Origin of the sequence: Microbulbifer hainanensis, from assembly GCF_014904735.1 — a bacterium.
GTDB classification, from domain to species: domain Bacteria; phylum Pseudomonadota; class Gammaproteobacteria; order Pseudomonadales; family Cellvibrionaceae; genus Microbulbifer; species Microbulbifer hainanensis.
In genome coordinates this window covers 1-57,671 of sequence record NZ_JACZCR010000027.1, presented here as the reverse complement: position 1 = coordinate 57,671, position 57,671 = coordinate 1, and the positions used below count along the sequence as shown (strand labels likewise).

Below are 57,671 nucleotides of genomic sequence, written 5' to 3'. Positions count from 1 at the left end.
GCCACGGCTCAATTTCCTCAACGCAGACGCCCTCCATGGCCAGGAGGAAAGGTGTGGTCAGGTAGGTCCACAGGGCTTCGCCATTGAAGTAGGCTCGCTGGAGCGCGTCCCATGGGGTGTTCATCTGGTGGCCGGCAAACGAATCCCTGGGTCCATATCGCTCTGCAACCACCGAGCCATCGAGCTTTTCGATGGTGATCCGCTCGGGCGTAAACATCGTGCGCTGATCGGCGGCGCCGTAGGGAAAGACCGAAGAGCGCTCCTCGTGCAGCCAGACTGTCATACGGCGCGGTTCCGAACTCTGCGGGACACCTTTCAACGGAAAGAGCCCGCCGCCGCTCACGATGGTGGCCTCCACTTTTTCGTACCGCTGCCAGAGTTCCATGCCGCCGTGGGCACGGATGATCTCGGCAAGCAGTGTGCCGGATTTGCCGATTTTCAATTTTGCACACCTCGCGCAACCGTCAGATTCCAAATTCCTTGAAGCTCCCAGGCTTACAACCCGAAACCCTCACCAATGATATTCAATGCAACCAACCGGCAGCAGTCTTTCGACACAGCCGTAGTACCTCCAATCATGTAGCACCAACCGTTATACAAACCGCTCATCGGCTTCCAGTGCTTCCGTTACAAACTTGATCAGGGCGCGCAGTCTCGCCAGGTTTCGCAAATCCCGGTGATAGCCGAGCCAAACGCTCCTGCCCGGCGGGCGCGTAGGGAATTCCACAACTTTCAAACCCGCCAGGCCATCGCCGATCGCTCGCGGCAAAATCGCAATGCCATTACTTCGCGCGCAATACTCGGCTTGCACCTGGCGGCTGTTGCTGGTGAATGCGACGGTTGCCTGTGGCAGCTGCTGATGGAGCCATTGAACATCCGGCATATCCCCAAACTGGGTGTCCATGGTCACCAGCCGCTGCCCTTCCCCATCACTGTCCGGCTCTATCACGTTCGGCGTTGCCGTGTACGCGGCGTATTCGATCTCCAGCAATTTTCGCTGCACGATATCCGGGTCTTCAAACGGGACAATGCGAAACGCCAGATCGGCTTCCCGCCGATTCAGGTCGAAAGGCCTCGAATCCGTTAATAACTCTATGCGAATTCCGGGGTGAAGATGTAAAAAATCCGCGAAGATTGGGGCCAACACGTAAACACCAAACCAGTCCGAGCAAGACACTTTAACTTGGCCAGTCAGCTCCCCCTCCTGCCCTTCGAGGCTGCGCGATAATGCGAACACCTCTCCTTCCATTCTCTCGGCATACTGCAAAACCAGCAGGCCCTCTTCAGTGAGAACAAGGCCCTCTGTGGTCCGCTGGAACAGCTTTTGACCCACGGCCCGCTCAAGCGCCTGCAGGCGCCGCCCGACGGTGGGCTGGCTGGAGCCAATCCGTTTTGCCGCCCCCACCAGAGTTCCCGCCCTGGCGGCGGCCAGGAAATAGCGCAGATCTCCCCACTCCATCGATCTATTCATATTTGAATTGCCAACATTCATTACCATCCATTTCTATTCAATATGGAATAACCATAATAGTAACTGCTGTTCACACACTATTGGAGTACAGAACATGTCGAAGATGATGAAAGCGGTCGTGGTCGAACAGGCCAATGCCCCCCTGGCCCTGGCATCGCTGCCAGTGGCCGAACCCGGCCCCAATGAGGTCCGCGTGAAAGTGGTTGCCAGTGGTGTCAATCCGCTCGACCTGAAGATCGCCGCAGGCAAAGCACCCCACGCCAAGCATCCGTTTCCGGCGATTCTGGGCCTGGATTCCGCCGGCATCGTCGACGCGGTTGGCGGCAACGTCACCCGGTTCAAGGTTGGCGATGCGGTGTACGGCCTGACCGGCGGGGTCGGCGGCGTGCAGGGCTCACTCGCCGAGTTCATCATTGCCGATGCCGACCTGCTTGCACCGGCCCCCAAATCAATCGACTTGCGGCAGGCCGCATCAATCCCGCTGATTTTTATCACCGCCTGGGAAGGCATGGTGGACCGCGCCAAGGTATCGAGCGGCAAAACCGTGCTGGTCCACGGTGGTGCCGGCGGGGTTGGGCAAATGGCCGTGCAGATCGCCAAAGCTTTCGGTGCCGACGTCTATGCCACGGGTAATGCCTCAAGCCAGGAAACCATCCGCGAGCTGGGTGCCACGCCGATCGATTACAACACGCAGACAGTGGATGAGTATGTTCAGGAGCACACCGGTGGCGAGGGATTCGATATCGTCTATGACACCGTTGGCGGAGAAGTTCTGGACAATTCCTTCAAAGCGGTTAAGACCTATGTCGGGCATGTTGTCAGCTGCCTTGGCTGGGGCACCCACAGTATCGCCCCACTCTCCTTTAAAGGTGCGACCTATTCCGGGGTGTTCACACTGCTGCCATTGTTGACCGGAGCGGGTCGTGCGCACCACGGTGAAATCATGCAACAGGCAACCAAACTTGTTGAAGGCGGAAAGCTTCGGGTTCTCCAGGATCCCAACCGCTTCGAACTCTCCCAGGCCAATGAAGCACATGAATACCAGGCTTCCGGCAAAGCGCGCGGCAAAGTAGTGATCGACATCTCAGAGGTATAAGTCGATCGAAGACTTCCCATCCTGTCAGGCTTTTGCAGTGTCGGTAACCGGCACTGCATTTTCTGCCCTGCCGAAAAGTATTATCCAGCAGCATCCAAAGGCAGTCGGCTACTTGACCTCTGTCGACAGCCGAATAATTTCTCAAAAATTTTTTTAAACCGTCGCTTATGGTTCGAAAAGTTCCAGATTATCGGCAACATACTCGCGGGTGCTCGTTGCCGCGCGTCCCAGAATTTTCTCGACATCTCGCGTGCTTCGATCATATCGCCCCTCGGCATGCAGGCGCGCCATTGTCAGCAGGTGCTGGTAGACATGATCCGGCAATTCATGCGCATCGAGCTGCTGCTCGCGCCACTCATCAAATGGAACATCGACATAATTGATCGGGCGTCGAAGCGCAGCGGCGTACTCCCCCGCATGCGCGGCCATATCCTGAGAACGCGGGCCGGTGAGCTCGTAAACCTTGCTGATATGGCCGTCGGGATCGGCCAGGATAGCCGCGATGACCTCGGCCACATCCCGGCTGTCAACCGGTGATGTTCGCGCAGTGCCAAAAGGCAGCCGAATCGTGTTATCCCGCGCGATCGACTCGGCCGCCCAGGCGGAGAAAAAGAAATGCTGGAGAAACACCGTGGCCCGGATATGCACGACAGGCAACCCCGACCAGTTCAATACCTGCTCGCCCAGCCAGTGCTGGCGCTGCTGGGGTGAGTCCGTCGAATCGTGCAGGCTCATCTGCGATACGGTCATCTGTGAGATATTGACCAGTACCTCCAGGTCGCCCGCCGCTCGCGCAGCGGCGGCGGTGGTGACTGTAGCTTCCAGATAGGGGGCGGACACGCTCATTCCGAAGAACATGCGCCGACACCCCTCCAGTGCGCGCGCAACATCCGCGGCACGGGTAAGATCGCCAACAAAAACCTCTGCGCCCATTTCGCGCAGAGCCTCTGAACGTTCGTCTTCCCGGCGCACCAGAGCCCGCACCGGCAGTCCCCGCCGGAGAAGAACTTCCGTAATAGTGCGGCCAACGCCACCCAGGCGACCTGCTGCACCAGTAACAAGAATGGGATTTTCCATGCTTTTCAATCTCCAAAAAGAGGGCCGCGACAAAGCCCGGGGGCCCAGGCAATACTGTCGGTGGCTCCATTTACACTCAATTTCGGTAAGACCTGGCGCAATCCCTCTCCCGGTTACCGCCTATGGCTCGCACGATAGTAGTTTCCTTTTGGGCAGACTAGACTGTGATTTCTGTAGTCACCCTTCCAAAAAATGGGAGGTGTAATGGACAGATTGGAAGCCATGTCGATCTTCGTTGAAGCCGTCGATGCGGGCAGCCTGTCCGCCGCGGGGCGCAAATTGGGAATACCGCTGGCTACCGTCAGCCGCAAGGTGTCGGAGCTCGAGACCCACTTGAATACCAGACTGCTGATACGCGGCAACCGGCAGCTGCAACTGACAGATGCCGGCGCCTCCTATCTCGAAGACTGTCGCCGTATCATTTCAGAAGTGAGGCAGGCTGAACGGCGGGCTTCCGGGGAATACCGGGCACCGACCGGCGATTTGGTCATCACTTCGCCGATGGTTTTTGGCCGCTTGTATCTGCTTCCGGTGATTTCCGCTTTCCTCAAGGCTTACCCCAATGTGAACATCCGCCTGATACAGACGGAGCGGCGCGTGAATTTGGTGGAGGAGCAGGTAGACCTCGCTGTCCGTTTCGGGCAACTCCCCGACAGCAGCCTGATTGCCAAGAATTTGGGCTCAATTCGTATTGTTACCTGCGCAAGTCCGGCCTACCTGTTAAAACACGGTATACCGGCGACGCCAGATGAGCTGGCATTCCACGATTGTATCGCCTTCGACGCGATCACTGTCGGAGACCGCTGGGCTTTCAGTCAGGGCAAGAGCGGGATCGATGCAGCCATTCGTCAACGTCTCATGGTCAACAGTGCGGAGACCGCCGTTGATGCCGCGCTGCAGGGTTTGGGGGTTGCACGTGTGTTGTCCTACCAGGTCGCAGACGCGATAGAAAACGGCTCACTGCGGTTGTTGCTGAATGACTATGAACAGGAAGCGATACCCGTCAATCTGGTTTTCCCACGTCAACGTATGCTGCCGCTCAAGCTTCGCGCATTTCTCGACTTCGCCGCCCCTATTCTGCGTGAAAAGCTCTCCGCTAATCTGTCGCCGGGCACAGTCTAGTCGTGTACGCAGACCCACCCCAGTGCGCTATGTCCAGATTTTCGTCTCACGGATCAACTCAATAAATGCACGCAATTTGGCGGGCACATGTTTGCGGCCGGAGTAATACAGGCAAAGGCCGGCGTAAGGCGGAGTCCAGTCATCCAGAACGCGAACCAGGCGACCTTCCTGGAGATAGGTGGCCGCCGAGTGTTCGGTGATATAGGCAAGCCCGGCACCGTCCACTGCGGCTTCGAGCATCAACTCACTGTCGTCGAGAGTCAGGACACCGGGGACATCGATCGAGAGGCTCTCGCCATGTCGCTCAAATTCCCACTGGTAGAGGCGGCCACTTGCCATGCGGGCACGAATACACTGGTGTTGCATCAGGTCATGCGGTGTTTCGGGTAAGGTTCGCCCATTCAAATAAGAGGGAGCCCCGGCAACGATTGACCTTACCGTCGGGATGATCGGGACTGCGATCATGTCAGGCGGCACCGACTCGACCAGGCGTACACCGGCATCGAAGCCCTGCCCGATCACATCCACCAACATGCCCTCGGTCACAATCTCGACCTGCATCGCCGGGTAGCGGCGCATATATTCGAGTATCAGGGGTTTCAGGAGCATGCGGGCCGCGCCGAGTGCCATATTCAGGCGCAGCACACCGGACGGCTCGGCGCGATGTTCGCCCACATTTTCGATGGCATCGTCGATGGTGGCCAGAACTGGTGCGATATCGGTGACGAATTGTTCCCCCGCCGCAGTCAGGGCGACACTGCGGGTCGAGCGGTTGAACAGGCGCACGCCTATCCGCTCCTCCAGTGCCGACACAGCGTGACTCAAAGCCGATGAGGAAACATCGAGTTCTCGCGCAGCTGCGCGGAAGCCACCGCACCGCGCGACGGTCACTACGGCTTCCAGTTCAGCGAGACTTGCCCTACTCATTGCACAAATTTCCTCAACAGTCTGTCCCACATTAACAATCTTATTCTATCAGTGTGTCTCGCACATACTGCCCCGAAATCATCAACCAGCGAGAACAGTTCATGCACAATATCGAACATATCTATATCGATGGGACTTTCGTCACACCGCAAGGCCAGGACGTCGCCGATCTGTTCGCCCCGTCCACCGGGGAAAAAATCGGACAGGTGAGGCTTGGCAATGTGGCCGACACTCACGCCGCTATCGCCGCCGCCAAGCGGGCATTCCCGGCGATGTCACGGACCAGCAAGGAAGAGCGAATCGCCATGCTGCTCAGCTTGCGCGACGCCGTATCCGCACGCACCGAAGATATGGCGGCGGCAATGACCGAGGAGTACGGCGCGCCCCACTACTTCACCACCTTCTCCGTAGCGCGTACGGCGACGGCATTCGAAGAGATGGCGAAGACCGTCGACACCTATCCTTTCCGCCGCACCATGGGGCGGGCCGAGGTCAGTATGGAGCCGCTCGGTGTGGTTGCGGCCATTACGCCGTGGAACAGCAATTTCGGTTTTATCTGTTCGAAGCTGGCCACGGCCATTGCGGCGGGATCGACGATCGTCATAAAGCCGTCGGAAATGAGTGCTATCCAGACGCAGGTCCTGACCGAGGCATTGCACAGCGCCGGTCTTCCTTCCGGAGTCTTCAATATTGTTAACGGCTACGGCCATGTCGTCGGCGCCGAGCTGAGTCGCCATCCAGATATTGCCAAAATCAGCTTCACCGGATCGACGGCAACCGGTCGCGCAATCCTCACTGCCGCTGCCGACACATTCAAGCGTGTAACCCTGGAACTCGGCGGCAAGGGGCCCCAACTGTTGCTCGACGATGTTGATCTTGACCAGGCCATCCCGAAAATCGCCATGGCCGGCTTCAATAATAGCGGACAGGCCTGCGTCGCAGGCACCCGCATCCTGGCACCGGAAAGCCGGTACGACGAGGTAGCCTCCCGACTCAAGGCATTTGTAGATACCCTAAAGGTTGGTGATTCACGCGCGGAGGAGGTCCAAATCGGGCCAATGGTCAGCGAAAAACAGTGGGAGCGGGTACAGTCCTATATTCGTCTCGGCATCCAGGAGGGCGCTTCACTACTGGTCGGTGGAGAGGGTCGCCCCGAGGGACTCGAGCGCGGTTGGTTTGTTCAGCCCACGATTTTTACCGGCGTCAGCAATGACATGCGTATCGCACGCGAGGAGATATTCGGGCCGGTGCTGTGCCTACTTTCATATCGCGATGAGGAAGAGGCTGTGGCCATCGCCAACGATACCGATTACGGTTTACAGTCGTACGTCTATGCCACAGATCAGGAGCGCGCGAAGCGTGTCGCCGGGCAGCTGGAAACCGGCCGCGTTGTGATCAATGGTGCTCCCCATGAACCCCTGGCACCTTTCGGTGGTTTCAAGCACTCCGGTATCGGTCGTGAATTCGGCACATTTGGTCTCGATGCGTTCATGGAGCCCCGCGCAGTTTTGAGTTAAATGAACGACCGGTAGCTGAAACAGTTAGCGCATTGGGAGGGGCTGTAGCGATGTCCGACCAGCTCCTCCAAAATTCCGTAATCAGGCGCATCTTTTCATTCACATCGCGCGCGTAAAATTCCGTATATTTTCCGCTCCCCCACTACCCGGAGGATTGGATTTTCAAGGCGCAATTTTTCCACTGAGCAGGTGTTTCCCATCATAGGGAAACACAATGTCCGGATCCGCTGCCTCGACATGTTGATCAGATTCGGGGCACTGAACATTATTGAGGATGTGACGAATCACATTCAATCGCGCAGTTTTCTTATTGTTGGCATCAACCACATACCAGGGCACCAGCTCGCTGTTACTCCTGGCAAACATTTCGTTGCGGGCCAGGCTGTACTCCTTCCAGTGCTTGACGGCCACCTCGTCCACCGGACTGATTTTCCATTGCTTCAACGGATCGACCTTGCGATCCTTCATGCGTTTTTTCTGTTCTTCTTTGTCGATATCCAGGTAGTACTTAATGATCTGAATACCGGAGCGCACCAGCATCGATTCAAAAGGCACCACGGAATCCATAAAATCGCGGTACTCTTGCGTACTACAGAATTGCATCACCCGCTCGACACCCGCCCGGTTATACCAGCTGCGGTTGAATAGCACCATTTCCTGCCGCGACGGTAAATGCGGTACGTAGCGCTGGAAATACCAGCTGGCGCAGTCCCGGTCTGATGGTCTACCCAGTGCCACTACCCGGGTCTCCCTTGGGCTCAGATGTTCGATGATACGTTTGATCGTACCATCCTTGCCCGCACCATCACGCCCCTCAAACAGAATAAGTATCTGCAGGTCGTGCTCGATCAGGTGGCGTTGCAGGGTCACCAGTTTGATCTGCAGCTCCCGCAGCGTTTTCTTGTAACCCATTTTCCGCCCCCTGTTTACTCGCCCTGTGCCGACAATGCAGTAGTTACAATGCCTATTTCACCACCCGGTTATATATCCAGGCGATCACGACACCCGCAATGTAACCATCGACAAATCCCCACACGGCGCCGATGACAGCGCCTATCAGGGTGGGCGCGTAACCGATATAGAGAGAGGAGAGAACTTCAACCAGCGCGACTCCCCAGCCAAACATGGCCGTAATACCGCAGAAAAAGACATAGGCTGCCCAAAGCACGCCAACGGCGACGCCCAGGGCATTGGGGGCGCATTTGTTCATGGTGATTCTCCGGATAGTTAAACCTTGAATAGCCGTGGATTCGTCCAGTAAATGATAGCCAACGAGTCAGTACTCGAAGAGCGAATCCTCACGAACGCGCAGCTTAGCCGACTCATTGGTTCGAAACTTCTGTGAGAGTGCTCTTAATGCCTCCGACTACTCATTCATCGAAAAGGTCAGGGAATCCACGCGGCTGCGAGCGCAGATACTGGTTTGGGGCCGATACCGAAGCCCCCAGGTGCGCCGCCGCATGCCAGGGCCAGCGCGGGTTGTAGAGCATGCCTCTAGCCAGTGCAATCAGGTCTGCATCTCCTGTACCGACAATCGCCTCCGCCTGGTCGTAATCGGTAATCAGTCCGACGGCGATGACCGGAATCGATACAGCCTGCTTGACCGCCCGCGCCAGCGGCACCTGGTAACTCGGCCCCACTGGAATCTGCTGCGCGGGATCGAGCCCGCCGCTCGATACGTGGATCGCGCCACAGCCGCGGTCTTCAAGCGCCTGCGCAAAGGCAACGGTTTGCTCCAGGTCCCAGCCATCGGGAACCCAGTCGGTGCCGGAAACCCGCACAGATACGGCCTGATCGGCCGGAAACGCCTCCCGCACCGCATCGAATATTTCCAGCGGAAAACGCATCCGGTTTTCCAGGGATCCGCCGTAGTCATCATCGCGCCGGTTAGAGAGCGGCGACAGGAATTGGTGCAGTAGATAGCCGTGGGCCGCGTGGATCTGGATAGCGTCGATGCCGAGCCGCGCGGTACGCCGTGCCGCTGCCGCGAAGGCGTCGCGCACCGCAGCCATCGCCTCGCGATCCATGGCGACGGGCGCATGTTCACCGGACTGGAATGGCTGCGCTGATGGTGCCATGGTCTGCCAGCCATTGGGTTGATCAGGCAATATCTGCCGGCCGCCGAGCCAGGGCAAATCCGTCGACGCCTTGCGCCCGGCATGGGCCAGCTGGATCGCGATCGGCATATCCGACCACTGGCGGATCGCCTTTAGCGTGCGGGCCATCGCCGCCTCGGTCTGGTCGTCCCACAGGCCGACATCGGCGTAACTGATGCGCCCTTCCGGCGTTACCGCTGTCGCTTCGATTGTCAGCAGCCCCGCGCCGGAAACTGCCAGGTGCCCGAGGTGCATCAGATGCCAGTCGGTCATGCACCCGTCAACCGCGGAATACTGACACATCGGTGCGATCACGATACGGTTGGCGAGCTTTAAGGAGCCGACACTCAATGGTTCGAATAGCTTGGGAGAACTCATAGAAACTCTTTGCCTCGGAATGATGTTGCCGGTTTGCATTCTCGCTTCAAGGGCCGTTATGGGCCGCCGCGCAACAGTTTTGCTTTTAAAACGGGTGACGCCAGACAATAGCATTTTCGCTACGTGGGCGATGCCGGGCCAGACAAAAGCCATCGATCGCCTGCGTAAGCTTTTAGCGAAGTTTACTCGTGATCAATGAGTGGCCAACACTTTCTCGCGATTGTTTCTGCCCGCTTAACAAATTCGCGGTAACTGCTCACCAGGCAACCGATCCAACAGCCGCTCGCTACCGAGCGTGTTCTGCAATATCACCTGTGGTCGCCTTTCCCCGGTGACAGCGCCTATGACCCGGCTATTCTTTGCGACAGGATTACCCTGCAGCACTGCCATGGCCTGCTCAGCCTGTTGTGCAGGTATAAAGGCGATAAAGCGTCCCTCGTTGGCGACATACAATGGATCCAGACCCAGCATCTCACAGGCACCCTGCACGGGTTCGCAAACGGGAATTTCCGATTCCTCGACAAATAAGGATTTGCCAGCGCTTTCGGCCAGCTCTACCAGTGCGGTAGCCAGGCCGCCGCGCGTCAGGTCACGCAGGCAGTGTATATCGATCCCCGCATCCAGCAGTTCCTTTACCGCGCCGTGCAACGGTGCGCAGTCACTCAACAGCGCGCTGTCGAACTCCAGCCCTTCCCGCTTGGCCATGACCGCCATGCCATGGCGGCCGATATCGCCGGACAGCAGTATCAGGTCGCCTGGCTGGATTTCCCCCGGTTCAATCGCCACGTTGTGGCACATCACTCCGATGCCGGATGTATTGATATAGAGGCCATCACCCTTGCCCCTTTCCACAACCTTGGTATCGCCGGTTACCAGTTGTACGCCGCACTCAGCGGCCGCTTGCCCCATCGATGCCATCACGCTGGCCAGGGTTTCCATAGGCAGCCCCTCTTCCAGTATCAGACTGCAACTGAGATACAGGGGGCCCGCGCCGCTCATGGCCAGGTCGTTCAGCGTGCCGTAGACCGCGAGCTTGCCAATATCACCACCGGGAAAAAACAGCGGCGTAATGACAAAAGAATCGGTGGTGAAAACCAATCGCTCTTTGCCCAGCGGAAGCGTAGCGCTATCGTGTGCCTGGGTGATCCAGGGATTGTCGAAATGTGGATAGATGTAATCGCGCAGCAGCTGCTGGGTCAGCTCGCCTCCGCTACCATGACCCAAACGCACGAGCTCATCGGTATCAGTCGGTAGTGGGCATTCAATATTCATCGGCATTGACCTGTCTGCTGTATCGGTAATAGGCCGCACAGGCCCCTTCGGACGAGACCATGGGCGCGCCGAGAGGCTGCGTCGGACGGCAGCGGCGGCCGAAGTGCGGACAGTCGCAGGGTTTCTTCAGTCCCTGCATGATCTCGCCGCTGATGCAGCCACTGCTGTCGATTGCTGGCTTGAGGTCAAGGCTGAACTTTTTCTCTGCATCGAAAGCGGAGAATTCGGGCCGCAGGCGCAAGCCACTATCCCCTATAGTGCCGACCCCGCGCCAGTTCTGCGCGGCGATATCGAATACCTGTTCAAGCATTTCCTGCGCGGGAATGTTGCCGCGTCGCTCCACCACGCGGGCATAGGGGTTTTCTACAATGCAGCGGCCCTCCTCCAGCTGACGCAGACACAACATTACGCCCTCCAGAATATCCAGTGGCTCAAAGCCGGTAACGACAATCGGTACCTGGTATTTCAGCGCGAGGCGCGGGTACTGTTCATAGCCCGTGATTGCGCACACATGTCCGGCGGCGAGGAAGCCCTGCACGCGCGAATTGGCCGCAGAGCAAATGGATTCTATGGCCGGCGGGACCATGAAGTGGGATACGAGGAGGGAAAAATTGCGCAGCCCCTTCTTCCTGGCGAGAAAGGCAGCCATTGCGTTGGCTGGTGCAGTAGTCTCGAAGCCGATCGCGAAGAAGACGACTTCCCTCTCAGGGTTCTGCTCGGCGAGTTCCACCGCATTCAGCGGCGAATAGACAGTGCGCACATCTCCCCCCGCTGCCTTCACTGCGAGCAGGTCCCGTTCGCTGCCCGGCACTCGCAGCATATCGCCGAAAGAGCAGAAAATGACTTCCGGACGCGCGGCAATGGCGATCGCCTTGTCGATGATCTCCAGCGAAGTCACGCACACCGGGCAGCCGGGGCCATGCACCAACTCCACCTGTTGCGGCAGGAACTGCTGCAGACCGTACTTGACGATCGCATGGGTCTGCCCACCGCAGATTTCCATAATGGTCCAGGGTCTGGTGGTAATGCGGGCAATTTCTGCGGCGATCTTTTCGATACTCGACCGCTGCCGGTATTCACTCAGGTATTTCATAGGCTAACTCAAATCGTCCAGCTCTCCGATTTCCTCCAGGTAGCGGAATATCCTGCGCGCTTCCTCCTCGCGCACCCTGCTGATCGCAAACCCGACATGCACGATCACATAGTCGCCCACCCGGGCTTCGGGCACATAGGCCAGATTAATGGGCTTGCTGATGCCACCAAAGCTGACCCGCGCGCTGCGCTCCAGCGGCTCGTTATTGAGAATTTCCTCGATCCGGCCCGGAATACCTAAACACATGACACACTCACCTCCCCGAGCGGAATTCCGAAATCGGCCATACAACGCACGTAATAGAGCTGGCCAAGGGCAATGCCACCGTCGTTGGGTGGAACTCTGCTGTGGCTGTGGACCCGAAACCCGTTTTGTTGCAGCAGTGCCGTCGCGGTTTCCAGCAGCCGTTTATTCTGGAAAACACCGCCAGAGAGAAAGATCTCTGGTACACCGGCTTTCTGCGCCAGGGCCAGGATCATCTGCGCCAGGGTGTTATGAAATGCAGCCGCCCGGTCTGAAATCGAGACCCCAACACTGCCCTCCTCTATCAGACTTGCGATCGTGGGAGCCCAATCGAGCGTCCAGCGATCACTGTCCCGGTACAGTTCGAAGGGATAGCTGGCGCCTGTGTCGGAATCCGCTGCGGCATACTCCACTGCCATCGCCGCCTGCCCTTCGAAACTGATTTCCGTAGCCAGCCCCAGTAGAGCGGCCACCGCATCGAAGAGACGCCCCACGCTGCTACAGCGCGGACAATTGAGTTGGCGCTCGAGCATTCTGGCGAGATTCTTCCTTTCGCTGCGATTGAAATAGTCACGCAGCGGCTCGCCCACAAAGGCTTCCGTGCCGAGCCACTCGCCCAATAGCCCCGCCAGCGAACGGCGCGGCTCATGCACCGCCCGCTCGCCGCCAGGCAGCGCAAAGGATCGCAGGCTGGCAAAATGCTCCACGGGGCTGTCGCCGCTCCAGTGCAGGCATTCACCGCCGCGGATACTGCCGTCCTCACCGTAGCCGGTGCCGTCCCAGCAGATACCCAGTGCTGCACCCCGGTGGCCGTGTTCCGCCATACAGGAGAAGAAGTGGGCCAGGTGATGTTGGACGGCGATGCGCTTGAGCGGTTTGGACTTTGCCCAGCGGTTGGAAACGTAGCCCGGGTGGAGATCGCAAAGTACCGCGCGGGGCTCCAGTCGGTAGAAAGTTGCGAGATCGTCGATGGCCTGTTCAAAAGTCGCCAGTGCCATCCGGTCCTGCAGATCGCCAATATGCTGACTGGGATAGGCGGTGCTTTGGCGCGCGATCGCGATGCAGTTCTTCAGGTCTGCGCCCAGTGCGAGCAAATCACCCTCTGCAGCCGTACTCTCTGACAGCTCCAGGGGCAGCGGTGCATAGCCCCGCGCGCGGCGCAGCATCACCGGTTTGCCGTCCATCACGCGGAGGACCGAGTCGTCCAGCGGGCGCAAAATCTGGCGATCGTGCAACAGAAACAGGTCGGCGATATCGGCGAGCCGCCGCAGGGCCTCGTCGTTGTCGGTACAGATGGGTTCACCGGCGAGGTTGCCACTGGTTGCCACTACCGGGCGCTGCAGCGACTCCATCAGCAGGTAGTGCAGCGGCGAAGCCGGCAACATCAAACCGAGGTTGGGATTTTGTGGCGCTACCCATCGCGAAATCTGCGCGGTGGCATCCGGCTTCGCTCCAAGTAACAGGATCGGACGTTCCTGCGAGCACAGCGACCGCTCTTCCTGTGGCGTAAGGACACAGTCCCGGCGTACGGTATCCATATCGGGATACAGCAACGCAAAAGGCTTGTGCGGTCGCTGCTTCCTTTGCCGCAGTCTTGCGACCGCTTCGTCATTGGACGCGTCGACCAATAGCTGGAAGCCGCCGACGCCCTTCAATGCGACAATCTTCCCAGCCTCGATGGCTGCAACCACGCTTTGTGTCGCAGCCTGACCCAGCTCGAGTGCTTCCCCTTGCAGATTCACCAGCTGCAACTGCGGCCCGCATTCGGGGCAGGCGTTGGCCTCTGCGTGAAAACGGCGATCTCGCGGATCTCTGTATTCCCGCTGGCACCGTTCGCACATCGGAAAGCTTCGCATCGATGTATTGATGCGGTCGTAGGGTTGCTGTTCCACGATACTGAAACGGGGACCACAGCGGGTGCAGTTGATAAAGGGATAGCCAAAGCGCGGGTCACTGGGATCAAACAGCTCCACCAGACAGTCCGCACAGGGCGCCAGGTCGGGCAATATAATCGCGGACGGCGCCGCTCCGCTTTCGCTCTCGCGAACGGTGAATCCATACTCCGCTTGCAGCGGCAACGGGGCGCTGGTCAGGCTGTGTATCCGGGCAAGAGGTGGCTTCTCCGCGTGCAGCCTTCTCACGAATTCACGGATCTGCGGAATTTCACCCTGGACTTCCACGCAAACACCGCGGGCATCATTGGCGACCCAGCCGTGCAGACCGCAATCGCCGGCCAGACCATAGACAAAGGGGCGGAAACCGACCCCCTGCACCAGTCCGGTAATTTCGAGATGGCGGCGCTCGCTGGTATCAGAACTCATCGGCATCCTGGAACTCGAGGCTGTCCAGGATGATTTCCTGGGCCTCCACATCGTGGATATCCTGCATCTCTTCGATTTGTAGCCGCAGCCCTTCCAGTGGGGTACCACCAGTCTCCTGTTCGAAGTGTTCGCGCAAGTGCTCTGCGGATATATGGGCGAGCGCACCAAGGCGGAGTCTGGCCGCCACCAGAGTCCCGCCCTGGTGCTCGGCGAGCTGTTGAATTTTTCTGACCAGATTTCTGATCAGGGACTGTTCGTGCATCGCGGACCTCCTGTCTGTTCCGTTAATAGATGCAGTATCTCTTTTTCCACGTTTACCGCAGCGGCCTCTACCGCTGGTGACAGCGCCGCGCTATTGGCAAAGTTTTCGCCACAAATTGCATAGATGGCCAATCGTCGCGGCAGTGAATCAAAAAGGCGACCGAGTTCCAGCGCTTCCGCCAGAGAGAATCCATGGCTAGATGTACCGCATAAACTGGGCGGCATGGGCTCGGCAAGACCGTCCAGCAAGACGATGTCGCCAGCCTCACGCTCTTCGGCCGAAACGGCATCCACCAGGCAAACATGGCGATCTCGCCAGTCTTCCAGCAGGCGGGTCATATCACCGCTATTTTCTATGCAATCAACGCTGTTCCCGAAACGGTCGCGTAACCGCTGCAGCACAAAGGGCCCTACGCCGTCGTCGCCACGATAACGATTGCCCAGGCTAATGATGGCCCAGTCCGTCACTGTCCTTCCCTCGCGCGGCGCTCCATATGGAGTTGCAGGAAATGGGTCGAACAGGAGATGCACGGATCGTAGTTGCGAATGGCCTGCTCGCACTGGGCCTGCAGTTTGTCTTCCGGCAAGTGAAGGAACTTCGGCAGCATCAGCCGCAGGTCGTCTTCAATGGTTTTCTGATTCTGGGACGTGGGCGCGACTATCTTTGCATCGGTAATCTTGCCCTCCTCGTCCATGCTGTAGCGATGGTAGAGAATGCCCCGCGGCGCCTCGGTGGCGGCGCAACCGGTAGACGGCCGCGGTTCGGTCACCAGATAGGGAGTATCCGGCTGCCGGTAGTTGTCGATGATGCGCAGTGCCTCGTCAAACGCGTAGAGCACCTCCAGGCTGCGCACCACGATACTCTTGAACGGATTGACACAGAACGGGGGAAAACCGATATCTTCCGCGGTTTGCCTGACCAGCGGCGAGAGACGATCGTAATTGAGGTTGTAACGCGCCATTGGGCCGACAAAGTAGGCACCCCTCTCGATTAATACACTGTGCAGCGCATTACTGTACTCCACGTGTTCTTCGCGAAAGTGGGTATCGTATTCCTGCACCGGGATATCGAGGCCGCGGGTTGAGGCTATGCGGCCGCAGCTCATGGGATATTCGCGCTCGTTGGAAAGTGCTACGAATTCATATTGATTTTCTACTGAGCGCTCGAAATCCGGAAATGGCAGCGACGCTGCCCAACGTACCGTGGCTGCCGCCATATCGCGGGCTTTTAACAACTGCTCGCGCAGGGGCTCAAGTTCGGTCGCGGTGGGAACGCGATAGAATCCGCCCACACGGACATTGATCGGGTGAACTTCCCGGCCGCCCAATAAATTGACGATCGCGTTGCCGGCCTTCTTGATCTGCAGGCCATCCTGCACGATCTGCGGGTGATCCTTGGCCATCGCCACCGCACTCGGGTAGCCGAGGAAATCCGGTGCGTGCAGCATGTAGATATGCAGCGTGTGGCTCTCGATCCACTCGCCGCAGTAAATCAACCGGCGCAGTGCATGCAGCTCAGGGGTTGGCGTCAACCCCAGGGCATCCTCCATAGCGTGCAGCGAACTCATCTGGTAGGCGACCGGACAAATGCCACAGATACGCGCGGTGATATCCGGCGCTTCGAGGTAATCTCGCCCGCGCATAAATCCTTCGAAAAAGCGCGGCGGCTCAAATATCTTCAGTTTGACATCATGCACACCACCATCGTCGTAACGGATATAGAGTGCGCCCTCGCCCTCGACGCGCGCCAGGTAATCGACCTTGATGGTTTTACTCTTGGTCATCCTGCTCTTCCTGACGTCGGCTCGCGGCATCAAACTCCGGAGCGGCCGAATTAAAATTGCGCAGGTTCTCGATCACCTTGGCGTTGCTCGCGCCCAACTCCTGTTTCCACCAATGACAGAGAGATTCCGTATTCGGGTTCTCCTTGGGTCCGTAGCACGCGTAGCAACCGCGGTTGTATGCCGGACAAACCGCACCGCAGCCGGCGTGGGTAACCGGACCCATGCAGGGGGTTCCATGAGCCACCCAGACGCACACATTGCCGCGGAGTTTGCACTCGATACATACGGAGTGCGCCGGCACCTGCGGTGGGCGCCGGTGCAGAAACGCGCTGATCACCTCCAATAACTGACGCTTGTTGATCGGGCAACCGTTCAGCTCAAAGTCCACAGGCACATGGGCGCTGATCGGTGTCGAGGTTTTCAGGGTGGAAATATATTCAGGGTGGGCATAGACGATCGCGGTGAATGCTTCCACGTCAGCAAAATTGCGCAGCGCCTGGATGCCGCCAGCGGTGGCACAAGCACCGATTGTCACCAGGGCATGGGACTGCGCGCGCACTTCGCGAATGCGCTGCGCGTCGTCTTCGGTCGTAATTGACCCTTCCACCAGCGACAGATCGTAGGGCCCTTCCACCTGCCGGCTGGACGCCTCCATGAAGTAGGCAATATCGATTTCTTCTGCCAGCTGTAGCAGTTCGTCCTCGCAATCCAGCAGGCTCAACTGGCAACCATCGCAGGAGGCGAATTTCCACACCGCCAGCTTCGGTTTTCGCGCTGTATTGCCTACAGGGCGCGGATCTGGAACCATGACTGGATATCCCTATAGCAAAACACCGGCCCGTCTTTACAGATAAAATTCGGCCCCCACTGGCAGTGCCCGCAGTGTCCGATCGCGCACTTCATGTTGCGCTCCATCGACAGATAAATATTCGACTCCGCCACCCCCTTGCTGCGCAATGCCTGGATACAGAAACGCATCATGATTTCCGGCCCACAGATGAAGGCCATCGCACTCTGGATATCGACCTCCGCCATTTGCAGCGGACCGGTGATCACGCCGATATGGCCAGGCCAGGCTGTATCGGCATGGTCGACCGACTGGCGTAACTCGAATACCTCCGACCAGCGCGGCAACTCCTCCCGATAGAGTCTTTCTTCCGGCCGCCGCGCACCATAAAAGATTCGCACGCGCCGCGCTTTCCAGTTGCCGTTTAGCAGGCTGTAGATCAACGGACGCAGTGGCGCCAGCCCCAGTCCGCCGGCAATAATCAACAGGTCGCGGTCCTCTACCTGATCCAGCGGCCAGCCCTGGCCGAAGGGGCCGCGTACGCCAATCTGCTCGCCTTCTCGCAATCGTCCCAGGGCCTGCGTCGCCAGGCCATGAACCCGAACCGTGTGCACGTAGCCCTTGTCACCAGTCGGCGATCCGCTCATGGAAATCGCGACTTCCCCGGTGCCGAACGCGTAGAGCATGTTGAATTGGCCGGGCATGAACTCAGGTAGAGCGCCACCGTCATCTGCACTGAGATGTAAAGTGAAGGTGCCGGCATACTCCTCACTGCGCCGGTCGATACGTAAGAGCGCTGGAATCATCGGCTTCTTTCCAGTGGCGGCGGCTGCGGGCTATAGACATCCATCAGCTGCATGCGCGTAGCGTGTAACCGGTCGGTGATGATGCGCGCAAATCGTTGCATCAATTCGTAGCCCATCTTCGGATCCGTCTTGCATTTTTCTCTCAGGCATTTGCCATTCAGGCATATGACATGAACTTCATTCATAGCGCGCGCGTCGAACGTCCACAGATAGGGAGGAAAAAGCCACGACCAGCCGAAAATATCGCCTTTGTGCAGGGTCTGCAGGCAGAGCGCGCCGTAGTTGGGCAGATAGGACTCCACTGCCACCTGTCCATCGCGGATGACGAAAAAATGATCCGCAGGGTCATTTTCGCGCGCGATATAGTCACCGGTATTGTAGATTCGGTTTTCTCCGCAACCGGCGAGCAGTTCGAGGTAATCTTCGTCCAGCCCACTGAAGAAGGGATGCTCGCGTAGCAGTTGCGCCATGCCTTTCATGATTTATCCAGCTCCCGTATGCGCGCGACCTCTTCAGTGAGGTCTATTCCCACAGGACACCAGGCAATACAGCGACCGCAGCCGACACAACCGGATCGGCCGAACTGATCGTGCCAGGTCGCCAGCTTGTGGGTCATCCACTGGCGGTAGCGGGATCGAGTGTCCGCGCGCACCGAACCTCCGCTGATATAGGTGAAATCTCCGGTAAAGCAGGAATCCCAGCGCTCCCAGCGCTCGGCATGATCACCGCTCAGGTCGGTGGTGTCCTCCACCGTAGAGCAGAAGCAAGTCGGGCAAGCCATGGTGCAATTGGCACACGACAGACAGCGGTCGGCGACCTGGTCCCAGGATGGGCTCTCGTAATTGCGGTACAACAGCGCCTTCAGGTCTGAGCTGTCAAAGCTGCGCGGCCCGCGAGCCATCTGTTGCGCTGTCCGCTCCACAGCGTTTCGCGCCCGTTGTACCTGGTCCTTAATCGCCGGCTTGACCGGTAGCTGTTGCAACACCCGCTCACCTCGACTCGAACCACTCTTGATCAGGAAATAGTGCGCTTCGCCATCGATCACTTCGGTCATGGCGAGGTCGCTGGGTAAAGTGATCTCCGGGCCAGTGTTCATCGAAGTGCAGAAGCAAGTGGCGGCAGCAGAGGTACAGTTGACCGCCACCATAAACAGTTTTGCGCGCCGGTTCGCATAGCTGTCGTTGCGGTACTTGTCATCGACAAATACCCGGTCCTGGGTGGCGATGGCGTGCAACTCGCAGCTGCGCACGCCCAGGAACGCCATGGCCGGCGCCTCTTCCACGATTTCGGTGATCGCCACCCCGTGGTTTCCTTTTTGCGCACGCCACACGGGGCGCCGCGGGAGCTGCAAAAACTTCTTCCATGAATGGGGACCGGCGGCATAACCAAAATAGGCGTCGTCGTCGCGGCGCTTAACCCGGTAGGTGCCTTTTTCCTGTTCGTCGGTCCAGCCCCTGGGCAGGTCGGCCGCTGACTCCACCTTATCGTAGACAATAGCGTGGTCCCGAAGTACCGGCCCCAGCAACTGGTAGCCTTCCCCCCGAATCGCCTGAATCAACAGATCCAGGTCTTCGGCCTGCAGTACCGATTCTTGCATCGTTTTGGCGTCCCACCCGGCGATATCCGGCGCGTAAATGAAACTGTCTGGCTGCCCGGGAGCAAACAGACAGAACTATTATTGAGTCAGATTGTAGAAACCGGCGGTAAAGCTTGAGAGGAGGCAGGTGACAATGTCCAACAATGAACACCAGGACGCACTATCGAGAACCGTGACAGAAAAGTTACGCAACGGCCAAGTGGTCACAGTGCGCCCGCTGGACCGGGGCGATATTGAACTGGAACGGGAATTCATCACCAACCTGTCAGCGGAATCCAGACACTTCCGTTTTCTCGGTGGCGTCGGCAAACCCAGCCAACAGTTGCTGGAGCGGCTGACGGATATTGACCACGACCAGCGCGAGGCGTTTATCGCCGTCATCGAGGATTCAGGTGGAGAAAAAGAAATCGGCGTATCCCGCTACGCCGTGGAATCCGGGGGAAGCGCGGCCGAATGCGCAGTGGTCATCGCGGACGATTGGCAAATGCAAGGTCTCGGCACACTGTTACTGAATCGCCTGATCGAGTCCGCTCGCGCCCGGGGCATCGATCATCTCTACTCCATCGATTCCGCCGAGAATGCCAAGCTTCGCCAGGTGGCGGGGGATATGGGCTGGGACTGTCGCTCGGATCCGGAGGATCACACCCAGGTAATTTATACCCTCGACCTATCCGAAGCTTAAGGTGCGGCAGGCAACCAGACTGCTCGTCATCCCGGTCTTGACCGGAATGACGACAGCGTCTTGGCATGCTGATCTATATTCCACCCTCCATCGGCGGCATTTTCTCCTCTGTCTCCGGTAAGATTGCAATCATCGCTGCGGTCGTAATCATCAGGCCCGCGATCGAGGCGGCGTTCTGTAGTGCGGAGCGAGTCACCTTGGTGGGGTCGATAATGCCCAGTTCGATCAGGTCGCCATAGCTCTCCGTCTGCGCGTTGTAGCCATAGTTTCCCTTGCGCTTCTTGATTTCGTTGATAATCACGGAGGCATCCTCACCGGCATTATTAACGATTTCCCGCAATGGCCTCTCCAGGGCACCGGTGGCGAGGCCTATACCGACATCCTGGTCGTGGTTGGACCCTTTAAGCTTGCTCTTTTTCAATGCTTGCAGCACGCGGATCAGCGCAACACCGCCGCCGGGTACCACGCCCTCCTCCACTGCCGCGCGGGTGGCGTTGAGTGCATCGTCGACCCGATCCTTTTTCTCTTTCATTTCAATCTCTGTCGCCGCACCGACTTTGATCAGCGCCACCCCGCCCGACAGCTTGGCGAGGCGTTCGCGCAGTTTTTCCTTGTCGTAGTCCGAGGTGCTGCGATCTATCTGCCCGCGGATTTTCTCCATCTGCGCGTCTATGTCTTCCTGAGACCCGGCGCCGCCAATCATTGTCGTGTCATCCTTGGTCACGATAATCTTGCGCGCCCGGCCGAGATCCTCAAGAGTCGCATTGTCCAGCGTCAGGCCCAGTTCTTCGGTAATCACCTTGCCCCCGGTCATCACGGCAATATCCTCGAGCATCGATTTGCGGCGGTCACCAAAACCCGGGGCCTTAACCGCGGCAGCATGCATGGTGCCGCGCATGGCGTTCACCACCAGGGTTGCCAGGGCATCGCCCTCGATATCCTCGGCAATAAATAGCAGGGGTTTGCCGGTCTGGGCTATTTGGTCAAGCAACGGCAGGCACTCGTGGATGTTGCCGATCTTCCTGTCGTAGAGGAGAACGTAAGCGTTCTCCAGCTCCACCCGCATGGCGCTGCGGTCGGTGACGAAATATGCGGAGAGATAACCGCGGTCGAACTGCATCCCCTCGACTATTTCCAGTTCGTTAACCAGTCCGGAGCCTTCCTCGATCGTAATTACTCCGTCGCGGCCAACGGTTTCCATGGCCTTGGCGATGATATTGCCAATATCCTCGTCGCCATTGGCGGAGATGGTACCCACCTGGGCGATCGCCTTGCTGGTATCGCAGGGTGTGGACATCTGGTGCAGCTGCTCAACAGCCACGTTTACCGCCTGATCGATGCCGCGCTTGATATCCATCGGGTTCATGCCCGACACCACCGCCTTGAAGCCCTCCTGCATAATCGCCTGCGCCAGTACCGTGGCGGTGGTGGTACCGTCACCGGCCACTTCCGAAGTCTTGGCCGCGACCTCCTTCAGCATTTGCGCGCCCATATTCTGGAACTTGTCCTCGAGCTCCACTTCTTTGGCCACGGAGACGCCATCCTTGGTCACCGCCGGCGGGCCATAATGCTTCTCGATAATGACGTTGCGACCCTTTGGGCCCAGAGTGGCCTTGACCGCATCCGCAAGAATGGCGGCACCTGCAATCATCTGGGTGTGGGCATCGGTTCCAAATTTCAGTTCTTTGGCGGGCATGGCTTTTCTGAACCTCTAACCAGGCCGCAATAGAAAATGCGACGCAGAAATAGATAAGGGCCTACGCGGCCCTTATCTCGTTGAATATTTCGCTTGCAGCATGAGCGCTACTGGATTGAAATCCGCTTGGGTTTGGAAACTTCACGCTTACCAATAGTCACCGTCAGCACCCCGTCCTTGCCCTTCGCGGAGATCTTTTCCGGATCTGCAGACTCGGGCAGGTTAAAGCGCCGGTAAAACATTCCGTGGGAACACTCGGTGCGCATATAGCCTTCTTTCTTTTCCTCTTTCTCCCACTTGCGCTCCCCGCGGATCACCAGCTTGCCGCCGTCCAGTGTGACTTCGATATCCTTGGGGTCCACACCAGGAATATCGGCTTTAACCATAAACTGGTTGTCCTCCTCGATCACGTCCACGGATGGCGACCACTCGCGGGCTGCCATTTCACCCTCCTCTTCAAACATGGAGGGCCAGCGCTCTCCCACGGCTCGCGTCAACTGGTCGAAATCCTCCTGGAAGCGGTGCCACAGGTCTGTGGGTCTTTTGGCGGGCATCTTCACAATTTTCTCTCCTACAACTACGGACTAATGGCGCCCGCCGGTAGCGGTGGGCGCTATGGATGAAAAAATTATAGTTAGCAGATCAGCAGAAAGCGGAAACTGGCGACTTAGCTGGCACAAAAAAACACTTTTCCGTCGTTCAGGAGGCCGGCGCAAAGACCACGGTGACTTGATGTTCGGCGCCGTCATCCGAGAGCGGGATACGCTCGCCGGAGACCTTCTCTCCGTCTAGGGTCAGCTCGGCAATATCGCGGGGGCAACCGCCGCAGTTGCGCACCTCGATATCGTAGCGACTGCCGCCGAAACGCATCGACAGGCGATATCTGTCCCAGGATTCCGGCAGGCACGGTTTGATCTCCAGGCTGTCACCATCGAGGATCCGCGCGCCCAGCAATGCCTCGAGTGCGCCCCGATAGAGCCAGCCGGAGGCCCCCGAATACCAGGTCCAGCCACCGCGGCCAACATGGGGAGGCACGCCGTAGACATCACCCGCCAGCACATAGGGTTCGGTGCGGTAGCACTGCACACCTTCGGGAGTGTCGGTATGGGTGATCGGGTTCAATAACGTGAACAGGTGATGGCCCCGTTCGCTGTGCCCGAGACCCGCAGCCGCCCAGACGGACCATGTGGCGGCGTGGGTATACTGGCCGCCGTTTTCGCGGATACCGGGCGGGTATCCCTTGATATAGCCGGGATCTTTTTTCGTCTTGTCGAAGGCCGGCTTCAGTAGCAGTACCTGACGCGCGTCTTCGTTCACCAGTTTTTCATAGGCGGAGTTCATCGCCTCGCGGGCGCGAGGCGTGGGCGCTTCCTGGGATAACACAGACCAGGTCTGCGCAATCAGGTCGATTTTGCACTCGTCGCTCAGCTTTGAGCCTATCGGCGTACCATCGTCGTAGTAGGCGCGCCGATACCAGGCGCCATCCCAGCCGCTCTCCTCAACCTGCTGACGGAAGTTTTCACCGAGCTGGCGGTAGTGTTCCGCCAGCGCCGCGTCGCCGATGTAGTCGCACAGAGGCGCCATATCGCGACAGACCCGCAACAGGAACCAGCCCATCCACACACTTTCGCCGCGACCGGTGGTGCTGATGCGGTTGAAGCCGTCGTTCCAGTCGCCGTTACCGATTACCGGCAGCCCGTGTGGACCCACGGCGCTGGCGCGTTCGATCGCGCGGCAGCAGTGTTCGTAGAGTGAACCGGACTCATCGGCGGTATCGAACTCCGCGTAGCGCTCGTGTTCGTCCTTTTCCAGCGGTGCTCCCTGCAGGTAGGACACCGGTTCATCCAGAATCCCGTAGTCACCGGTGGTGCGTATGTACTGGGCGGTGACGAATGGCATCCACAGCAGGTCGTCGGAGCAGCGGGTGCGGACGCCGCGCAATGGATTTTCATGCCACCAGTGCAGCACGTCGCCATCCTGGAACTGGCGCGAGGCCGCGCGCAGTATATGCTCGCGGGTCCACTCCGGGTGGGTCCACAGCAGCGCCTGGACATCCTGCAATTGGTCGCGAAAACCGAAGGCACCACTGGACTGGTAGAAGCCGCTGCGTCCCCACAGACGGCAGGCCAGAGTCTGGTATGGCAGCCAGCGATTGACCAGCAGCTCGGTGGCCTTGTCCGGCACTTCCACCTGCACGCTGCCGAGGTAGTTCTCCCAGAACTGCTCGAATTCCACGCGGGCCGCTTCCGCCCGGTGGGGATCGCGGAATTCCCCTGCGAGCTCCAGGGCATGGGCGCGATCGGCGCCCTCCCCCATGATGAAATAGACTGTCTGGCTCTCACCGGCCGCCAGGTCGATATGCACCTGATAGGCCGCACAGGGATCGCAACCGCACTGCACCTGCCCGGACAGACCGATACGGAACAATGCTTCCGGCGCCGACAGGTCTCCGTTGTTGCCGAGAAACTCCTGCCGGTCGGTGGTGAGGCCATGTGGTGGCAGATTGGCGGTCAGGAAAGCGACGCCGGGTTTGGCATCGGCGACGAAGGCATTGCGGGCCAGCAGCGCACAGTTCTCTGACTCGAATTCACTAACTAGGTAGGGCCAGCTGTTCGCCCGTATCAACCCCTGTACCCACTCCACGTAATAAGTGGCGGTCAGGCGGCGGGGGGTGTCCCAGCAATTTTTCAGGGTCAGGCGAGCGATCTTTACCGGCGCCTCCCGGTCCACTGTAACGTGCCAGGATTGCTCCAGACCGTGGCTGTTGTGCCGGTATTCACTGTAGCCGGCGCCATGGCGTATCTGGTACGGAGCGTCGGCAGGTCGCGGCGCCGGAGTTGGCGACCAGACTTCGGCTGTTTCCTCATCCCGCAGGTAAAGCACCTCACCGCTAGGGTCACGCACCGGGTCGTTGTTCCAGGCGGTCAGGCGGTGCTCTCCGCTGTTACCGCTCCAGGTACAGCAGGAACCGCCCTCGGACACCAGGCAACCAAAATCGGGATTGGCGATTACATTGACCCAGGGCGCAGGTGGCCGCTGGCCCGGTTGCAGATGCAGGACATACTCGCGGCCGTCGGCGGAAAATCCGCCCAGGCCGTTGTCGAACAGCAGGTCGTTGGGCCGCTCCAGTGTCGGAGTCGGCTGCGGCGCATAGTCTGAGGAGTGCACCGGCACAAAGGGCGGCAGCGGCTGCTGCTGTGTCCGCAGCGTTGCAGCGCCGTGCTCCAGTTGCGCCAGAACCGAACCGGCGCTGGAATCGAGCACGGCACGCGCGCCTGCCAACAGGCGGATACGCTCGTTACCGGGAAGCTCCTGGCCCGCGACCATCACCACCGAACCGGCAAGCTTGCGCAGGGTGCGCCCGCGGATGTCGGCGATCATTTCCTGTAATCGATCGCGGGTTTCCTGGGCATAGCCCGCCGACTCCTCGTCAATGATCACCAGATCCACTGCCAGACCGCGGCCACCCCAATAGGTGTGCGCCTGCAAAATCGGCTCGATGAATTCGATCTCCTGTTCAGTGCGGATCTGCACCAGCAGTATCGGGTTATCGCCGGAGATGCCCCGGCTCCAGAGTCCTGGCTGGATATGGCGGCTGCGCGCCAGCACCCTCGACGGCACGCGCAGACCGCTGGCCGGAGCCAGAACCGCCGACAGCAGGTCCATCATCCAGGGCATATTCCCCGCCACCATGCGCAGGTTGCGCAGCTCGTGTTCCGATTGCATACGTGCCAGGTCGAAGATCCAGCGCGCTTTAGGCCGCGAGCGGTAGGAGCGCAGCATCGACAGCAGTTCGCGCCGCGATTTGCTCACGCCAGTCAGGTAAACGATCTCGATCTCCGATTGCCGCGGCACCACCACTTCCTGCGCCGAGGCGATCACCGGATCCAACACCGGACCGGTAGTGCCGGTGAAGCCCGCCAAGCCGTTTTCCAGCGCCTGGGGATTCGCCGGGGAACGGCCGCGGCCAAGGAAACGGGCGCGGTCCGTTTCCCAGCCGACCCGATGGCGGACGCCGGATTGCACCAGAACACTGTGGGCCAGGTAGATCGGTTTTTCGTCGCTGCCGCGCGGCCGACGCCGATAGAGCATTACCTGCTCTTCGGGAAGGTACTGGCTCTCCACAAACAGTTTGGCGAAGGCCGGGTGGCGCTGATCTGCCGGCTCCGGGGCCAGGACGACTTCGGCGTAGTCCGCCAGGAGCAGGCGGCGCTCGCGATCGCTCTCGTTCTTGATGATGAGACGCCGCGCCTGGATATCATGCTGGGAACTCAGCGCAATGTGCAGCCGGCAGAAGAGCTGCGACTGGCGGCGCTGTAATTCGACACTCTGTGGAGAGAAGTGCGCAGTGCAGTTAGCGGCATCACCACCACAGGGCGCCAGGCCCACGGAAAAGAGTTCGCCGCTGTCCAGGTCGCGCACGTAGCTCCAGTGGCCCCACTGGTGCCGGGTGGGATCCGGCTGCCAGCGTGTTACGGCGATATCGTGCCAATAGCTGCCGCCGGCACCATCCGCCGCCTGCACCAGACTGTAGTGTCCGTTAGACAGCAGGTTGTAGTGCGGCTGCGGACGGGATGGTTGTGGCCACCAGCTGTCCAGTGCGACTTCGACGTGGAAGCTACGTAAAACGCCCGGTCGTTTCCAGGGTCTGGGTGCCGGTGGCGCGAGGGGATTGCGCTCGTGCAAAAGCGGCGTCAGACCGGCGATACGCGCATCTCCGTGAAAACGCTGCAGCATGATGTCACCGTGAAAGAAATTGTTCAGGGCCAGCAAAATCATGCCCTGGTGGTGACTCATATAAGAACGTACCGTGCGCGCACGGCGCGGTGCCGGTTTGGCTGTGCGACCGAAGTCGATGGCCTCATACAGACCGAATTGACCGTAACCACCGTGCTTTCTCAGCTCGCGCAGGTTTTCGATGACTGCGTCAGCGGTAAATGGCAGGGCCATCATCGATGCATAGGGCGCAATGACGAGACGCTCACCCAGGTCGCGGCGGAAACCGATACCCGGCACACCAAAGGCCCGGTACTGGTAGTGCAGATGGCTGTCGAGTTCGTAGTAACCGGATTCGGCGATGCCCCAGGGCAAACTGAAACGATCGGCGAAGTCCCGGTGGACATCGATGGCGTTGCGGCAGGCGCGCCCCATCAGGCTGCTGTCCGGGGTTTCCATCAACAACCGCGGCATCAGGTATTCAAACAGGGTAGCGCTCCAGGACATCAGGACCACACGGCGGTGCAACCGTCGGAATGGTCGCTCAAGATGGCGCCAGTGGCGCGCGGGAATATCACCCTTGGCAATCGCCAGAAATCCGGTCAGGCGCGACTCCGACGCCAGCAGATCGTAATAGTTTGCGTCCAGTGCAGCGTCGGTGACGTTGTATCCGATATGGAAAAGGTGGCGATCCGTGTCGTAGAGGAAGGCAAAATCCATTTCCTCAAACCAGTTCCGCGCCCGCCCGGCCAGGCGCGTCAATTCGCTTTGGAAGTTTTCGGCGTTCTCGCGCGCAGTCTCCAGTGCGCTACTCAACCGTGCACTCCACGCACCGGAATCCTCGCGATGCTGCTGTGCACCGGTAGCGATTATTTTTTGCAGCTGATCGACCTGCGTCAACGCCGCAGCACAGGTATCCGACAGCGTCTCCAAGGTCACCGGACCACTCAAGGTCTCGGCCAGCTCGCGGAATTTTTCCGCCGCCGGACCGCCCTGCTCCCGGCATGGCACTGGTGGTGCCTGCATCAACCTCTGCCAGGGCTCCAGTTTCTCCTGGTAGCGTCGTGCTGCAATGGCATGCTGGTGCAGTTCATCCAGCCAGTGGCGCAGACGCCCCAGGGACTCGGCGCTGAAATTCTTCTCGTCGCGCTCGATCAGCGTCAGCACCCGCTCCTGCAGTGCGGGCACTTCGCGCTCGTAAATATCGTCGATGATCTGCCACCAGTGTGGCTGACTCGCCCCGATCTCTATCCGTTCGCGCAGCTGCGCTATTTGCGCGCTGATATCGCGAATTTCACTAGAGCCGGAACCAGGTTCCGCGGGCTGCAGGGTTTCCGCCACAAGACCGAGGGTGTCACTGACGCCCGATACCAGCTGGCGACCGCTCAGCGGCTGCTTGTGCAGCGCTTCCAGGCCGCTGGCAAGAGTCAACAGGCTGGCAGCAAGGTTGCCGCTGTCGACCGTGGAAACATAGCGAGGATTCAGCGGGCGCAGCTCGCGCGTCTCATACCAGTTGAGGAAATGTCCGCGGTAGCGCTCCAGCCCACGCATGCGATCGAAGCTGTTGTTCAACCGCGCCAGCAATAGCGAAAGATCCAGATAACCGAAATCGTAGGCACTGAGTATCGAAAGCAGGCCGAGCCCAATATTGGTAGGCGAAGTCCGGCGCGCCAGAACTGCCAGCGGCTCCTCCTGGTAGTTGTCCGGTGGCAGCCAGTGATCGTCCGGCCCCATAAAGTGCTCGAAGAAAAACCAGGTGCGGCGGCTCAGCAATCGCAACTCGCTGATGTTTTCTTCCGTCAGCGTCGGCGCCTCGAAGCGGTGCGGCAGGTTGATACGGTAAATCAATTGCGGCAACAGCAGCCAGGCCAGTAGCAGCGGCGCGGCGGGCAACAGATTTACAGGTGCCGTGAACAGCAGCCATATGATCGCGAGAATCGCAAACACCGGCGAAATCCAAAGCTCCCGCCAGGCGCCATTTACGGACAAGGCTGCGCTCGCGGAGCGATTCACATGGGCCGCGGATCGCCATTCCAGCAGGTGGCGGTGAGATATAGCCAAACGGTATAGGGTGCGCACTATGGCGTCTAACGCATTGACCGCCTGGGTCGGCAACAACGCCAACGACAGCAACCAGTGGAGGGCTCGCTGCTGTAATACCGCCGGTCCGCCGCGCAAATGGCGCGCGGCGCACAGGGGATCGGCAATACTGCGCCACAGTATGGACAGTAACTCCAGCCATACCGGTGCCGCTGAAAGAAATAGAAGCCCCAGGGTCCAGACCAGCGCGCTGCCCGGCAGCCAGCCACTCCAGGCCAGCAGGAACAGCGCCAGCAGACTGGGCGCCTCGAGGCTGCGACGCAGGTTATCGGCAATTTTCCAGCGGTGAATCGGCGGCAGTGGGTTCGCTACTTTTTTTCCATCGTCGACCGGTACCCTGTTGCCCAGCCAGGACAACAGCTGCCAGTCGCCCCGAATCCAGCGATGGGATCGCCGCAACAGGGCGAAAACATTGGGGGGGTACTGCTCGTAGAAGATCGTATCTGAAAGCAGCGCCGCTCCGCCGATCGCGCCCTCCAGTAGGTCGTGGCTCAGTATCGTGTTTTCCGGAAGATGACCGGCCAGGGTCTGGGAGAAGACGGCCGGATCGTAGATACCCTTGCCCGCAAATATCGCCTCGCCGAACAAGTCCTGGTAGGCGTCGGAAACGGCGTGTGTATACAGGTCGACGCTGCGATCGCCGGAAAAAACCTCAGAGAACACCGTCTCTTCGGAGCCCGCGGGATCGGTTTCCAGTCGAGGCTGCAAGAAGCCATAGCCAGCGACGACGCGCCGGACATTTTCGTCGATCACCGCCCGGTTGAGTGGATGTGCCATGGTGCCGACAAGGCGCCGCGCCGTGCCCGGCGGCATCTGGCTATCGGCGTCGAGGGTAATGACGTAACGCACATGTCTCAGCTGTTCCCGGTCGCCGAAACAGGCCACGAAACTCTCGGTGTCACGCCCCTTCAGCACGCGATTGAACTCGATAAGCTTGCCGCGCTTGCGCTCCCAGCCCATCCAACAGTTTTCTGCCGGATTCCAGCGACGCTCGCGATGCAGCAGAAGGAATGGTGCCCTGCCCTCGGCGTCCGAATAGCGCTCGTTCAGCGCCTCAATGGAATCTCGAGCGGCCTGTAGCAGTTCATCATCCCCCGGGGCGCTCTGCATGTCGGCGTCGGAGAAATCACTGAGAACGACATAGACCAGATTGCCGTCGTCGTTGTTGAGGAAATTGATCTCAAGACATTCGAGAATCTTCTGCATGTCTTCCGCGTCGGAAAACAGCACGGGCATGACCACCGCGGTGCGGCATTCCGCGGGAATCCCTCGCTCGAAATCCATCTTGGGCAGCTTGCGCGGCGATAGGCTGTGGGTAATCAGTCCGTTGACCAATGCGAGGGCCATGCCCACCAGAGGCACTGCCGCAATGGCTACAACAAGTAGCGCAAGGCCGATTCCTGTGCCATGGACGAGTAGATAAATGGCGAGGGCCAGTAGCAGCGGCACGGAGAAAAGAGCCAGCCCGGAGAAATAGACTGTAGAGGCCTTATGCAACAGCTGCCGGTGCAAACGCTGCAGGATATTCGGCCGGAATTCCACCGCCTGCTCAAGCTCCGCTTCCCCTTCTCCAACCAGGAAGTAACCGACATGTCGCCGGCGGCTGCCCGGTTCCTGCTCTTCACTGAGCGCCACAAGACGCTGGGCGATCTGGAACTCGGCGCTGTCACTACCGCGCGCGAGCTTTTCGATGACGCCGCGGTAGTGATCGCGGGTTTCGAAATCCATTTTTTCGTAGGCGCCCGCAGGATCCGATGACAGAATCCGATCCACGCGGCTCAGGGATTCAATAAAATCCCGCCAGTCGTGAGAGCGCAGTTCCCGCAGACTGATAATGGCGCTGGCGATACCGACACTCTCGGCCTCGGCTGAAGCCAGCGCCTGCTCCAGGGCTTCATCGGCAAAATGCGCCAAATGCTCCAGTAGGCTCAGGCGCAGCAGCGCCGGTAGAGCCCACAGCTCGCCGGTACTCAGAATGGTCTCTTCCTGGTATTGGTCGACCAAACCGTGGATGGACTCGATATCCACTGGCTGCAACAGGTTGGACACCAGCGTATCGGCCAGCGCGTGCACACGTAAATCGGTGCCGCCGTCTTCCGCAGCAACCTTGGGCAATTGTCGCAGGTAATTCCGCGGCAGGGATTCGCGAACCAGCTCCAACGCCTCCTGGACAACGTGGCGGTTATCCAACAACCACTCTTCACTGCGGGTACCCTTTTCGCCCGCCTCAACGCGCGTGGCGAGCTGTTGGTATATTTCCTGAAAATGCTTATCCAGTGTCCGCAGGTGCGATTTCAGCGGATAGCCGCGCTCTATGTCGACAAGGTGCCGGTGGCGTTTGGCGAGTGCGGCAATGGTCTCGCGGCGCATCTGCTCATCGTCCCGCCCCTGTTTACTGGCGCTGCTTTCGGTTTGATTTCCCGATTCTCGGGCGACTTGTGGCGGTTTCCGGCGCAAAAAGAACTTGCGACCGCGAGCGGGCCTGTCGGATTTTCCAGATCTTAATTTCATCGATGGGCAGAATTATTTTCCGGAACTGTCGGATGGCGTATCTGGCAAAAATCAGCACCGGCCCCCAGGGCCTGCAGCTGGGCTTCTGGAAGATCCTGGAAAACCAAAACAGGCAGGTTACTGTGACACATCACGGTGTGGCAGACGGTACCGGTGACCTGCTGGGCACCGGTTTGCCAGTCGTGGGCACTCATCGCGATCAGGTCGGCGCCCTCCTCGGCCGCGGTCGCGTAGATGCGCTCGGCAACGTTCTGCCCAACAAGGAGTAGCGGGCGGACCTTGATACCGTTTTGCAGTTGTTTGGCGATTTCCTCGAGGTAAGCCTCCGCAGCGCGACGGTTACACTCGACAAACTTTTCCCGCGTGGCGTGTTCCTCTCGGGTGATTGGCATACGCCGGGGCATCTCCGGTACGGCAATTACCTGCAGGAGTATCAATTCCACCTCCTGCCCACGCATCATCGATGCCACTTGGCAGGCCACCCACTCGGAGCGTGGTGAACCGTCCATCGATATCAAAATGCGGCGGTAGGATGTCTTTTCCGCGTCCGATGGCGTCTCGCCCGGCCGCACGATCATGAACGAGCGCCCGGAACCGCTGAAAACCTTCTGCGCGGTACTGCCAAAGTCAAAGCGGGTGATCCCCCCTTTGCCATAAGCGGTAAACACGATCAGGTCGATATCCATTTCTTCGCAATACTCGACGATCTGCTCCGCGGGGCGACCCTCCACCACGGACAGGGTGACCTCGATATCCTTCTCAGCGATACGTTCTGCGACCCGGTTGAGGTAGCTACGCAATTCTGCCCTGCGCAGCCGCCAATCCACCGGATCGATACTCTGCTCACTGGTGTGGTTCTGCGACCTCTGAACGTGCAGTAAATGGATTTCCGCGCCGGTGTTACGCGCGAGCATGATGCAATGCGTGATTGCCTCTTCAGCGATAGTCGATCCATCGAGAGGCAACAAGATGTGTTTGAATGGCATGTCTGGCTTTCCCGCACAAAAACGTGCAAAGCAATTTGTGGTTCGTGGAAGATTTGGACGCCTTCACATTTTTGTAATTCCCATCGCGCGGCTTATCGCCGTTCTTCTGATTTCGTTGTGGCGCCGTCAAAGCTTAGTACGACAATGTTTAAGAATACTCATGAGTGAATTAACTCGCGTTGAATGAGGAGCCAATTTATGGGCAGCCCGAAAAACCACCGTGCCCAGATAGCGGATCTATATGTACTAAAGTAGATTCCGTTGCGTGGACTCTTGCGGCCGCCGCCGACCACCAACTCGCACCAGTCCCAGGCTTGCCCCAAATCAAGTGCGTTCACTATGAAAGAAAACCGCTATATCCGCTGGTTCGACACTATCGGCCTCGACGATATTGCCGATGTCGGCGGCAAGACCGCCTCGCTGGGGGAAATGTACCGATCCCTTGCGCCCCAGGGAATTCGCGTTCCCAACGGCTTCGCCATAACCTCTGCCGCCTACCGCGCCGTACTTGACAGCGCCGGTGCCTGGGAACCGCTGCGCAAACTGATCGCGGATGTCCCTAACGTAGATAGCGCGCAGCTGGGGAAAATAGCCGCGGAATCGCGCAAGATCGTGTACGAAGCGGGCTTACCCGACGACTTGAAGGGCGAGATCACTAAAGCCTATGTACAACTGTGCGAACAATACGGCCCGCAGTTGCGCCTCGCCGTGCGGAGCTCCGCCACCGCCGAGGACCTTCCCAGTGCCAGCTTTGCCGGTCAGCACGAGAGTTACCTGAATATTGGCGATAAAGACGGCCTGCTCGATGCGTGCAGGCGCTGCTTCGCCTCTCTGTTTACCGAGCGCGCCATCAGCTATCGCGAACGCAATGGTTTCGATCACTTTAAGGTTTATCTGGCCATAGCGGTGATGAAGATGGTGCGCTCGGACCACGCTTCAAGCGGCGTGATGTTCACTCTCGATACCGACAGCGGCTTTCCGGATGTCGTGTTTATCAACTCTGCTTTCGGTCTCGGTGAAAATATTGTGCAGGGCGCGGTAGATCCGGATGAATTCTATGTGCACAAACCCACCTTCGAGCAGGGGCACCGCTGTGTGCTACGCCGGCAACTGGGCGCCAAGCAGCAGACCCTGGTGTGCGATGAGGACCTGAATAGCCAGGAACTGCACAATATCGAGACACCGGATGCGCGCCGGCGCCATTACAGCCTCAGGGATGACGAGATACTGACACTCGCGGGCTACGCCATCACTACCGAGAAACACTACAGTGAAAAGCGCGGCGCGCCCTGCCCTATGGATATCGAATGGGCCAAGGACGGCGATGACGAGCAGCTCTACCTGTTGCAGGCACGCCCCGAAACCGTTGCCTCACAGAAACCCCGCAACGTCCTGCAGCGCTACAAATTCCACTCCAAGCCAGACAGCCAGTCCCTGCTCGCAAAGGGGCGCGCCATCGGTACCGGTATCGCGAGTGGCAAGCTACGCAGAATCGACAGTGTTGAGCAGCTGGCGGATTTTGAAGACGGCGAAGTGCTGTTTGCCGAAAGTACCAGTCCGGACTGGGGCCCGGCCATGCGCCGGGCCGCAGCGCTGGTAACCGAACGCGGCGGCCGCACCTGCCATGCGGCCATAGTGGCGCGTGAATTCGGCATTCCCGCGGTGGTCGGCATCGGCGATGGAGGACGCAACCTGACTGATGGAGAATCTGTCACGCTTTCCTGCGCCGAAGGCGATGTGGGCATGGTCTATGCCGGCGAGATCCCTTTCGATGTAACGACCACCGAGCTGGACAATGTGCCGAGACCGAAGACCAAAATGATGATCAACCTGGGTAGTCCGGAACAGGCATTCCGCCTGAGCGCCCTGCCCTGCGACGGTGTAGGTCTTGCACGCATGGAGTTTATCGTCAACGAGCATATCAAGGCCCACCCGATGGCATTGGCGTGCCCGGACAAAATCGAGAACGACGACGACAAGCAGAAACTCAGCCAACTGATCGAAAATTATCCAAGCGGCGCTGACTTCTTTATTGAAAAGCTGTCCGAGGGTATTGGCACCATCGCCGCCGCCTTCTACCCGCGACCGGTCATTGTGCGGACCTCGGATTTCAAGACGAACGAGTACGCTCGTCTGATCGGTGGCGCGTCTTTCGAGCCCCGGGAGGAAAATCCGATGCTGGGCTTCCGCGGTGCCGCGCGCTACGCGCACGAGGCTTATGCAGATGGCTTCGCTCTGGAGTGCGCCGCGCTCAAGCGCGCGCGGGAGACCATGGGCTTCACCAATATCAAAGTGATGATTCCCTTTTGTCGCCGTATTCCTGAGGGTGAACGGGTATTACAGACGATGTCTGCACACGGGCTCCAGCCCGGTTCGAATGATCTCGCGGTCTATGTGATGTGCGAGATACCGAACAACGTCGTGCAGATTGACGCCTTCAGCCAGCTGTTCGACGGTATTTCCATCGGCTCCAACGACCTGACCCAACTGGTGTTGGGCGTCGATCGGGATTCAGATATCGTCGCTTTCGATTTTGACGAGCGGGACCCTGGTGTGCTCGAAATGATCCGCCAGGCGGTAGAAGGTGCCCAGCGCAATAAGATTCCCGCAGGAATCTGCGGTGAGGCACCGTCGAATTACCCGGAAGTGGCGGAATACCTGGTAAAGCTGGGAATCGATTCGATCAGCCTCAGCCCCGACGCCCTTTTGCGCACCATCGAAAAGGTCGTCGCTATAGAAAAAAGTTGAAAAAGGCAGTCCCTGCCTTTCTCAACTCGCCATCTCATTAATTATTTTCGATGACACAGCGGAGAGTAGACCTGCCGGGTCTTTCAACTCTCCTCCGGCCTTCCATGACCGGCTATTGAAGCGCCTGAAACAGGCAACAACGGTCGGATTGTTTCACCCGAGCCGATCGCCCGATTGATCTGGATCAAGTCAGGCGGCTATTGGCAATCAGTTCTCCGCCAGCGCGGCTGGCCCATCGACAGAACCGGCCCACTCCTACGATGGAGGATCCCCGGATCGCCGGGATTTTGTGAACAACAAGAGCAGCTCCATCGCCAGCAGCTGCAGTATCGCCACCGCCAACAGCGCCACCCACTGCTTGGCACCCACCGGCGAGACACCCAGGACATGCTGCATCAGTGGCGAGTAGAGAGAAAGAATATGAATGCCCTGTGCCGCCAAAGTGCCCAGCAGTAACACCGGATTGGCAAAGAACGGCTGGCGGAATATTGAACGATTCTCGGAGCGGCTGTTAAACACCTGCACATTCTCGAACAGCACCATCAGCAGCAACACACTGTTGCGCGCCGCGTCTACGTGCCAGCCCTGCTGCAGCAACCAGTAGAAACAGCCGAAGGCAAGGCCGCCCATCACCAGTCCGGAGGTAATCACCCGGCGCAGCATCAACGGGTTAAACAGCGATTCTTTCGGCCGCCGCGGCGGTCTCTGCATTTCGTCACCTTCACCCGGCTCCAGTGCCAGACCGATGCTCTGCACACTGTTCGTGACCAGGTTCAGCCATAACAGCTGTACCGGTGTCAGCGGCAACGGCAGGCCGAAAGTGGTGGTCAGCACGAACAGAACGACTTCCGCGGCGCCGGTGGAGATCAAAAAGAAGATGACTTTGCGGATATTCTGGTAGGCAATTCGGCCCTCTTCGACACCGGCGACCACCGATGCAAAGTTGTCGTCGGTCAGCAGCAGGTCGGCCGACTCCTTCGCCACTTCCGTGCCCCGCTGCCCCATAGCCACGCCGACGTGCGCGCTTTTCAGCGCCGGCGCATCGTTCACGCCGTCGCCGGTCACTGCGACGAACTCCCCCTGGCGCTGCAGCGATTGAACGATCGTCAATTTCTGCTCCGGCGAAACGCGGGCATAGATACGGGCGCCCGCGGTCAGCGCATCAATCGCCTGGGGCCCATCATTTGCCGCCCGCTCCAGCTCGGCGCCGGTGACTGCGTGCTCCCCGGAATCTGCCAGCTCCAGCTCCCGCGCAATACTGATGGCCGTGTGCGGGTGATCCCCGGTCAGCATACACACGTTGATGCCCGCTGCCCGACATTCCGCCACCGCCGCGGCCGCCTCGGGACGCAATGGATCGAACATGCCTACCAGGCCCAACAGGCAGAGGTCGGATAAACCCGCCGCAGAAAGTCCCTCCACGCTGGACCGGTGCCCTTCCGCCAGCGCCAGAACACGCGCTCCGCGCTCGGCCAAACGCTGCATCTGCGCCACCGCCCGCTCACCATCCAGAGCCACATCGCCATCGGCAGTGGCCATGTGGCTCGACATCGGCAGCAGTTTCTCCAGGGCGCCCTTGACGCAAACCAGCTGGCGATCGCCATCTGCGTGCAGCGTGGCGGCGAAACCCAGTGCCGGTTCGTAGTGAATCTGCCCCTCCAGCCTGTGCGCGCGAAGTAGTGCTTTCCGCTTGTAACCGGTCTTGTGCGCCATGACCAGCAACGCCTGATCGACAGCATCGCCACTGCTGTGCCACTGGCCATTTTCCAGCGGGTGCAGCTCCGCCTCATTGCACAGGGCTGCGACCCGGGCAACGCGGGCCATCAGGGCGTGGTCCTCTACCTGTGGATCTGGATCCACAGGGAGGCTGCCGCCATTGACGATATAACTGCCGCCATCGCAGAAGCCAACTTCTCGCGCAGTGAGCTGGTTTTCGGTCAGGGTGCCGGTCTTGTCGGCCGCAATGACCGTGCAGGATCCGAGACTTTCCACAGCCACCAACTTGCGCACGATCACATGGCGCTTGACCATGCGCCGGGTGCCGATGGAGAGCACCACCGTCAGCGCCATCGGCAAACCCTCGGGGATGGCAGACACCGCCAGGGCGACCACTGTCATGAAAATAACCAGCGGCGGCGTGTCTCGCGCCAGCTCGATCAGGGCCAGTACAGCCACCGTGCCCAGCAGCGCAATGGTGAGTTTCTTGCTGAAACGCTCTATGCGCTGGAACAGTGGCGGCTGGGCGGACTCTGCCGACACCAGGCTGAGACTCAGCTTGCCCATCTCGGTATGCAGCCCGGTGGCGGTCACCAGGCCGCGGCCGCGGCCGGAAGAAACCAGACTGCCGGCGAAACATTGATTGTTCCGCTCAGCGACCGGAGCTTCTTCCGCGCACAGGACGTCGCTGTCCTTGTAAACCGGCAGTGATTCGCCGGTGAGCACCGACTCGTCCACTTCCAGGCCCGTCGATTCCACCAGACGCAGATCGGCGGGCACACGGTCGCCAGACGAGAGCAGCACCATATCGCCGGGAACCAGTGCCTCGGCGGCGATTTCACAGGTTTCACGGTCGCGGATTACCCGGGCGCGACTGACCATCAGCTTGCGCAGCGCCAGTGCGCTGCGATGTGCGTGGTATTCCTGCAGCGCACCGATGAAAGCATTGAGCAGCAGTATCAGGCCGATAAAGGAGGCATCGGCCAACTTGCCGACACTGAGGGAAACCAGCATCGCCGCCAGCAAGACGTAGATCAACGGACTGATGAACTGGCGCAGGAACATCCGGGGAAAGCCCGGCGGACGTGGCAGCGGCAGCTCATTGGCGCCAAAGCTTTCTCGGCGACGGTCCGCCTCCGCAGTCGACAAACCCGTGTCGCTGCTGTCCAGCTGGGCGGCGACTTCCCGCGGCGACAGGCAATGCCACTGGCGCTGTGCGTCTGTATCAGTCATGAGGCTATTGGCGTGTTCAAGTTGCACAGCGGTTGGGTAAATATGGGGAATCTGACCCTGCAACATTAGTTGAAAAACTTTACGTCCCCGCATCCCGACAGCCTCGCGCCGATCGTCCAGAACGGCGCGCAATCCCCCCAGAAAGCATAACAGTCACCATTGCCCCATACTTTAGAAATAGCTGCGAGCATCAAATCGGGAAAGCTGCCATGCGACAAATAGGCGCGGAGCTCTTACTGGACGAACTTTCCATTGACGATCTGAAAAATGCTGCTGCATTCGGCGCTTTGTCCGACGAGGCGATGAAATACCTGTTAAAAAACGGGCAGATCCACGTGTTACGTAAAGGCGAGACGCTCATCGAAACCGGCAGACCGTCAGGTTCCTTCTATATCGTTCTGAAAGGTTCCCTTTCCTACTACCAGGACGCGAATGGCCACATTGAGCATATCTACGATTTCCATTTTGGGGAGGCGATTGGCTTTGTCAGTATGATCGCGCTGACCCCGTGGCCGGGCACGACAATAGCCGCCAGTAGCAGTTATGTACTGGAGGTGAACTCAGATCTGTTCTACACCCTGCACTGCGAAATGCCATTAGACTTCGGCGTGCTGCTGATCAACCTGTCCCGGGAGTTGGCGCGGAGGATTCTGGGTCTAATCCAGACGGTGGCGGAACTGAAACGCGATAATCCTTGAGGTGAGGATGCCGGCGATAAGGTCTCAACCACAGGGTAAGCCAACGAAACGACTATGCCGCGACAAACGATCCGCAAACAAAGTGAAGACTGGGAGCTGATTCCCAATCTGCTCGACTACGACGCCGCCCGGCGAAATTTTTCCTGGGAACACGAACGGGAGCTGCTCGACGGAATGCCCGGCGGCGGGCTCAATATTGCCCACGAGGCAGTCGACCGCCACGCCGCCGGTGATCGGTGCGAGCACCTGGCACTGCGCTGGCTCGACAGGAGCGGCGAAGCGACGGATTTCAGCTACGGCGACCTGAGCCGGCTGACCAACCGCTTCGCCAATGTCCTCCGGAACCTCGGCGTCAAGAAAGGCGAGCGGGTCTTTGCACTCAGTGAGCGGATTCCCCCGCTCTATATCACCGCGCTCGGTACGCTGAAGAACGGCAGCGTCTTTTGCCCTCTGTTTTCCGCCTTCGGGCCCGAGCCGCTGCACTCGCGCCTGTCTATCGGCGAGGCCAAGGTCCTCGTCACCACCGAAAGTCTTTACCGGCGCAAGGTCGCCGCCCTGCGCGACTCACTCCCGCACCTGCAGCACGTGCTGCTGGTGCGAGACAGCGCACAGGAGAAACATCCCGACGACACCCTCGATTTCCAGCAACTGCTGGACGCCGCCGCGGACGAATTCCCGGTATGCAATACGAACCCCGAAGATCCCGCCCTGCTGCATTTCACCAGTGGCACCACCGGCAAACCGAAGGGCGCCATCCACGTCCATGAAGCGGTGGTGGCCCACCATGCCAGTGCGCGCCTCGCCCTCGACCTTCACCCACAGGACGTTTTCTGGTGCACCGCAGATCCGGGCTGGGTCACCGGCACCAGCTACGGCATTATCGCGCCGCTGACGATCGGGGCGACCATGATCGTGGACCGACAGGAGTTCGAACCGGAGCGCTGGTACGGCATTTTGCGCGACCACATGGTGAGCGTCTGGTACACGGCCCCGACTGCGGTCCGCATGATGATGAAACACGGCGCCGAACTGGCGCGCAAGTTCCAGCTCCCGGCACTGCGTTTTATGGCGAGCGTCGGCGAGCCGCTGAATCCCGAGGCGGTACTCTGGGGCGAAGAGGCGTTCGAGCTGCCCTTCCACGACAACTGGTGGCAGACGGAAACCGGTGGAATCATGATCGCCAACTTCGCCAGTATGGATATCCGCCCCGGTTCCATGGGCAAACCGCTGCCGGGCATCGAGGCGACTGTAGTACGCCGGCGCGAAGACGGTTCGGTGGAATTAATCGAGGATGCGGATCGCGAGGGTGAGCTGGCGTTGAAGCGCGGCTGGCCGTCGATGTTCCGGGGCTATCTGCACGAAGAAGAGCGCTACAGGGCCTGCTTCAGCGGCGACTGGTACCTCACCGGTGACCTGGCGCGCCGCGACGAAGATGGCTACTTCTGGTTCGTGGGGCGCGCCGACGACGTGATCAAATCATCCGGGCACCTGATCGGTCCGTTCGAGGTGGAGAGCGCGCTGATGGAACACCCGGCAGTGGCCGAAGCCGCCGCCATCGGCGTGCCAGACCCGATCGCCGGCGAAGTGGTCAAGGCCTTCGTATCCCTGAAACCTGCGCACCAGCCCAGCGAGGCACTGCGCACCGAGCTGTTGGCCCTGGCGCGCCGCCGTCTGGGCCCGGCGGTCGCGCCACGACAGATCGAGATTCATGACAACCTGCCGCGCACCCGTTCCGGCAAGATCATGCGCCGATTGCTGAAAGCGCGCGAACTCGGTCTGCCCGAAGGCGACACATCGACACTGGAGAGCCGGGAATGACAGGAAAACCCTCGCAAGTCAGCCGCGAACAGGGCCTGCAATGGCTGACCGACATGACCCGGATTCGCCGTATGGAGGAAAAGTGTGCAGAACTCTACGGCCAGGAGAAAATTCGGGGCTTTCTGCACCTGTATATCGGCGAGGAGGCAGTCGCCGCCGGTGCCATCCCGGAGCTGGGCGAAGACGCCGCCGTCGTCGCTACCTACCGCGAGCACGGCCATGCGCTAATGCACGGCATTTCCATGAATGCCATCCTCGCGGAGATGTTTGGCAAGCGCGAGGGTTGCTCGCACGGGCGCGGCGGTTCCATGCATTTGTTCGATGCGGGGACGCGCTTCTATGGCGGCAACGCCATAGTGTCCGGCGGCCTGCCGCTGGCCATCGGCCTGGCGCTGGCAGACAAGATGAAAAACCGCCGGCGGATTACCGCCTGCTTCTTCGGTGAGGGCGCGGTGGCCGAGGGCGAGTTCCACGAATCCCTCAATCTGGCCGCGCTCTGGCAACTGCCGGTACTGTTCATCTGCGAGAACAATCTGTACGCCATGGGCACCGCGCTGGCGCGCTCGGAATCGGTGACCGATATCCACCAGAAAGCGAAATGCTACGGCATCTTTTCCGCCGCAGTGGACGGGATGGATGTCATTTCCGTCAATACGGCGGTGCGGGACGCGGTAAAGAGAGTCCGTGAAAAAGCGGCGCCCGCTTTCCTGGAAATGCGCACCTACCGTTTCCGCGCCCACTCCATGTTCGACCCGGAACTCTACCGCAGCAAAGAAGAGGTAGAGCAGTGGAAGCAGCTCTGCCCAGTTGCCACCCTGACTGCACGGCTGCGCGCACAGAAGGTGTTGAACGATGCCGATGTGCAAGGAATCGAAAAATCGGTAGCCGAGGAAATCCAGAACGCCGTGGATTTTGCCAATGCGGGCCACTGGGAACCGGTGGAGGATCTGCTGAAGGACACCTACACGGAATCGATTTTATCGAATCTTTTTACCCTGAACACCGCCATAAACAACCAAAACATTCGAAATGATTGAATTTAATCGATCGATAAAAACCTGGATATCCGAATGATCGGACAAGAAGCCCAATGAAAACCACCTACCGCGAAGCCATGCGCAGCGCACTGCAGGAAGCGCTCCAGCAGGACGAGCGGGTCTTCCTGATGGGCGAGGACGTGGGCCGTTACGGCGGCTGCTACGCCGTCAGCAAGGGTCTGCAGGAAGAGTTTGGCGAAGAGCGCATCCGCGATACGCCACTTTCCGAGTCCGCCTTTGTTGGCGCCGGCATTGGCGCCGCACTTGGCGGCATGCGCCCCATCGTCGAAGTCATGACGGTCAACTTCAGCCTGTTGTGCCTGGATCAGATAGTGAACAACGCCGCCACCCTGCGCCATATGTCTGGCGGTCAATTCAGTGTTCCGGTAGTGCTCCGCATGACAACCGGCGCCGGCCGCCAGCTGGCCGCGCAGCACTCGCACAGCCTGGAGTGCTGGTATGCCCACGTGCCCGGCTTGCGTGTAATTGCGCCCGGCACCCTGGAAGATATGCGCGGCATGCTGCGCCTGGCACTGGAGGATCCGGACCCGGTGATCATTTTTGAACACAACGCGCTGTACAACCGGGAGGGCGAGCTGGCCGAGGACTCGTCAATCACGGATATCCGCCGCGCCGCGGTGCGCCGAAACGGATCGGATGTCAGCCTGATCTGTTACGGCGGCAACCTGCACAAGACGCTGGACGCCGCCGAACAACTGGCCGAGGGCGGTATCGATGCCGAGGTGGTTGATCTCAGATCGCTGCGACCACTGGACGATGAGACAATTCTCGCCTCGGTGCGCAAGACCCACCGCGCGGTATTGATCGACGAGGGTTGGCGCAGCGGCAGCCTGGCCGGGGAGATCGGCATGCGCATCGCCGAGCAGGCATTTTACGATCTCGACGCGCCGCTGGCGCGGGTGTGTAGCGCCGAAGTGCCCATCCCCTATGCCGCGCACCTGGAACACGCGGCACTGCCACAGGTGGACACCATCGTGGAAAAGGTGCGCGAGGTGATGGGACAAAATGTCTGAATTTCGCCTGCCCTCCCTGGGTGCCGACATGAAAGACGCGACCCTGCGCGAATGGTTTGTCGAACCCGGCGACACCGTAACCAAAGGCGATAGTATCGCCGCAGTGGAGACCGACAAGGGAATCATCGATATTGAGGTCTTCGAGTCGGGCACTGTTAAAGAGATTCTGGTGCAACCGGATGAAAAAGTGCCGGTGGGCACGGTGCTCGCGACAATCCGGAGTGGAGGGAAAACACAGGGGCACGCCGAACCCAGAAAAGCCGGCGTCAGCGAGGACAAGCAGGCTCCACCAGAGGACATGCCCCGCGCCCTTAATATCCAGCCACCACCGGGGGGAGAGCGCAAACGCATTTCCCCCGCCGCGCGCAAGCGCGCGCGCGAACTGAGCGTAGACCCTGAAAACATCGTGGGCACGGGGCCCGGGGGCGCCGTCACCCTGGAAGACGTGGCCTCTAGCGCGGGCCCAGCGGCGCCAACAGGAACCGTAGCAGGCACCGCCGAGAAGCAGGCCGAAGCCGCCGCGAGCAGTATGCGCCGCGCTATTGCTGCCGCCGTGGTGCGCTCAAACAGGGAAATCCCCCACTATTACCTGTCCACCAGTATCGACCTGACGCCCGCCCTCACCTGGCTCGAACAACAAAACGCCGAACGCCCTCTTCCCCTGCGCCTGGTCTACGCAATTCTGTTACTGAAAGCGGTGGCAGGCGCGCTGCAAAAGGTGCCGGAGATGAACGGTTTCTTTATGGACGACGCAGCCCAGGTCAAAGACGACGTACATGTCGGCGTGGCGATCTCACTGCGCAGCGGTGGCTTGCTGGTACCGACACTGCGCGATGTACACCGGAAAAATCCGGATGAACTGATGGCAGAATTCTCCGATCTGGTGAATCGGGCCAGAAGCGGCCACCTGCGAGGATCAGAGCTACAGGATGCCACCATCACCGTTACCAGCCTCGGCGAACAGGGTGTCGATACCGTATTCCCCATCATCTATCCGCCGCAGCTGGCGATCGTCGGTTTCGGTTCCATTGTCGAGAGAGTCCGACCGGTCAATCGCGCGCCGCAGGTGCGGCGTGTCATCAACGCAAGCCTTGCTGCCGACCACCGCGCCAGTGATGGCCACCGCGGCGCCCTCTTCCTGGCGGAAATCGATCGCCTGTTACAGGAGCCCGAGAGGTTATGAATCGCGAGGAAATACGAGCACTGGCACTGAAAAAACTTCTCCAGGTCGCACCGGATATCAATCCCGGGGAACTGGATCCGAAAACACCGATTCGCGACCAGTACGATTTCGACTCGATGGATTTCCTGAATTTCACCATCGCGTTGGGACGGGAATTCCAGATGGACATTCCGGAAAAGGACTATGTGGCGATACAGAGCCTGGACGGTGCCGTCGAATACCTGGCGCAGCATATCGAAGGCAGCGCAGAGGAAAACTAGTCACTGTTTTCGAAAGGTCTGGCGTACTCTGGTCGGAAAAAGTTCGGTGGAATCGTCAGCTCATCCCCGGAACTATTCTTGTCTGCACAGTGCAGGAAAGATCACCCGGTATCTGGCACCAGATCCGGCGGCTGCCCGACAGGCTGCGCAGCTCTATAAAATGGCGGCGCACGACAGAGCGCTATGACATCCACACCAGGATGAACCCGGATACTCCCCCGACAAAATCATGATCGCGCCCAATATCGCCAGCCGTATCCACACTGGATTTGCCATCACCGTCGCCGTGCTGCTGGCCATCGGTGGCCTGGTCTGGATATGGGGAATATCACCCGCGCCGTTCTGGGCTGCCGCCACGGCGCTGATGTTGGCAGTGGCGACAGTGGAAAGTCTGCGCGCCCTGCTGCGCCACCGGGCCGGAGTGGATTTGCTTGCCCTGCTGACCATGGCCGGCGCAATCGCACTGGAGCAATATCTTGCCGGCGCGGTGATCGCCTTTATGTTTGCCAGCGGCCGCTCCCTTGAGGAGTACGCCAGCGGACGGGCGCGCCGGGAACTCTCCGCGCTGCTCGAACGCAGTCCCCGGGTGGCGCATCTCTGTGACGACTCCGGGGTAAAAGATGTGGCAACCGGCGCGGTCACTGTGGGGGATCGTCTGTTGGTCAAGCCTGGAGAAGCGGTACCCGTCGACGGCTTGCTTCTCTCCGGAGCGGCGCAATTGGACGAGTCCGTGGTGACCGGTGAATCCCAGCCGCGACAGTGCACTCGCGGTGAGCAGTTGTTGAGTGGCACGATTAACGCCGGCGGGCCACTGGAACTGCAGGCGCTGAAAACCGAAGCCGAAAGCACTTATGCCGGCATCGTGCAGATGGTCGAGGAGGCCCAGGCCGGTAAGGCGGCCTTTACCCGCCTGGCTGACCGCTACGCCCTGCTGTTTATTCCCGCCGCACTCACCGTCGCTGGAGTAGCCTGGCTGTATTCCGGAGATCCGGTCAGGGCACTGGCGGTATTGGTGGTGGCCACCCCCTGCCCCCTGATTCTGGCGGCACCGGTGGCGATGATCTCCGCCATCTCCCGCGCCGCCCGACGCGGTATTCTGATTAAAAATGGCGATGCGCTTGAACAGCTCGCGGATGTCGAAAACATGTTGTTCGACAAGACCGGGACATTGACGACCGGGCGAGCGCAGCTGGTATCGATCGAAACAAAACCACCTTTCCTGCCGGAAGAGTTATTGCGCCTGGCGGTGTCGCTGGATCAGGTATCCCAGCACAGCACCGCCCAGTCGCTAGTCATTGAAGCACAGCGCCGCAATCTCGAAACCAGCCTCCCGCAACAGGTGCAGGAAGAGCCCGGCGAGGGATTGCGCGGACAGGTCGAAGGACATGAGCTGGTCGTAGGCAGTTTGAACCTGGTATTGGAAGGCAAAGAACCCGACAGCTGGGCGCGCGACCGGCTGCAGCAGATGGCAATGCGCGGGCTGTCGGGTGTTTTCGTCGGCATCGACGGTCACCTCGCCGGCGTCCTGTTGCTTGCGGACCAGATCCGCCTGGAGACTCCGCGGGCTCTGCGCGAACTACATCGGGCTGGCATCCGCCGTACAGTGATGCTGAGCGGCGACCGGCAAGACGTCGCCGAAACCGTGGCGCTTTCGCTGGGATTCGATTCGGTACTGGCGGAGCGCTCACCGGCGGACAAGGTCGCCGCTGTCGAGACCGAATGCCGCCGTGCCAGCACCGCCATGGTCGGCGACGGTATCAACGATGCGCCGGCGCTGGCGGCTGCCGATGTGGGCATCGCCATGGGCGCCCGGGGCGCCAGCGCATCCGCCGAAGCGGCAGACGTGGTGCTGCTGGTAGATCGCCTCGACCGGCTGCCGGAGGGGCTACTGATCGCACGGCGCGGCCGACACATCGCCCTGCAGAGTGTGCTCGTCGGGATGGGGCTATCGGGGGTGGCAATGCTGTTCGCCGCCTTTGGATTCCTGCCGCCTGTCGCCGGGGCCCTTCTGCAGGAGGCGATCGATGTCGCGGTGATCCTCAACGCTTTGCGGGCGCTGCAACCTCTCCCGGAACACCTTGCAGGAAGTACGCTGCCAGCGGAAGTGGCCGATCAACTGCGCCGCCAGCACGACGAGTTACAACCTATCCTGGACCGAATAGAAGCAACTGCCCACGCACTGGACACCAGCTCACCGGCGGAAAGCCGCGACAAATTACGATCCCTCGCCATTCTGATTCGGGACCAACTGCTCCCGCACGAGCGCGAGGACGAAGAAAAGCTCTACCCGATGCTTGCCGACAAGATGCACGGCTTCGATCCGCTGGGGGCAATGAGTCATACGCATCGGGAGATCTTCCGACTGGCGCGGCGCTTCGAACAGTTGACGGCGGAACTGGTTGACGAAGGTCCGAATGAATTTCAGCGGCGGGAACTGCGCGGCCTTTTGTTGAGCCTGGTCGCCATAGTGCGCCTGCATTTCGCGCAAGAGGAGGAGCTCTACTTCACTTTGAGTGACACCCAATAGTGAGATCGCGCTCATCGGCGGAGAAGATAGACAACAACATAGCCACGGCTCACTCCTCTTCCACTGGCGGAACCGCGCTCTCCACGCTCAACAGGATCACTTCTATCTCCTCGGTGATCTGTTCCTGGCGCACCTGGTTGCTCTTGCGCCGCAGTGACTCCAGGTTGTCATCGAGGTAGTGAACCGCGCCCTCCAGATGGTGCAGGCGCCGATTGTTTTCCGCCATCAGGGAGAGCGTGAGGATTTCCTGCAGCGCGGCAAACAGGTACTGGTCGACCAGCTCCAGCAGGAATTCCGGCGGGGTCAGGTTCAGTTGCGGCGGGTAGCCGCCCGCGTGCTGGGGAGGATCGAGCGCGCCGAAAGGCGGCAGCAGCTCTCGCGTGACGACTTCCTCCTGTTCCATATCGTGGTGCAGCACGCTGAGCGCGATCGCGCCCTCCCGTTGCTGCAGCTCGCCGAGCACTTTTGTTAACCGGATGAGGACAGAGTCCATCTCGTCACCGACTGCGGCGCCATCCAGTCCGGTTAACAGTTGCGGGTGGCCCTCCAGTTTGGCGCACAACTTCTGGCCGCAGGCAACGATGCCCGCCGTTTCTCCGCCGGGTTCGCGCAGCTTTGGCTCCAGCGCGTGTACCAGGGCTTCATTGAAGTTGCCGCAAAAGCCGCGCTCCGAACCCAGTAGCAGGAATACGCGACGCCCCAACTGCGCCCGGGGTAGCACATCCGGGTAAGCAGCGAGAAAGTCCGCCGCCGCCTCTTCCATGGTCAGGACTGCCTGGCGCTGAATATCGACGAAGCGGGCCAGCCTGCGCGTCTCCATAAATGCCAGGGATTTCATCGACGAGACGATTTCCCGCGCCTCGCTGAGCTTCTGCCACTGGTGCTGCAGCGCGCGCCGACGGCTCACTGTGTTGTCCGCTCGGCGCTGGCAAGCCAGTCGCGCACCTGCGCGCTGCAGCGATCACGCCCGTCGTCCAGGCTGATTTCGCCGGCCTCGACCTGTCGTTGCAATTGCGCCAGCAGTCGCGGGACTTCATCCAGCTCCACCTCGTCCAGCAGCCCGTCGTTAAAAGCCAGCATCCACGCCAACTGGAACTCAATCGGCAGCGGCCTCAATCGCTCCTGTTTGAGAATTTCCCGCAGCACGCGACCGCGGCGAATGGCCCGCTCCATGCTGGCCTCCAGCCGGGCGCCGAAGCGGGTGAAAATCTCCAGCTCGAGAAACTGCAGGTAATCGAGTTTCATGCGCCCCGCTTCGCGCTTGATCGCCGGGTGTTGCGCACGTCCACCAATACGCGACACCGATTTGCCAATATCAATAGCCGGGCGAAATCCTGCGGCAAACAGCTCGCGATCGAGGTAGACCTGGCCGTCGGTAATGGAAATCAGGTTGGTGGGGATGTAGGCGGCAATCTCGCCCTGCTGAGTCTCGATAATCGGCAGCGCAGTCATACTGCCGCCGCCTTCCTGCGGGTTCAGGCAGGTGGCCCGCTCCAGCAAACGCGCGTGCACAGAAAAGATATCGCCCGGGTAGGCTTCGCGCCCCGGTGGGCGGCGCAGTAACAGCGAGAGTTCCCGGTAGGTTTTCGCGTGGGTGGAGAGATCGTCGTAGACTACCAGCGTATCCCGGCCTCGGCGCATCCAGTATTCGGCGATGCTGCAGCCGGCAAAGGGAGCCAGGTGTTGCAGCCCCGGCAGCGCGCTGGCCTCGGCGACCACCAGCACGGTGTAATCCAGCGCGCCGTAGTCGCGCAGTAAGCCGAGGACATCCACGACTGCCGAGCGCTTCTGCCCGATCAGCACGTAAATGCAGTACACATCCTGTCCGCGCTGGTTGACCACCGTGTCCAGCGCCAGTGAGCTGCGCCCCAGCCCCTCATCGCCAATCAACAGCTGGCGCTGTCCACGACCGATCGGGATCATGGTGTCCAGGACCTTGTTGCCGGTGTACAGCGGCTCATTGACAAAGTCGCGCTGGATAATCGCCGGCGCTGCGACTTCCAGCCGTCGCCAGGCGGTACTCTCAATCGGGGCGCCACCATCCAGCGGCTGGCCCAATGGATCGATTACCCGCCCCAATAATTCATCGCCCACACCGATACCCAGGGGCTTCGGCAACAGGCGCGCAACGGCACCGGCAGTGAGTTTTGCAGTTTCCGTCAACAGCACAGCGCCGACCAGGCCACCGGTAAGATCGAACACCAGCCCGCGGCTGCCATCGGCGAATTCGAGCAGGTCATCCATTGCCGCGCCGGGCAGTCCGTCGACCCAGGCGATGCCGTCGCCGACCGACACCAGCCGGCCGCGCTCGCGGATGCGCATCCGCGGGCGGTAGTGTTTCAGCCACTCGGCGCGACGCTGCAGTAAATCACTGTTCATACGTCAATCATTGGCAGATGTGCTCTCGAGCTGGCTGAAACCGTGCAGTTCATCGCGCACATTGGCGCCGAGCACCCAGGCACCGATCGCGATGCGCAGACCGGCAATCAGCTCCGGTGCCTCGACAAAATGGCAGTCCACCTGTCCCTCGAGTAGTTCCGCGAGCGCGCTGGCTATCTCATCGCGCTGGTGCGAGGGCAAGGGAAAAGCGCTCGCCACTTCCACCACCTGCGCATTTTTCTGCGCCGCTTCGCGCAGTTCATTCAGCTGTTCCGTCGATACCTTGCCGAGCGAATCGAGCAACAGTGCCAGCAGGCGCGATTCCAGATCCGGCCCGGCGCTCTGCTGCAACAGCCGCGCGGCAAATTCTCCGCCTTGCTCCACCGCCTGCTGTTCCAGCTGTCGCAGCTGTTCCCTGCGCTGGCGCTGCGCCACCACTTCCGCCCTCTGACGTTGCTGCTGCAGCGATTCCTGCAATTCGTCCTCCAGCCGGGCGCGCGTGTCCTTTATTTCCTTTTGCAGAACTTCGCGTGCCTGCTGGCGCTCGTTTTCCCAGCCCGCCTGGCGGCCCTCATATTGTTGCTGTAACTGCTGTGCGTCGCTCCGCATTTTTTCCGCTTCGGCCACGCGCGCTTCTATTTCCTGTTGTCGGCGTGCAATGACCTCTTGCAGCGGCTTGTAGAAAAAGCGCTTCAGTATCCATACCAGCACGAGAAAATTGAGGATTTCCAGCAGGAAGGTTGACCAGTTCAGTTCCATGCCCGCCCCCTGTACTTTATCCGCCGGGTTTTAACAGGTATTCCAGCAGAGGATTGCGGAACAGGATTATCAGCACAATCACCAGTACATAGATGGCCAGGGATTCGATCATCGCCAGCCCGATAAACAGCGTGCGCATGATCGAGCGCTCCGCTTCCGGCTGGCGTGCCAGCGCATCCAGCGCGCTGCTGATGGCCCGCCCCATGGCAAAGGCGGGCCCGAGCACGCCGATGCCGATCGCTAGTGCCGCGAAGACGGTAGAACCCAGGGTGAACCAAGTCATGTCATGCACGGGGATTCTCCTGCCGCTGTTCCTTCAGCTGCTGTGACTGGAGGCCGCCGGCGACGTAGATCAATGCCAGCATTCCAAAGATATAGGCCTGAACCAGCGCTTCGATTATATGTAGCATCAGAATCGGGATTGGCGCCAGAAAGCCGGCGACTAACAGCACCAGCAGTGCTGTCATTTCCAGGCTCATGATATTGCCGAACAGACGCACGGCCAGCGCAACAGTGCGGGTGACCTCGCTGATCAGGGTAAACGGCAGCAGTATCGGACTCGGGCTGAGATAGTGGCGCAGATACCGCTTAAGCCCCTGGTTGCGGATGCCGAACCAGTGCACGGACAAAAACACCAGTATTGCCAGGGCCGCGGTGGCGGAGAGATCCCGCGTGGGCGAATGTACGCCCGGAATCAATCCGCTCAGATTGGCCACCACCAGGAAGATCCACAGACTGCCGACAAACGGCAGCAACAGTTGTACGTGATCGGGTGCCACCGCGCGGATTGCATCCTCCATCGCCATTTCCACACCTTCCGCAACTGTCTGCACTCGGCCCGGCTGTCGTTGCAGGCGTCGCGACAGCAACCAGGACGCCAGCGCCAGAACGGCAATAATTGCCCAGGTTGTCACTACGGTACCGGTGATTTCCAGTGGTCCCAGACGGAACAAGACCGCGGCGACAATTTCGCTTTGGTTCACCAACTACTCCCTGATCAACAGATAGACATTGATGGCCCCTACCGCCACACCGACAAGAATCAGGCTCAAGGTCCAGCGGGTGGAATAACCGGCCACGAGGTCGTCGAGCCATTGCCCGAGATAGGCGCCACCCACAACCGGCAGCACGAATACCAGACCGAGCGTGCCGAGATAGATGGTCTGCGCGATCAGCGTCGGGCGCTCGCGCTCGGCCCGTTGCATACGCCTGGCCTGGCGCTCCACCTTTTTACGCAGCTGTTTACCCCTGTCGTTTCGCTCCATTAATCGAAGCCCCTGCCCGCCTCCCACAGTCGGCGCAGAATGGATTCCTCCAACCGCCGCAGACTCTCTTTTGTATCGTGGAGACTTTGCTCCTCCGCCATTAATTGCTGCTGCAACAATTCGGATATCCGTTCATAGTCGCGATCGATCAGGTAGTGACGCGTACAGATCTGCAGGCGATTGTCGAGAAAGTAGAGTAGTCCACCGGGCAGCGCCAGGTATTCCCACGCCTCCCCCTTGCGGCGAAAACGCGCCAGACCAAACAGCAGCGCGGTCATTGTGCGCGTGTGCCCCGCCAGTATGCCGAAACTGCCGGACGCATCTTCCCCGACGAAGGAACTGACGCCTTCTATGCGCTTTTGCTCAGTGGCTGAAAGAAGGAGCAGACTAAAGGTATTCACTTCTGCAGTTCCCGCATACTGCCGCGCATATAGCAGTCCTCTTCAGTCAGTTCGTCGAAATCGCCGCGCAAAAATGTCTCGCAGTCTTGCAGCGTATCCTCAAGTGGTACCGAGACGCCCGCGATGCCGGTATGGGACGCAGTAGCGGTGAATGGCTGGGTCAGGTAGCGCTGCAATTTGCGCGCGCGCATAACGATGCGACGATCTCTGGGCGACAGCTCTTCTATACCGAGCATGGCGATAATGTCTTCCAGTTCGCGGTATCGCGCCAAATGTTCACGCACGCCTTCCGCCACCGTATAGTGACGATCACCCAGGGTGTGCCTGTCCATCAATCGGCTGCTGGACAACAGCGGTTCCACCGCAGGGTAAATGCCCTTGCCCGCCTGCGCCCGCGACAGCACCACCGAAGAATCCAGATGGCTGAAGATGGCGCTCACCGCCGGGTCAGTCATATCGTCGGCCGGTACGTACACCGCCTGAACTGCGGTAACGGCGCCGGTGCGGGTCGACAGTATCCGCTCCTGCAGTTCGGCGACCTCGCTGATCAGCGTGGGCTGGTAACCGACCGTGGCTGGCATGCGCCCGAGCAGGCTGGAAATCTCACTGCCGGCCTGTACGAAGCGAAAAATGTTGTCCATTACGAACAGCACTTCTTTTTGCAGGGTGTCGCGCAGGTATTCCGCATAGGTCAGCGCCGAAAGGCCGATACGGAAGCGCACGCCGGGCGACTCGTCCATCTGCCCGAAGGCCATCAGTGTCTGCGGCATCACCCCCGCTTCGCGCATCTCGTGCCACAGCTCGTGGCCCTCGCGGATGCGCTCACCGACACCGGCAAAGACCGAGACGCCGCTGTGCAACGATGCGACAGCATGCATGAATTCCATCACCAGCACCGTCTTGCCGACACCGGCGCCGCCGAACAGTCCGGTTTTGCCGCCGCGCACAAAGGGGCACAGCAGGTCGATCACCTTGATGCCCGTCTGCAGAATGTCGCCGGTGCCCACCGCATCCCACAGGGCTGCAGGTGGCGCATGAATGTTGCGATACTCACGCGCGCTTAACGCTTCCCCGCCATCCAGGGGTTCACCGAAAATATTCAGCAGCCGGCCCAGGCAATCCGGGGTGACGGGGACATGTAATGGCGCACCGGTATCGAATACCTGCATGCCACGACGCAGGCCGGCGGTGCGATGCAGGGTAATGGCGCGCACGTGGCGCTGGTCGAGATGCTGGTGGACTTCAAACAGGTAACGCTCGTCATCGATGGAGGCCTTGAGGGCCTGGCGCAGTGGCGGCAGTGTCTCGCAGCGAATCACCACCACCGGACCGTGTACTTCGGCAATGGCACCGATCGGCGCGACTACGCCGGCCTCCGCTTCCATTCACACCGGCCCTGCCACTACAGCAGCACCTGCTCCAGCAGGTCCAGACAGCGGCAGGCGTAGCCATACTCGTTGTCATACCAGACCTGGACCTTGGCGAGGTTTCCCTGGGTCCGGGTGGAAAGGCCGTGCACGATGCCGGAGTGCGGGTTGCCGATGATGTCGGAGGAAACCAGCTCCTCTTCGCTGTAGTCCAGTATGCCGCTCAGTTCGCCCGCGGCAGCGGCCTTGAACACACGGTTGATTTCTTCAGCATTGCTGCCGGTCTTCAACTGCGCAGAGATATCGGTGAGGGAGCCGTCCGCCACTGGTACCCGCACCGCCAACGCACTCAGGCGGTCCTTTAGCTGGGGCAATATCGCGACCGTCGCGGCATCGGCACCCGTACCGGTGGGAATCATGTTGACCGCCGCAGCACGGCCGCGGATTTTCTTCCCTGCAGGCTGATCCACGACACTCTGGCTGGCCGTATAGGCGTGAATGGTGGTGACAAGGGCCTGCTCAATGCCAAAGTTGTCATCCAGGATTTTCAGTGCCGGCGCCAGGGAGTTGGTGGTGCAGGAGGCATTGGAAATAACGTGGTGGAGATCCGGCTCGAAATCGGTTTCGTTGACGCCCATCACCAGCATGATATCCGCGTCTGGCGACGGCGCACTGATCAATACCCGACGGGCACCGGCTTCGAGGTGCTTGGCTGCAGCGGCGCGCTTGGTAAAGTGCCCGCTGCACTCGATGACCACGTCGATGCCCTCATCGTCCCAGGGGAGCTTTTCCGGACTCATCTCGGAAGACAGGGAAAGCTCCAATTTGTCCAGGTGCAGTTTTCCCTTTTCGATGGAGACATCTCGCTCCAGCCTCCCGTGTACCGAATCGTACTTGAGCAGATAGAGCAGGTTTTCCGAGGACATGGGCTCGTTGGCTGCGACCAGGGTAAAGCGCTTGTAGTCTCCCTGGAGGTAGCGGCGCAACAGCAGTCTGCCGATACGACCGAGGCCATTGATGGCAACGCGTTTCATTGGATTTCACTTCAATGGAATGGATTCCTCTAGGATAGAAACACAGCGGTGGATTCACACGGCCAGGCCGGATAAACAAGTGCTTATAGCCGCCTGACTAGAATCGGCAGGACTGTGAAGGGATCCTGTCTCGCGGGATTAACACACTGCTGGCAGCGCAAGCCATTGAAACTAGGCGTCAAGCAGGCGCGCCTGGAGTACGAGAATCACGCAGGAAGTGATGGCTACGGAGCTCAAGAACAGCGGGATATGGGTATTCTCTTTAGCAGGCAATTCTGCACGGATAGCCATGACGATAATTGCACCGGTAATAAACTGCGTGGTTATCATCATTAGCCCATAAAGTTCATGGGTCAGCACTGCACCCAGCCAGCCCAGCAGCATAAAAAGGCAAAAGAGGCCCCGGAAATGGCGTACATAGTGTACTGGGTAATGGTGCCACAAGTGGTAGTCCAGGCCCATGATATGCAGGCCGAAAACTGCCGCCACCAATGACTGGCTCAACAGCCCTGAGGACTCCCAATCGCCAAGGAAAAATCCAACCTGTGCATTGTATAGCGCAAAGAAAGCAGCCAACACGACCGTCGCCCTGGACCATGCCGCGTCGCTACTTTCCTCGTCGCCTTGCAGATCCCTCTTGGCAAGCAGGAAAAAGATAATGAATCCAGCCAGCGCCGCCAGGTAGGCATGATTTTGTAGCGGGAATATAGAGCCGTATTCGGGTAGCAGCGTTAATTGTTGTATTTTCGCCAGCTTGGGCATCATTTCCAGAAACACATAGGCCAGCCCTGTCCCCGCAGAGACACTGAGAATCGCGGGCGGACTTTCCCGCTGGAAAATACGCCATCTGGGCAACGTAAAATTGATGCCGCAGAGCAGTAGTATCGTTAAAAGCGGAGCAAATAAATCCATCTTCAATTTACATCGGCCACCTTCAGTTCATTAGTAGCTTCCCGCATTTTGCATGGCGCAGGGGGCAATAGAGCTTTTCCCAATCTTGTGGCATTCATTGCCTCAGACTCCACCGGAATCCCGGTTGAGCTTGCGGCCACCGATGAAAAACTGGCCCCAATATATAGCGTCCAGTATCAATATACTGTCGGCTTGAGCTTAAGGCAGAATCCTCGTCAAACCTGACGCGGTATTTTTCTAACCGCGGAATATGTCGCCCTACTTATCCAGCGGGCGCTGACAAATCCCGCAAACCGCGAATGGTGGCCCACCGCGCGGCGTCGGAGTCCAAACACCACCGATGCCGTGTCGTGACAAGCGACTCCCCCCAATGTGACTACTGCGTGGCCGCGTGGTCGCCACTGGATTTGTTCACCCCGCAAACATGCTGTATAACCATACAGCTATTTATACGACAGGGGCGCTGCCCCGTTCTCACCGTCACGAAAGAAGCAAACGCGAGCGACACGCAGTACCCCATGGCCGAACCCGTTGAACTGCCACCGGATTACTACCTGAGCAATTTCCGCGCCCTGGTGGACTTTGTCCTGGATTGCTATGAACCCCTGCTCACGGACGAGGAGCGGCAGTTTTACGCCAGCTTCCACACACTGGACATCGACAGCCAGCGGTTGTACGTAAGGCTGCTGTCGCGCAAGGGTGTACCGTCGGCCGCCGGTGCCATGTTTCGCGCAAGCAAACTGGATTATGCGGAAATCACCGGCCTGCCAGAGGCGGCTGAACAGCTTGTCGACGCCGGCCTGCTGCGGCGCAACCCGGCGCTGCCGCTGGCGGAAATCCTGCCCCTGTTCAACAAGGCCGAATTGCAGGCCTGTAGCCCTACTCCTCTGCCGAAATCGCTGAAACGCCCGGCACTGGAACTGGCACTGCTGGAGCAATCCGCCGCTTCGGCAGAGCTCCTCGACGCTTTATTGGCGAATGAATCTCTGCTGGCGGTACAGGCCGCAGAGCACTTTGAGACTTTCAAGCTGTGCTTTTTTGGCAACCTGAATCAGGACCTGACCGACTACGTCTTGCGGGATCTGGGGCTCTACCGCTACGAAAGTTACCCGCTGGACCAGCAGCACCTGCCTTTCCAGAGTCGGACACAAATCGACCAGCACCTGCGCTATTACGACTGCCTGGCGCAACTGGACGAAGCACTGGACGCGGGGACTCAAGCCATACTCGCGCTGGCGGAACAGCTGCCCATGACCGCCCCGAACAGTGAGGATACCACTCTGCTGCGCCGCCTGGATCGCCTGCGCCTGACACTGGCCCGACAGCTGGAGCGGCTGGACGAGCTAGATGCGGCAGACCAGCTCTACCGGCGCTGCACCCGGCCACCGGCGCGGGAGCGCCGGGCGCGGATTGCCATCAAGCGCGGCGATATCGACCGGGGTCTGGCCCTGTGCCGGAAAATCCTCGCGGCACCCCACAATGAAGCGGAGCAGGTTTTCGCCGAGAGTTTTGGTTATCGGACCGCCAAAAAGGAAGGCTGCCTCGACGGCTGGCAACAGCCAGCGCGGCACCAGCCACCCACTGAGACAGTGACGTTGCCGCAGGCACCGGAGCGGGTGGAACTACTCGCTGCGGACTACCTGCAGCAGGCATCCCACGGGGCAGAGATAGCCCGTTGCTACTACGTGGAAAACTGCCTGTTTAATGGAGTTCTCGGTCTCTATATCTGGGACATCCTGTTCGCGCCGGTACCCGGGGCTTTTTTCAATCCGTTTCAGGTGGCGCCCAGCGACTTTCGCACATCCGACTTCTATCCGGCGCGGCGGGCAGTCTTTGAACAGCGCTTGGCTGAACTGGACAGCGAAAGTCTCGGAAAGCGGGTTTTACGGAATTTCCGCGAAAAATGGGGTATCGCCAATCCCCTGGTCGCCTGGGAGGCCCTGACAGGGGACCTGCTGGAACTGGCGCTCAAGCACATCCCCGCCGACCACTGGCGGCACCTGTTCCGCCGCCTGTTGAGCGATATCGCCAATCACTGCAGCGGCCTGCCGGACCTGATCCTGTTTACGCCGGACGGTGGCTACGAGCTGGTGGAAGTAAAGGGCCCCGGTGATCGCCTGCAGCAGAACCAGGTGCGCTGGCTCGCCTTTTTTGCCCGACACCAGATACCGCACCGGGTACTACACGTGGAGTGGCAACAGCCGTGAGTTCCGTGGAAGCCTCTCCCAGCCAACGGGAAAAGCCCCCTAGCAAGGCGACACCCGTTGACTGCGACACCGGGCCACTGCAATTGTCCGTGGGCGAACTGGTGGCATTTGCCTGTCGCAGCGGCGACCTGCACAGCGACAGACCCGCGGGCCCCACGGCCCAGGAGGGGATTCGCGCGCACCAGAAGCTGCAGAAGCAGCGCCCTGCCGGCAGCGAAGCCGAGTACCGGCTGGAGGCACACTGCCACTGCGAGGGGCAGGCGGTCATCCTCAGTGGCCGCGTCGATATCCTGCACCCGCGGAATGACCTGCACCGGCCGGTGCAACTGGACGAAATCAAAACGACTTATTGCCCTCCGGAAAAATTGCCGGAATCCGTGCGCCAGCTGCACTGGGCCCAGCTGAAAATCTACGGCTTCTGCTACCTGCTGCAGCGGCGGGCCGAATCCGGTATCACCGGCATTGATGACGATCGGGTTGCACTGCAGATGCTGTGGTACAACCTCAAGGAGCGGAAGTCCTACCCGGAGCTGCGTGAATTCCGCTGGGCGGAG

General features: G+C 59.7%; 46 protein-coding genes and 1 pseudogene (1 of these 47 running past the window's edge). 14 read left to right on the top strand and 33 right to left on the bottom strand.

Annotated features, from left to right (window positions below; translation table 11 throughout):
- Together IG168_RS10040 and IG168_RS10035 are read right to left on the bottom strand one after the other, a co-directional pair.
- On the bottom strand, nt 1–442 hold the 5' portion of the coding sequence (locus IG168_RS10040; protein WP_226876772.1) for a hypothetical protein. The gene continues 293 nt to the left of window position 1, outside the view; the window shows 442 of its 735 coding nt (coding positions 1–442); it begins with the start codon at nt 440–442; its stop codon lies beyond the left edge, outside the window.
- A 150-nt stretch (nt 443–592) separates the two neighbouring features.
- The gene (locus IG168_RS10035; RefSeq protein WP_226876771.1) at nt 593–1,459 is read right to left on the bottom strand and encodes a LysR family transcriptional regulator; all 867 of its coding nucleotides are present in this window, start codon (nt 1,457–1,459) and stop codon (nt 593–595) included.
- A gap of 106 nt (nt 1,460–1,565) precedes the next feature.
- Between IG168_RS10035 and IG168_RS10030 the strand changes: the two genes are divergently transcribed.
- Nucleotides 1,566–2,567 (top strand): zinc-dependent alcohol dehydrogenase family protein, encoded by a 1,002-nt coding sequence (locus IG168_RS10030; protein ID WP_226876769.1) that lies wholly within the window; start codon nt 1,566–1,568, stop codon nt 2,565–2,567.
- 165 nt (nt 2,568–2,732) lie between these two features.
- Here IG168_RS10030 and IG168_RS10025 read toward each other — a convergent pair whose 3' ends face one another.
- A complete protein-coding gene (locus IG168_RS10025) occupies nt 2,733–3,644 on the bottom strand; it encodes an NmrA family NAD(P)-binding protein (RefSeq protein ID WP_193164259.1) in 912 nt (303 codons plus the stop codon).
- A gap of 222 nt (nt 3,645–3,866) precedes the next feature.
- On the opposite strand from IG168_RS10025, the gene IG168_RS10020 reads away from it, so the two are divergent.
- Nucleotides 3,867–4,766, top strand: a complete 900-nt coding sequence (locus IG168_RS10020) for a LysR family transcriptional regulator (RefSeq protein WP_226876807.1) — start codon at nt 3,867–3,869, stop codon at nt 4,764–4,766.
- A 27-nt stretch (nt 4,767–4,793) separates the two neighbouring features.
- Here IG168_RS10020 and IG168_RS10015 read toward each other — a convergent pair whose 3' ends face one another.
- Nucleotides 4,794–5,693 carry a LysR family transcriptional regulator gene (locus tag IG168_RS10015; RefSeq protein WP_193164257.1) on the bottom strand — a complete coding sequence of 300 codons (900 nt, stop codon included), beginning with the start codon at nt 5,691–5,693 and terminating at the stop codon, nt 4,794–4,796.
- A 101-nt stretch (nt 5,694–5,794) separates the two neighbouring features.
- Between IG168_RS10015 and IG168_RS10010 the strand changes: the two genes are divergently transcribed.
- Nucleotides 5,795–7,210, top strand: a complete 1,416-nt coding sequence (locus tag IG168_RS10010) for an aldehyde dehydrogenase family protein (protein ID WP_193164256.1) — start codon at nt 5,795–5,797, stop codon at nt 7,208–7,210.
- A 162-nt stretch (nt 7,211–7,372) separates the two neighbouring features.
- Here IG168_RS10010 and ppk2 read toward each other — a convergent pair whose 3' ends face one another.
- From ppk2 to IG168_RS09940, 14 genes are all read right to left on the bottom strand, one after another.
- Nucleotides 7,373–8,122: a polyphosphate kinase 2 gene (gene ppk2, locus IG168_RS10005; RefSeq protein ID WP_193164255.1), complete on the bottom strand. Its 750-nt coding sequence runs from the start codon at nt 8,120–8,122 to the stop codon at nt 7,373–7,375.
- Nucleotides 8,123–8,174: 52 nt separating this feature from the next.
- Nucleotides 8,175–8,420, bottom strand: a complete 246-nt coding sequence (locus IG168_RS10000) for a bacteriophage holin (protein WP_193164254.1) — start codon at nt 8,418–8,420, stop codon at nt 8,175–8,177.
- Nucleotides 8,421–8,580: 160 nt separating this feature from the next.
- A complete protein-coding gene (locus IG168_RS09995; RefSeq protein WP_193164253.1) occupies nt 8,581–9,684 on the bottom strand; it encodes an NADH:flavin oxidoreductase/NADH oxidase in 1,104 nt (367 codons plus the stop codon).
- Nucleotides 9,685–9,918: 234 nt separating this feature from the next.
- Nucleotides 9,919–10,956 (bottom strand): hydrogenase expression/formation protein HypE, encoded by a 1,038-nt coding sequence (gene hypE, locus IG168_RS09990; RefSeq protein WP_226876768.1) that lies wholly within the window; start codon nt 10,954–10,956, stop codon nt 9,919–9,921.
- On the bottom strand, nt 10,946–12,049 hold the full coding sequence (hypD, locus tag IG168_RS09985; protein WP_193164251.1) for a hydrogenase formation protein HypD: 1,104 nt from the start codon (nt 12,047–12,049) through the stop codon (nt 10,946–10,948). Before hypD ends, hypE begins: the two co-directional genes overlap by 11 nt.
- 3 nt (nt 12,050–12,052) lie before the next feature.
- Entirely contained in the window at nt 12,053–12,295 is a 243-nt protein-coding gene (locus IG168_RS09980) for a HypC/HybG/HupF family hydrogenase formation chaperone (protein ID WP_193164250.1), read from the bottom strand.
- The gene (gene hypF / locus IG168_RS09975; RefSeq protein WP_226876766.1) at nt 12,286–14,613 is read right to left on the bottom strand and encodes a carbamoyltransferase HypF; all 2,328 of its coding nucleotides are present in this window, start codon (nt 14,611–14,613) and stop codon (nt 12,286–12,288) included. The genes IG168_RS09980 and hypF overlap by 10 nt, the downstream gene beginning before the upstream one ends.
- Nucleotides 14,603–14,875 carry a hydrogenase/urease maturation nickel metallochaperone HypA gene (locus tag IG168_RS09970; RefSeq protein WP_193164248.1) on the bottom strand — a complete coding sequence of 91 codons (273 nt, stop codon included), beginning with the start codon at nt 14,873–14,875 and terminating at the stop codon, nt 14,603–14,605. Before IG168_RS09970 ends, hypF begins: the two co-directional genes overlap by 11 nt.
- Nucleotides 14,857–15,342, bottom strand: a complete 486-nt coding sequence (locus tag IG168_RS09965) for a hydrogenase maturation protease (protein ID WP_193164247.1) — start codon at nt 15,340–15,342, stop codon at nt 14,857–14,859. Before IG168_RS09965 ends, IG168_RS09970 begins: the two co-directional genes overlap by 19 nt.
- Complete coding sequence (locus IG168_RS09960; protein WP_193164246.1) at nt 15,339–16,658, bottom strand: Ni/Fe hydrogenase subunit alpha; 1,320 nt, start codon at nt 16,656–16,658, stop codon at nt 15,339–15,341. The genes IG168_RS09965 and IG168_RS09960 overlap by 4 nt, the downstream gene beginning before the upstream one ends.
- On the bottom strand, nt 16,645–17,466 hold the full coding sequence (locus IG168_RS09955) for an NADH-quinone oxidoreductase subunit B family protein (protein WP_193164245.1): 822 nt from the start codon (nt 17,464–17,466) through the stop codon (nt 16,645–16,647). The genes IG168_RS09960 and IG168_RS09955 overlap by 14 nt, the downstream gene beginning before the upstream one ends.
- Nucleotides 17,442–18,251 carry an FAD/NAD(P)-binding protein gene (locus IG168_RS09950; RefSeq protein WP_193164244.1) on the bottom strand — a complete coding sequence of 270 codons (810 nt, stop codon included), beginning with the start codon at nt 18,249–18,251 and terminating at the stop codon, nt 17,442–17,444. The genes IG168_RS09955 and IG168_RS09950 overlap by 25 nt, the downstream gene beginning before the upstream one ends.
- Nucleotides 18,248–18,730 (bottom strand): cyclic nucleotide-binding domain-containing protein, encoded by a 483-nt coding sequence (locus IG168_RS09945; RefSeq protein WP_193164243.1) that lies wholly within the window; start codon nt 18,728–18,730, stop codon nt 18,248–18,250. Before IG168_RS09945 ends, IG168_RS09950 begins: the two co-directional genes overlap by 4 nt.
- A complete protein-coding gene (locus tag IG168_RS09940; RefSeq protein WP_193164242.1) occupies nt 18,727–19,848 on the bottom strand; it encodes a 4Fe-4S dicluster domain-containing protein in 1,122 nt (373 codons plus the stop codon). Before IG168_RS09940 ends, IG168_RS09945 begins: the two co-directional genes overlap by 4 nt.
- A 133-nt stretch (nt 19,849–19,981) precedes the next feature.
- On the opposite strand from IG168_RS09940, the gene IG168_RS09935 reads away from it, so the two are divergent.
- Nucleotides 19,982–20,530: a GNAT family N-acetyltransferase gene (locus IG168_RS09935; protein ID WP_193164241.1), complete on the top strand. Its 549-nt coding sequence runs from the start codon at nt 19,982–19,984 to the stop codon at nt 20,528–20,530.
- A gap of 73 nt (nt 20,531–20,603) precedes the next feature.
- Here the strand turns inward: IG168_RS09935 and groL are convergent, their stop codons facing one another.
- From groL to IG168_RS09915, 4 genes are all read right to left on the bottom strand, one after another.
- Nucleotides 20,604–22,226, bottom strand: a complete 1,623-nt coding sequence (gene groL / locus IG168_RS09930; RefSeq protein WP_193164240.1) for a chaperonin GroEL — start codon at nt 22,224–22,226, stop codon at nt 20,604–20,606.
- A 107-nt stretch (nt 22,227–22,333) separates the two neighbouring features.
- Nucleotides 22,334–22,780 carry an Hsp20/alpha crystallin family protein gene (locus IG168_RS09925; protein WP_193164397.1) on the bottom strand — a complete coding sequence of 149 codons (447 nt, stop codon included), beginning with the start codon at nt 22,778–22,780 and terminating at the stop codon, nt 22,334–22,336.
- A 145-nt stretch (nt 22,781–22,925) separates the two neighbouring features.
- A complete protein-coding gene (locus IG168_RS09920) occupies nt 22,926–31,412 on the bottom strand; it encodes a GH36-type glycosyl hydrolase domain-containing protein (RefSeq protein ID WP_193164239.1) in 8,487 nt (2,828 codons plus the stop codon).
- Between the two features lie 137 nt (nt 31,413–31,549).
- Nucleotides 31,550–32,539 (bottom strand): universal stress protein, encoded by a 990-nt coding sequence (locus tag IG168_RS09915; RefSeq protein ID WP_193164238.1) that lies wholly within the window; start codon nt 32,537–32,539, stop codon nt 31,550–31,552.
- 339 nt (nt 32,540–32,878) lie between these two features.
- Between IG168_RS09915 and ppsA the strand changes: the two genes are divergently transcribed.
- Nucleotides 32,879–35,287, top strand: coding sequence for a phosphoenolpyruvate synthase (gene ppsA / locus IG168_RS09910; protein ID WP_193164237.1), 2,409 nt, complete (start codon nt 32,879–32,881; stop codon nt 35,285–35,287).
- Between the two features lie 255 nt (nt 35,288–35,542).
- Here ppsA and IG168_RS09905 read toward each other — a convergent pair whose 3' ends face one another.
- The gene (locus tag IG168_RS09905) at nt 35,543–38,236 is read right to left on the bottom strand and encodes a cation-translocating P-type ATPase (RefSeq protein ID WP_193164236.1); all 2,694 of its coding nucleotides are present in this window, start codon (nt 38,234–38,236) and stop codon (nt 35,543–35,545) included.
- Nucleotides 38,237–38,445: 209 nt separating this feature from the next.
- Between IG168_RS09905 and IG168_RS09900 the strand changes: the two genes are divergently transcribed.
- The 7 genes from IG168_RS09900 to IG168_RS09870 all read left to right on the top strand — a co-directional run bounded on the left by IG168_RS09900 (nt 38,446) and on the right by IG168_RS09870 (nt 46,793).
- Nucleotides 38,446–38,934: a Crp/Fnr family transcriptional regulator gene (locus IG168_RS09900; RefSeq protein WP_193164235.1), complete on the top strand. Its 489-nt coding sequence runs from the start codon at nt 38,446–38,448 to the stop codon at nt 38,932–38,934.
- A gap of 54 nt (nt 38,935–38,988) precedes the next feature.
- Nucleotides 38,989–40,752, top strand: coding sequence for an acetate--CoA ligase (acsA, locus tag IG168_RS09895; protein WP_193164234.1), 1,764 nt, complete (start codon nt 38,989–38,991; stop codon nt 40,750–40,752).
- Entirely contained in the window at nt 40,749–41,789 is a 1,041-nt protein-coding gene (pdhA, locus tag IG168_RS09890; RefSeq protein ID WP_193164233.1) for a pyruvate dehydrogenase (acetyl-transferring) E1 component subunit alpha, read from the top strand. The genes acsA and pdhA overlap by 4 nt, the downstream gene beginning before the upstream one ends.
- A gap of 53 nt (nt 41,790–41,842) precedes the next feature.
- A complete protein-coding gene (locus IG168_RS09885) occupies nt 41,843–42,823 on the top strand; it encodes an alpha-ketoacid dehydrogenase subunit beta (RefSeq protein ID WP_193164232.1) in 981 nt (326 codons plus the stop codon).
- Nucleotides 42,816–44,006, top strand: coding sequence for a dihydrolipoamide acetyltransferase family protein (locus IG168_RS09880; RefSeq protein ID WP_193164231.1), 1,191 nt, complete (start codon nt 42,816–42,818; stop codon nt 44,004–44,006). Before IG168_RS09885 ends, IG168_RS09880 begins: the two co-directional genes overlap by 8 nt.
- Nucleotides 44,003–44,266, top strand: a complete 264-nt coding sequence (locus tag IG168_RS09875; RefSeq protein WP_193164230.1) for an acyl carrier protein — start codon at nt 44,003–44,005, stop codon at nt 44,264–44,266. The genes IG168_RS09880 and IG168_RS09875 overlap by 4 nt, the downstream gene beginning before the upstream one ends.
- Nucleotides 44,267–44,495: 229 nt before the next feature.
- Nucleotides 44,496–46,793 (top strand): heavy metal translocating P-type ATPase, encoded by a 2,298-nt coding sequence (locus IG168_RS09870; RefSeq protein ID WP_193164229.1) that lies wholly within the window; start codon nt 44,496–44,498, stop codon nt 46,791–46,793.
- A 49-nt stretch (nt 46,794–46,842) separates the two neighbouring features.
- On the opposite strand, the gene IG168_RS09865 is transcribed toward IG168_RS09870, so the two are convergent.
- From IG168_RS09865 to IG168_RS09820, 10 genes are all read right to left on the bottom strand, one after another.
- Complete coding sequence (locus tag IG168_RS09865) at nt 46,843–47,700, bottom strand: F0F1 ATP synthase subunit gamma (protein ID WP_193164228.1); 858 nt, start codon at nt 47,698–47,700, stop codon at nt 46,843–46,845.
- On the bottom strand, nt 47,697–49,172 hold the full coding sequence (locus tag IG168_RS09860; RefSeq protein ID WP_193164227.1) for a F0F1 ATP synthase subunit alpha: 1,476 nt from the start codon (nt 49,170–49,172) through the stop codon (nt 47,697–47,699). The genes IG168_RS09865 and IG168_RS09860 overlap by 4 nt, the downstream gene beginning before the upstream one ends.
- A 3-nt stretch (nt 49,173–49,175) precedes the next feature.
- Nucleotides 49,176–49,931, bottom strand: coding sequence for a F0F1 ATP synthase subunit delta (locus IG168_RS09855; protein WP_193164226.1), 756 nt, complete (start codon nt 49,929–49,931; stop codon nt 49,176–49,178).
- A gap of 16 nt (nt 49,932–49,947) precedes the next feature.
- On the bottom strand, nt 49,948–50,214 hold the full coding sequence (atpE, locus tag IG168_RS09850) for an ATP synthase F0 subunit C (RefSeq protein WP_226876802.1): 267 nt from the start codon (nt 50,212–50,214) through the stop codon (nt 49,948–49,950).
- 1 nt (nt 50,215) lies between these two features.
- Nucleotides 50,216–50,914, bottom strand: a complete 699-nt coding sequence (locus IG168_RS09845) for a F0F1 ATP synthase subunit A (RefSeq protein WP_193164224.1) — start codon at nt 50,912–50,914, stop codon at nt 50,216–50,218.
- A gap of 3 nt (nt 50,915–50,917) precedes the next feature.
- A complete protein-coding gene (locus IG168_RS09840; RefSeq protein WP_193164223.1) occupies nt 50,918–51,196 on the bottom strand; it encodes an AtpZ/AtpI family protein in 279 nt (92 codons plus the stop codon).
- Nucleotides 51,196–51,597: a F0F1 ATP synthase subunit epsilon gene (locus IG168_RS09835; protein ID WP_193164222.1), complete on the bottom strand. Its 402-nt coding sequence runs from the start codon at nt 51,595–51,597 to the stop codon at nt 51,196–51,198. The genes IG168_RS09840 and IG168_RS09835 overlap by 1 nt, the downstream gene beginning before the upstream one ends.
- Entirely contained in the window at nt 51,594–52,982 is a 1,389-nt protein-coding gene (gene atpD / locus IG168_RS09830) for a F0F1 ATP synthase subunit beta (protein ID WP_193164221.1), read from the bottom strand. The genes IG168_RS09835 and atpD overlap by 4 nt, the downstream gene beginning before the upstream one ends.
- Nucleotides 52,983–52,999: 17 nt before the next feature.
- On the bottom strand, nt 53,000–53,998 hold the full coding sequence (gene gap, locus IG168_RS09825) for a type I glyceraldehyde-3-phosphate dehydrogenase (RefSeq protein ID WP_193164220.1): 999 nt from the start codon (nt 53,996–53,998) through the stop codon (nt 53,000–53,002).
- A gap of 171 nt (nt 53,999–54,169) precedes the next feature.
- On the bottom strand, nt 54,170–54,916 hold the full coding sequence (locus IG168_RS09820) for a hypothetical protein (protein ID WP_193164219.1): 747 nt from the start codon (nt 54,914–54,916) through the stop codon (nt 54,170–54,172).
- Nucleotides 54,917–55,428: 512 nt separating this feature from the next.
- On the opposite strand from IG168_RS09820, the gene IG168_RS09815 reads away from it, so the two are divergent.
- Together IG168_RS09815 and IG168_RS09810 are read left to right on the top strand one after the other, a co-directional pair.
- Nucleotides 55,429–57,117, top strand: coding sequence for a VRR-NUC domain-containing protein (locus IG168_RS09815; protein ID WP_193164218.1), 1,689 nt, complete (start codon nt 55,429–55,431; stop codon nt 57,115–57,117).
- Nucleotides 57,114–57,671, top strand: a pseudogene (locus IG168_RS09810) (PD-(D/E)XK nuclease family protein); the annotation flags it as partial. The gene IG168_RS09815 and the pseudogene IG168_RS09810, both read left to right, overlap by 4 nt.

Bases quoted from the DNA above. Each gene is read 5' to 3' on its own strand.
- atpE (WP_226876802.1), bottom strand. From the start codon at position 50,214: ATGACTTGGTTCACCCTGGGTTCTACCGTCTTCGCGGCACTAGCGATC.
- IG168_RS09875 (WP_193164230.1), top strand. From the start codon at position 44,003: ATGAATCGCGAGGAAATACGAGCACTGGCACTGAAAAAACTTCTCCAG.
- IG168_RS09905 (WP_193164236.1), bottom strand. From the start codon at position 38,236: ATGACTGATACAGACGCACAGCGCCAGTGGCATTGCCTGTCGCCGCGG.
- IG168_RS09880 (WP_193164231.1), top strand. From the start codon at position 42,816: ATGTCTGAATTTCGCCTGCCCTCCCTGGGTGCCGACATGAAAGACGCG.
- IG168_RS09935 (WP_193164241.1), top strand. From the start codon at position 19,982: ATGTCCAACAATGAACACCAGGACGCACTATCGAGAACCGTGACAGAA.
- ppk2 (WP_193164255.1), bottom strand. From the start codon at position 8,122: ATGGGTTACAAGAAAACGCTGCGGGAGCTGCAGATCAAACTGGTGACC.
- IG168_RS09900 (WP_193164235.1), top strand. From the start codon at position 38,446: ATGCGACAAATAGGCGCGGAGCTCTTACTGGACGAACTTTCCATTGAC.
- IG168_RS09885 (WP_193164232.1), top strand. From the start codon at position 41,843: ATGAAAACCACCTACCGCGAAGCCATGCGCAGCGCACTGCAGGAAGCG.
- IG168_RS09840 (WP_193164223.1), bottom strand. From the start codon at position 51,196: ATGGAGCGAAACGACAGGGGTAAACAGCTGCGTAAAAAGGTGGAGCGC.
- hypE (WP_226876768.1), bottom strand. From the start codon at position 10,956: ATGAATATTGAATGCCCACTACCGACTGATACCGATGAGCTCGTGCGT.
- IG168_RS09970 (WP_193164248.1), bottom strand. From the start codon at position 14,875: ATGCACGAACAGTCCCTGATCAGAAATCTGGTCAGAAAAATTCAACAG.
- IG168_RS09920 (WP_193164239.1), bottom strand. From the start codon at position 31,412: ATGCGCCGCGAGACCATTGCCGCACTCGCCAAACGCCACCGGCACCTT.
- IG168_RS10035 (WP_226876771.1), bottom strand. From the start codon at position 1,459: ATGGAGTGGGGAGATCTGCGCTATTTCCTGGCCGCCGCCAGGGCGGGA.
- ppsA (WP_193164237.1), top strand. From the start codon at position 32,879: ATGAAAGAAAACCGCTATATCCGCTGGTTCGACACTATCGGCCTCGAC.
- IG168_RS10010 (WP_193164256.1), top strand. From the start codon at position 5,795: ATGCACAATATCGAACATATCTATATCGATGGGACTTTCGTCACACCG.
- groL (WP_193164240.1), bottom strand. From the start codon at position 22,226: ATGCCCGCCAAAGAACTGAAATTTGGAACCGATGCCCACACCCAGATG.
- IG168_RS10000 (WP_193164254.1), bottom strand. From the start codon at position 8,420: ATGAACAAATGCGCCCCCAATGCCCTGGGCGTCGCCGTTGGCGTGCTT.
- IG168_RS09940 (WP_193164242.1), bottom strand. From the start codon at position 19,848: ATGCAAGAATCGGTACTGCAGGCCGAAGACCTGGATCTGTTGATTCAG.
- IG168_RS09960 (WP_193164246.1), bottom strand. From the start codon at position 16,658: ATGACCAAGAGTAAAACCATCAAGGTCGATTACCTGGCGCGCGTCGAG.
- IG168_RS09870 (WP_193164229.1), top strand. From the start codon at position 44,496: ATGATCGCGCCCAATATCGCCAGCCGTATCCACACTGGATTTGCCATC.
- atpD (WP_193164221.1), bottom strand. From the start codon at position 52,982: ATGGAAGCGGAGGCCGGCGTAGTCGCGCCGATCGGTGCCATTGCCGAA.
- IG168_RS09915 (WP_193164238.1), bottom strand. From the start codon at position 32,539: ATGCCATTCAAACACATCTTGTTGCCTCTCGATGGATCGACTATCGCT.
- IG168_RS10015 (WP_193164257.1), bottom strand. From the start codon at position 5,693: ATGAGTAGGGCAAGTCTCGCTGAACTGGAAGCCGTAGTGACCGTCGCG.
- IG168_RS09925 (WP_193164397.1), bottom strand. From the start codon at position 22,780: ATGCCCGCCAAAAGACCCACAGACCTGTGGCACCGCTTCCAGGAGGAT.
- hypD (WP_193164251.1), bottom strand. From the start codon at position 12,049: ATGAAATACCTGAGTGAATACCGGCAGCGGTCGAGTATCGAAAAGATC.
- IG168_RS09860 (WP_193164227.1), bottom strand. From the start codon at position 49,172: ATGAACAGTGATTTACTGCAGCGTCGCGCCGAGTGGCTGAAACACTAC.
- gap (WP_193164220.1), bottom strand. From the start codon at position 53,998: ATGAAACGCGTTGCCATCAATGGCCTCGGTCGTATCGGCAGACTGCTG.
- IG168_RS10025 (WP_193164259.1), bottom strand. From the start codon at position 3,644: ATGGAAAATCCCATTCTTGTTACTGGTGCAGCAGGTCGCCTGGGTGGC.
- IG168_RS09980 (WP_193164250.1), bottom strand. From the start codon at position 12,295: ATGTGTTTAGGTATTCCGGGCCGGATCGAGGAAATTCTCAATAACGAG.
- acsA (WP_193164234.1), top strand. From the start codon at position 38,989: ATGCCGCGACAAACGATCCGCAAACAAAGTGAAGACTGGGAGCTGATT.
- IG168_RS10020 (WP_226876807.1), top strand. From the start codon at position 3,867: ATGTCGATCTTCGTTGAAGCCGTCGATGCGGGCAGCCTGTCCGCCGCG.
- IG168_RS09955 (WP_193164245.1), bottom strand. From the start codon at position 17,466: ATGGTTCCAGATCCGCGCCCTGTAGGCAATACAGCGCGAAAACCGAAG.
- pdhA (WP_193164233.1), top strand. From the start codon at position 40,749: ATGACAGGAAAACCCTCGCAAGTCAGCCGCGAACAGGGCCTGCAATGG.
- IG168_RS09815 (WP_193164218.1), top strand. From the start codon at position 55,429: ATGGCCGAACCCGTTGAACTGCCACCGGATTACTACCTGAGCAATTTC.
- IG168_RS09995 (WP_193164253.1), bottom strand. From the start codon at position 9,684: ATGAGTTCTCCCAAGCTATTCGAACCATTGAGTGTCGGCTCCTTAAAG.
- IG168_RS10030 (WP_226876769.1), top strand. From the start codon at position 1,566: ATGTCGAAGATGATGAAAGCGGTCGTGGTCGAACAGGCCAATGCCCCC.
- IG168_RS09950 (WP_193164244.1), bottom strand. From the start codon at position 18,251: ATGATTCCAGCGCTCTTACGTATCGACCGGCGCAGTGAGGAGTATGCC.
- IG168_RS09945 (WP_193164243.1), bottom strand. From the start codon at position 18,730: ATGAAAGGCATGGCGCAACTGCTACGCGAGCATCCCTTCTTCAGTGGG.
- IG168_RS09855 (WP_193164226.1), bottom strand. From the start codon at position 49,931: ATGGAACTGAACTGGTCAACCTTCCTGCTGGAAATCCTCAATTTTCTC.
- hypF (WP_226876766.1), bottom strand. From the start codon at position 14,613: ATGAGTTCTGATACCAGCGAGCGCCGCCATCTCGAAATTACCGGACTG.